This is a genomic window from Clostridium sp. J1101437_171009_A5, assembly GCF_015547905.1.
GTDB lineage: Bacteria > Bacillota > Clostridia > Oscillospirales > Oscillospiraceae > Pseudoflavonifractor_A > Pseudoflavonifractor_A gallinarum.
Genome location: NZ_JADMVY010000009.1, coordinates 113,861 through 156,371 on the forward strand (window position 1 = coordinate 113,861; position 42,511 = coordinate 156,371).

Annotated in this window: 42 protein-coding genes, 1 tRNA gene, 1 other RNA gene and 2 pseudogenes (1 of these 46 only partly in view); 23 read left to right on the plus strand and 23 right to left on the minus strand. The window is 62.2% G+C overall.

Annotation, left to right across the window (positions count from 1 at the left end):
• The 4 genes in view from I2C21_RS12615 to I2C21_RS12630 are tightly spaced (at most 22 nt apart) and all read left to right on the plus strand, a layout consistent with a single transcriptional unit that may run on beyond the window.
• Nucleotides 1-219, plus strand: the final stretch of a protein-coding gene (locus I2C21_RS12615) for a WecB/TagA/CpsF family glycosyltransferase (protein WP_101691153.1). 504 nt of this gene lie to the left of the window's left edge; 219 of the gene's 723 nt are visible here — the last part of the coding sequence; its start codon lies off the left edge, out of view; it ends in the stop codon at nt 217-219.
• 16 nt (nt 220-235) lie between these two features.
• Entirely contained in the window at nt 236-916 is a 681-nt protein-coding gene (locus I2C21_RS12620) for a dTMP kinase (RefSeq protein WP_186963316.1), read from the plus strand.
• A 22-nt stretch (nt 917-938) separates the two neighbouring features.
• Entirely contained in the window at nt 939-1,484 is a 546-nt protein-coding gene (locus tag I2C21_RS12625; RefSeq protein ID WP_186963317.1) for a DJ-1 family glyoxalase III, read from the plus strand.
• Entirely contained in the window at nt 1,477-2,049 is a 573-nt protein-coding gene (locus tag I2C21_RS12630) for a 5-formyltetrahydrofolate cyclo-ligase (RefSeq protein WP_193537151.1), read from the plus strand. Before I2C21_RS12625 ends, I2C21_RS12630 begins: the two co-directional genes overlap by 8 nt.
• Before the next feature lie 53 nt (nt 2,050-2,102).
• On the opposite strand, the gene I2C21_RS12635 is transcribed toward I2C21_RS12630, so the two are convergent.
• Nucleotides 2,103-2,297, minus strand: coding sequence for a hypothetical protein (locus I2C21_RS12635; RefSeq protein WP_101691149.1), 195 nt, complete (start codon nt 2,295-2,297; stop codon nt 2,103-2,105).
• 188 nt (nt 2,298-2,485) lie between these two features.
• Here I2C21_RS12635 and mltG point away from each other — a divergent pair, with 188 nt between their 5' ends.
• The 8 genes and pseudogenes from mltG to I2C21_RS12665 all read left to right on the plus strand — a co-directional run.
• Nucleotides 2,486-3,730 (plus strand): endolytic transglycosylase MltG, encoded by a 1,245-nt coding sequence (mltG, locus tag I2C21_RS12640; RefSeq protein ID WP_101691148.1) that lies wholly within the window; start codon nt 2,486-2,488, stop codon nt 3,728-3,730.
• Nucleotides 3,731-4,079: 349 nt separating this feature from the next.
• Nucleotides 4,080-5,288, plus strand: coding sequence for a peptidase U32 family protein (locus I2C21_RS12645; RefSeq protein ID WP_195279428.1), 1,209 nt, complete (start codon nt 4,080-4,082; stop codon nt 5,286-5,288).
• Nucleotides 5,285-6,385, plus strand: a complete 1,101-nt coding sequence (locus I2C21_RS12650) for an acyltransferase (protein WP_353654814.1) — start codon at nt 5,285-5,287, stop codon at nt 6,383-6,385. The genes I2C21_RS12645 and I2C21_RS12650 overlap by 4 nt, the downstream gene beginning before the upstream one ends.
• Nucleotides 6,386-6,706: 321 nt before the next feature.
• Nucleotides 6,707-9,367: an alanine--tRNA ligase gene (gene alaS, locus I2C21_RS12655; RefSeq protein WP_195279429.1), complete on the plus strand. Its 2,661-nt coding sequence runs from the start codon at nt 6,707-6,709 to the stop codon at nt 9,365-9,367.
• A gap of 94 nt (nt 9,368-9,461) precedes the next feature.
• Nucleotides 9,462-9,584: a hypothetical protein gene (locus tag I2C21_RS17660; protein WP_286167292.1), complete on the plus strand. Its 123-nt coding sequence runs from the start codon at nt 9,462-9,464 to the stop codon at nt 9,582-9,584.
• Between the two features lie 94 nt (nt 9,585-9,678).
• Nucleotides 9,679-9,801 (plus strand): hypothetical protein, encoded by a 123-nt coding sequence (locus I2C21_RS17665; RefSeq protein ID WP_286167292.1) that lies wholly within the window; start codon nt 9,679-9,681, stop codon nt 9,799-9,801.
• 45 nt (nt 9,802-9,846) lie between these two features.
• A complete protein-coding gene (locus tag I2C21_RS12660; protein WP_101691145.1) occupies nt 9,847-10,185 on the plus strand; it encodes a histidine triad nucleotide-binding protein in 339 nt (112 codons plus the stop codon).
• A gap of 19 nt (nt 10,186-10,204) precedes the next feature.
• Nucleotides 10,205-10,642, plus strand: a pseudogene (locus tag I2C21_RS12665) (cytidine deaminase); the annotation flags it as partial.
• 67 nt (nt 10,643-10,709) lie between these two features.
• Here the strand turns inward: I2C21_RS12665 and I2C21_RS12670 are convergent.
• Together I2C21_RS12670 and I2C21_RS12675 are read right to left on the minus strand one after the other, a co-directional pair.
• The gene (locus I2C21_RS12670) at nt 10,710-12,035 is read right to left on the minus strand and encodes an MATE family efflux transporter (RefSeq protein ID WP_193537162.1); all 1,326 of its coding nucleotides are present in this window, start codon (nt 12,033-12,035) and stop codon (nt 10,710-10,712) included.
• Between the two features lie 35 nt (nt 12,036-12,070).
• Nucleotides 12,071-14,257: a DNA topoisomerase III gene (locus tag I2C21_RS12675; protein WP_195279431.1), complete on the minus strand. Its 2,187-nt coding sequence runs from the start codon at nt 14,255-14,257 to the stop codon at nt 12,071-12,073.
• Nucleotides 14,258-14,379: 122 nt separating this feature from the next.
• Between I2C21_RS12675 and I2C21_RS12680 the strand changes: the two genes are divergently transcribed.
• Entirely contained in the window at nt 14,380-14,904 is a 525-nt protein-coding gene (locus I2C21_RS12680; protein ID WP_101691141.1) for a GNAT family N-acetyltransferase, read from the plus strand.
• A 61-nt stretch (nt 14,905-14,965) separates the two neighbouring features.
• On the opposite strand, the gene pepT is transcribed toward I2C21_RS12680, so the two are convergent.
• Entirely contained in the window at nt 14,966-16,183 is a 1,218-nt protein-coding gene (gene pepT, locus I2C21_RS12685; protein WP_193537167.1) for a peptidase T, read from the minus strand.
• A 130-nt stretch (nt 16,184-16,313) separates the two neighbouring features.
• Here pepT and I2C21_RS12690 point away from each other — a divergent pair, with 130 nt between their 5' ends.
• The gene (locus I2C21_RS12690) at nt 16,314-17,261 is read left to right on the plus strand and encodes an alpha/beta hydrolase (protein ID WP_101691139.1); all 948 of its coding nucleotides are present in this window, start codon (nt 16,314-16,316) and stop codon (nt 17,259-17,261) included.
• An 89-nt stretch (nt 17,262-17,350) separates the two neighbouring features.
• A complete protein-coding gene (locus I2C21_RS12695) occupies nt 17,351-17,563 on the plus strand; it encodes a DUF378 domain-containing protein (protein ID WP_101691138.1) in 213 nt (70 codons plus the stop codon).
• Between the two features lie 348 nt (nt 17,564-17,911).
• Here the strand turns inward: I2C21_RS12695 and I2C21_RS12700 are convergent, their stop codons facing one another.
• From I2C21_RS12700 to I2C21_RS12710, 3 genes are read right to left on the minus strand one after another with little or no spacing between them, the layout of a single operon-like run.
• Nucleotides 17,912-18,598 (minus strand): hypothetical protein, encoded by a 687-nt coding sequence (locus I2C21_RS12700; protein WP_195279432.1) that lies wholly within the window; start codon nt 18,596-18,598, stop codon nt 17,912-17,914.
• Nucleotides 18,595-19,302, minus strand: coding sequence for an ATP-binding cassette domain-containing protein (locus I2C21_RS12705; protein ID WP_195279433.1), 708 nt, complete (start codon nt 19,300-19,302; stop codon nt 18,595-18,597). The genes I2C21_RS12700 and I2C21_RS12705 overlap by 4 nt, the downstream gene beginning before the upstream one ends.
• Complete coding sequence (locus I2C21_RS12710) at nt 19,299-19,652, minus strand: GntR family transcriptional regulator (protein WP_101691135.1); 354 nt, start codon at nt 19,650-19,652, stop codon at nt 19,299-19,301. Before I2C21_RS12710 ends, I2C21_RS12705 begins: the two co-directional genes overlap by 4 nt.
• Before the next feature lie 160 nt (nt 19,653-19,812).
• Here I2C21_RS12710 and I2C21_RS12715 point away from each other — a divergent pair, with 160 nt between their 5' ends.
• The 5 genes from I2C21_RS12715 to I2C21_RS12735 all read left to right on the plus strand — a co-directional run bounded on the left by I2C21_RS12715 (nt 19,813) and on the right by I2C21_RS12735 (nt 26,319).
• On the plus strand, nt 19,813-20,076 hold the full coding sequence (locus I2C21_RS12715) for a metal-sensing transcriptional repressor (RefSeq protein WP_101691134.1): 264 nt from the start codon (nt 19,813-19,815) through the stop codon (nt 20,074-20,076).
• A 31-nt stretch (nt 20,077-20,107) separates the two neighbouring features.
• On the plus strand, nt 20,108-22,669 hold the full coding sequence (locus I2C21_RS12720) for a heavy metal translocating P-type ATPase (RefSeq protein ID WP_195279434.1): 2,562 nt from the start codon (nt 20,108-20,110) through the stop codon (nt 22,667-22,669).
• A gap of 116 nt (nt 22,670-22,785) precedes the next feature.
• A complete protein-coding gene (locus tag I2C21_RS12725; protein ID WP_195279435.1) occupies nt 22,786-24,138 on the plus strand; it encodes an 8-oxoguanine deaminase in 1,353 nt (450 codons plus the stop codon).
• Nucleotides 24,139-24,315: 177 nt separating this feature from the next.
• Nucleotides 24,316-25,677, plus strand: coding sequence for an MATE family efflux transporter (locus tag I2C21_RS12730; protein WP_101691131.1), 1,362 nt, complete (start codon nt 24,316-24,318; stop codon nt 25,675-25,677).
• Nucleotides 25,678-25,839: 162 nt separating this feature from the next.
• The gene (locus tag I2C21_RS12735; protein WP_195279436.1) at nt 25,840-26,319 is read left to right on the plus strand and encodes a GNAT family N-acetyltransferase; all 480 of its coding nucleotides are present in this window, start codon (nt 25,840-25,842) and stop codon (nt 26,317-26,319) included.
• Between the two features lie 90 nt (nt 26,320-26,409).
• On the opposite strand, the gene I2C21_RS12740 is transcribed toward I2C21_RS12735, so the two are convergent.
• The 10 genes from I2C21_RS12740 to ffs all read right to left on the minus strand — a co-directional run bounded on the left by I2C21_RS12740 (nt 26,410) and on the right by ffs (nt 36,892).
• A complete protein-coding gene (locus tag I2C21_RS12740; RefSeq protein WP_101691294.1) occupies nt 26,410-27,333 on the minus strand; it encodes an ABC transporter permease in 924 nt (307 codons plus the stop codon).
• A 38-nt stretch (nt 27,334-27,371) separates the two neighbouring features.
• Entirely contained in the window at nt 27,372-28,547 is a 1,176-nt protein-coding gene (locus I2C21_RS12745) for an ABC transporter permease (RefSeq protein WP_101691129.1), read from the minus strand.
• Complete coding sequence (locus tag I2C21_RS12750) at nt 28,548-30,077, minus strand: ABC transporter ATP-binding protein (protein ID WP_101691128.1); 1,530 nt, start codon at nt 30,075-30,077, stop codon at nt 28,548-28,550. It lies immediately after the preceding gene.
• A 159-nt stretch (nt 30,078-30,236) separates the two neighbouring features.
• Nucleotides 30,237-31,409: a BMP family lipoprotein gene (locus I2C21_RS12755; RefSeq protein WP_346727995.1), complete on the minus strand. Its 1,173-nt coding sequence runs from the start codon at nt 31,407-31,409 to the stop codon at nt 30,237-30,239.
• 228 nt (nt 31,410-31,637) lie between these two features.
• Nucleotides 31,638-32,285, minus strand: coding sequence for a deoxyribose-phosphate aldolase (gene deoC, locus I2C21_RS12760; RefSeq protein ID WP_101691127.1), 648 nt, complete (start codon nt 32,283-32,285; stop codon nt 31,638-31,640).
• A gap of 99 nt (nt 32,286-32,384) precedes the next feature.
• A complete protein-coding gene (locus I2C21_RS12765) occupies nt 32,385-33,512 on the minus strand; it encodes a DUF362 domain-containing protein (RefSeq protein WP_195279437.1) in 1,128 nt (375 codons plus the stop codon).
• Nucleotides 33,513-33,524: 12 nt separating this feature from the next.
• On the minus strand, nt 33,525-34,262 hold the full coding sequence (locus tag I2C21_RS12770) for a YoaK family protein (protein WP_235964236.1): 738 nt from the start codon (nt 34,260-34,262) through the stop codon (nt 33,525-33,527).
• Between the two features lie 93 nt (nt 34,263-34,355).
• Nucleotides 34,356-34,703 (minus strand): YbaB/EbfC family nucleoid-associated protein, encoded by a 348-nt coding sequence (locus tag I2C21_RS12775; RefSeq protein ID WP_101691124.1) that lies wholly within the window; start codon nt 34,701-34,703, stop codon nt 34,356-34,358.
• Nucleotides 34,704-34,748: 45 nt separating this feature from the next.
• Nucleotides 34,749-36,548, minus strand: a complete 1,800-nt coding sequence (dnaX, locus tag I2C21_RS12780) for a DNA polymerase III subunit gamma/tau (protein WP_286167293.1) — start codon at nt 36,546-36,548, stop codon at nt 34,749-34,751.
• A 79-nt stretch (nt 36,549-36,627) separates the two neighbouring features.
• Nucleotides 36,628-36,892, minus strand: an RNA gene (ffs, locus tag I2C21_RS12785) — signal recognition particle sRNA large type.
• 257 nt (nt 36,893-37,149) lie between these two features.
• Between ffs and I2C21_RS12790 the strand changes: the two genes are divergently transcribed.
• Nucleotides 37,150-37,225, plus strand: a tRNA-Ala gene (locus I2C21_RS12790).
• A 46-nt stretch (nt 37,226-37,271) separates the two neighbouring features.
• On the opposite strand, the gene I2C21_RS12795 is transcribed toward I2C21_RS12790, so the two are convergent.
• The 4 genes from I2C21_RS12795 to I2C21_RS17675 form a co-directional block, all read right to left on the minus strand.
• Nucleotides 37,272-38,795 carry a recombinase family protein gene (locus I2C21_RS12795; RefSeq protein WP_195279438.1) on the minus strand — a complete coding sequence of 508 codons (1,524 nt, stop codon included), beginning with the start codon at nt 38,793-38,795 and terminating at the stop codon, nt 37,272-37,274.
• Nucleotides 38,796-38,987: 192 nt separating this feature from the next.
• Nucleotides 38,988-39,185, minus strand: a complete 198-nt coding sequence (locus I2C21_RS12800) for a hypothetical protein (RefSeq protein ID WP_087181419.1) — start codon at nt 39,183-39,185, stop codon at nt 38,988-38,990.
• A gap of 14 nt (nt 39,186-39,199) precedes the next feature.
• Nucleotides 39,200-39,331, minus strand: coding sequence for a hypothetical protein (locus tag I2C21_RS17670; protein WP_286167294.1), 132 nt, complete (start codon nt 39,329-39,331; stop codon nt 39,200-39,202).
• The gene (locus tag I2C21_RS17675) at nt 39,328-39,753 is read right to left on the minus strand and encodes a hypothetical protein (RefSeq protein ID WP_286167295.1); all 426 of its coding nucleotides are present in this window, start codon (nt 39,751-39,753) and stop codon (nt 39,328-39,330) included. Before I2C21_RS17675 ends, I2C21_RS17670 begins: the two co-directional genes overlap by 4 nt.
• Here I2C21_RS17675 and I2C21_RS17680 point away from each other — a divergent pair.
• Complete coding sequence (locus I2C21_RS17680) at nt 39,740-40,195, plus strand: hypothetical protein (RefSeq protein ID WP_286167296.1); 456 nt, start codon at nt 39,740-39,742, stop codon at nt 40,193-40,195. The genes I2C21_RS17675 and I2C21_RS17680 overlap by 14 nt on opposite strands.
• 160 nt (nt 40,196-40,355) lie before the next feature.
• Here the strand turns inward: I2C21_RS17680 and I2C21_RS12810 are convergent, their stop codons facing one another.
• A complete protein-coding gene (locus I2C21_RS12810; RefSeq protein WP_055178577.1) occupies nt 40,356-40,667 on the minus strand; it encodes a plasmid mobilization protein in 312 nt (103 codons plus the stop codon).
• A 310-nt stretch (nt 40,668-40,977) separates the two neighbouring features.
• Nucleotides 40,978-42,054, minus strand: coding sequence for an AAA family ATPase (locus tag I2C21_RS12815; RefSeq protein ID WP_195279439.1), 1,077 nt, complete (start codon nt 42,052-42,054; stop codon nt 40,978-40,980).
• Between the two features lie 122 nt (nt 42,055-42,176).
• Between I2C21_RS12815 and I2C21_RS12820 the strand changes: the two are divergent.
• A pseudogene (locus I2C21_RS12820) lies at nt 42,177-42,511 on the plus strand (hypothetical protein); the annotation flags it as partial.

The window sequence follows — 42,511 nt, forward strand, 5'->3', positions numbered from 1 at the left end:
GCGCAGAACGGCCCCGCCACCGGCGCCAAGTTTATGGTGGGCCTTGGCGGCGCGCTGGACGTGTTCGCCGGACAGACAGAGCGCGCCCCCGAGGCCTGGCAGAAGGCCGGGATGGAGTGGCTCTACCGTCTCATCAAAGATCCCAAGCGCATCAACCGCATGGCCAAGCTCCCCCTGGTCCTCTTCCAGGCGGCGGGGGCGCGCCTGCGCGGCAAGTAAATGGGAGGAATCCTCATTGTCTGGTAAACTAATTGTATTCGAAGGGACCGACGGCTCGGGCAAGTCCACCCAGTTTGCCCGTCTGTGTCAGCGGATGGAGCAGGAGGGCCGTCCCTTCCAGCGTCTGGTCTTTCCGCAGTACAGCGAGCCCTCCTCCGCCCTCATCCGGATGTATCTGGGCGGGGAGTTCGGCACCCACCCCTCCGACGTGAACGCCTATGCCGCCTCCGCCTTTTTCGCGGTGGACCGCTACGCCTCCTGGAAAAAGGTGTGGGGGAGTTATTATGAGGGGGGCGGACTGGTTCTCTCCGACCGGTACAGCACCTCCAACGCCGTCCACCAGGCCTGCAAGCTGCCTCCCCACCAGTGGGAGGAGTTTTTCCGCTGGCTGGATGACTTTGAGCACACCAAGCTGGGGCTCCCCCGGGCCGATCTGGTGCTCTATCTGGACATGCCCACCCAGCAGGCCCTGACCCTCCTGCGCAGCCGGGAGGCCAGCACCCACACCTCCGGCGACATCCACGAGGTGGACCCGGAGTATCTGGCCCTGTGCCGCCGCACGGCCCTGGCCGCCGCCCCGGTGCTGGGGTGGAAGGTCATCCCCTGTACGGAGGCCGACGGCTCCCTTCGCACCATCGAGTCGCTCCACCATCAGCTCTGGGAGATCCTCTCCCCCATGGTATCCGATCCAACCTGAATCGAAACGAGGAGGTTTTCCTATGGTTTACATTCTGCTTGGCACCGGCTTTGAAGAGGCCGAGGCGCTTGTCCCCGCCGATCTGCTCCGCCGCGCCGGCATTGAGACCGCCCTGGTGGGCGTGGACGGCATGACCGTCACCGGCGGCCACGGCATCCAGGTCGCCGCCGACCTGTCCCTGGCTGATGTGGATCTGGAGCGGGCCAAGATGCTCCTTCTCCCCGGCGGACTGGGCGGTGTGGAGGTCATTCAGAACAGCATCCCCGCCCTCGGCCTCATCCAGGGGGCCTATGACCGGGGCATCTGGCTCTCCGCCATCTGTGCTGCGCCCACCATCCTGGCCGGTATGGGCCTGCTGGACCGCCGGAAGGCGGTCTGCTACCCCGGCATGGAGGATGAAATGGGCTCCTCCGTGGTGGAGCGGGGCGCCCGCGTGGTGGTGGACGGCCATATCGTCACCGCCCAGGCCGCTGGTTCCGCCTTCCCCTTCGGTCTCAAGCTGATCGAGGTCCTGGCCGGCGCGCCCGCCGCCCAGGCCGTAGCCCAGGCGGTGCACTACCATGGATGAGCAAAAGGCCGCCCTGCGCCGGACCATCCGCGCGCAGATGAAGGCCCTCACGCCGGAGGAGCGGCATGAGAGCGATGAAGCCCTCTTTGCCCGCTTCCTCTCCCTTCCCGCCGTGGAGCGGGCGGACACCCTGCTGCTCTACTGCGGCATGGGGGCCGAGCTGGATACCCTCCGCCTGCTGCCCCAGCTGATTGCCCGGGGCAAGCGGCTCCTCCTCCCCCGCTGTGCCGACGCGCCCGGAATCATGGACGCACGGGTCTACGACCCGTCCCTCCCGCTGGTGCGCCACCGCTACGGCATGCTGGAACCGGGGCCCGACCGCCCCGTGGTCTCCCCCGGGGAGATCGATCTGGTCTTGGTCCCGGGCCTGGCCTTTGACCGCCGGGGCTACCGGCTGGGCCAGGGGGGCGGCTACTATGACCGCTATCTCCCCCAGACGAAGGCCGTTACCGTGGCCCTGTGCCGGTCCTGCTTCCTGCTGGATGCAGTCCCCCGGGAGGAACACGATGCGCCGGTGGACCTGGTCCTCACCGAGGAGGAGACCTTCGGTCCCGCCGCCCTTTGATGCAAAAAGAAACAAGCGGGGAAATTCCCCGCTTGTTTCAGGCTGCTCTCCGCTCAGCAGCAGCTGTCTCCGCAGCAGCTCTCGCCGCAGCAGCCGTTATGCATCCGGTTTCCGCCGCAGCAGCAACCGCCGCTGTTGCCGCTCCATCCCATCCCGCTGCCGCCACCGCAGCAGCAGCACAGTACCAGAATCACGATCACGATCCACATGCAGTTTCCGCCGCCAAACCCATTGTTGTTTCCACACATAAGTAGATACACCTCACCTTTTCTGGGCGTCGGTGGTTTGCCTTCGCCCGAACTGACCCATACTATGTGGTAAGGCTGCCACAGGTGCATGCCGATCGTGGTCTCGTTTCACCGTTTTCTCCGCCCCTCCGGCGGAGGTCCGGCCGCCGTGCCCCGCCGGCGCGGCGGTACAGTTAGGAGTTGAATCCATGTCACAGGAATATGAACGCTCGCCGGGACGGCGGGTCCAGGGACGCAGATATACCCCCTCCCACTTGCAGAGCGGGGGGGAGACCCGCCGCCGGACCTCGTCTGCTTCCGGCTCCCGCAGCACCGCATCCTCCCGCACCACACCGCCCTCCCGGGATTCCGGCCCCTCCCGGCCCAACCGCCCCAGAGGGAAGCGCAAGGGGCGCTTTGGTCCCTACGGAGCCATGCTCTATGTGATCTTCGTCATCGGCATCTCGGCGCTGCTGGCGGCGTTGGGCTGGGTGGCTGCCTGCGATGTGCTGGCCCTCAATAAGCCCGAGCACGCCGCCACCGTCACCATTGAGGAAAATACCTCCCTGGACCAGGTGGCCGACACCCTGAAGGACAACGGCCTGATCGAGTACAAATTTCTCTTCAAGCTCTTTGCCTCTTTTACCGGCGCGGAGAAGGACAATAAGATCACCGCCGGCACCTATGAGCTGGATACCGATATGGACTATCACGCCCTCATCAGCAACATGGGCAAGGGCTCTTCCAGCCGGAAAGAGGTCACAGTCACCATCACCGAGGGCATGACTCTGGACCAGATCTTCGCCCTGCTGGAGAAGGAAGGGGTCTCCACGGCGGCCAAGCTCCAGGAGGAGGCGGCCAACCACCAGTTCAAATACTCCTTCCTCAAGGATCTGCCCACCGGCGATTACCACCGGCTGGAGGGCTATCTCTTCCCCGATACCTATACCTTCTATATGGGCGGTGACCCCCTGCAGATCCTGAACAAGATGATCCTGCGCTTTGACGAGATGTTTACCGACGAGATGCGGCAGGACGCTGCCGACCGCGGCTACACGGTGGGAGAGATCGTCACCATCGCCTCCATGATCGAGAAGGAGACCGACGGTACCGACCAGACCAAGATCGCCTCGGTCATCTATAACCGTCTTGAAAATCCCACCAGCGAGACCGCCGGTTACCTCAACATCGACGCCACGATCCTCTACGCCACCGGCGGGACCGTGGTGGACACCAACGCGGACACGCCCTACAACACCTCTACCCACAAGGGCCTGCCCCCCACGGCGATCTCCTGTCCCGGCATTGACGCCCTGCGCGCTGCCCTCTACCCCGCGGATACCAACTATTACTACTACGCCCTGGGCGATGACGGCACCCACTCCTTCTTCAAGACCTACAAGGAGCATCAGCGCTTTATCGCCAGCCAGGAGCGCTATCAGACCTCCCAGTAACACGCACCACTGCGCTCAAGCGGCGGACACGGCCAGCCGTGTCCGCCGCTGTGTGTCGAAATGCTTCGACACGCTTCTCAAAAATGCAGGCATTTTTGAGAGGAGATGCAGCCCCCTGCGTCGCACGCGCAAAGCGCGCACGCTTGTGGGCTGAGACGTGTTTTTTCCAAGGCACATGTCCTCGGAAAAAACGGATCTGAACTTTCTTCCGCCGTCTGCGGACGGCGGAACTCTGCGAGGCATTTACAGCTAAAATCGCAGCAGTATTCTTTGTCGACAGTCTACGGCGGACACGGCCAGCCGTGTCCGCCGTTCTTCCTGCACCACAAGAAACAGAGAGGATGGTACTATGTCAATCGAACTGCTCTCCCCCGCCGGAGATATGGAGCGCCTGCGCATGGCCGTGACCTACGGCGCCGACGCGGTCTATCTGGCCGGAAGTGACTTCGGTATGCGGGCCTTCGCCGGCAACTTTACCCCCGACCAGCTCCGGGAGGCGGTGGCCTTCTGCCACGCCCGGGGCGTCAAGGTCCATGTGACCTGCAACACCATGCCCCGCAACGATGAGGTAAGCCGGCTCCCCGCCTGGCTGGAGCTCATCGCGGACGCCGGGGTGGACGCCGTCATCATGGCCGATCTGGGCGTGTTCGCCCTGGCCGGAAAGCACGCCCCCGGCCTCAAGCGCCACGTCTCCACCCAGGCAGGGGTCACCAATTACGAAGTGGCCCGGGCCTGGCACGATCTGGGGGCCGACCGGGTCATCCTGGCCCGGGAGCTCTCCCTGGAGGAGGTGGCCGAGCTGCGCGCCAAGACGCCCAAGGCGCTGGAGATCGAGGCCTTTGTCCACGGCGCCATGTGCGTGAGCTACTCGGGCCGGTGCCTGCTCTCCAACTACATGACGGGCCGGGACGCCCAGCGGGGCGCCTGTGCCCAGCCCTGCCGCTATAAATACGCCCTGATGGAGGAAAAGCGCCCCGGCGAATACTTCCCCGTCTACGAGGAGAACGGCGAGACCTTCATCATGAACAGCCGGGACATGTGCATGATCGACCACATCCCGGAGCTGATGGAGGCGGGGGTGGACTCCCTCAAGATCGAGGGCCGGGCCAAGTCGGCCTACTACGCCGCCGTCATCACCAGCGCCTACCGCCACGCGGTGGACGCGGCCCAGGCCGGTGTGCCCCTCTCCTCCGTGTGGCGGGATGAAGTGGAAAAGGTGAGCCACCGCCACTACTCCACCGGCTTCTGGTTCGGCCAGCCGGGTCAGTTCACCGAGGACGCCCGCTACATCCGGGATTACCAGGTCTGCGCCGTGGTGGATTCCTGCGCCCCCGACGGCCGGGCGGTGTGCTCTCTGCGCAACAAGTTCCGCGCCGGGGACACCCTGGAGCTCATCGGCCCCGGTCTGGAGCCGGTCTCCTTCCAGGTCCCGGTCATGGCAGACGCCGACGGCTTCCCCCTAGAGGAGCCCCGCACCCCGCAGATGAAGTTCACCCTCCAGCTCCCCCACCCTGCTCCCGCGCTCTCTCTTCTGAGAAGGCAGGTGAGTGAACCGTGACCGTCAAGCGCCGCTTTGACTATGATCTGATGCGGGTGCTCTCCATGTTCGGCGTGGTCTATCTCCACACGGCGGCGGGGGCCCTGCGCCATCCGGAAAACGCGGCGGTGTGGCACTTCTCCAACCTTATCACCGCCCTGGCCACCACCGCCGTTCCCCTCTTCTTCATGCTCTCGGGGGCCCTGCTCCTGTCCCGGCCCGAGACCGCCGATCCCGGCGTGGTGCTGAAAAAACGCCTGCCCAAGATCCTCCTCCCCCTGCTGGCCTGGTCGGGGCTCATCATCCTGCTCACCGCCCGGGGCGACCCGGCGGGAGCCGCCTCCCTGCTGGGCAATCTCCTGCACAATCCGGTGGTGGTCCCCTACTGGTTCCTCTACGCGCTGGTGCCCATGTACCTGCTGGCTCCCCTTCTGAAAAAGATGGCCGACGGGCTCACCCCGGTTCTGTGGCGGTATCTGCTGGGGCTCTGGTTCGTGCTGGTGCTGGGTCTGCACACCCTGCGGGCCTTCCTCCCCGAGGGGTTCTGGCGTACTGCCCTGACCGAGCACGGGAGCTTCAACCTGATCTTTCTGGGCGGCTATCTGGGCTATTTTCTCCTGGGGGCCGCGCTGGAGCGCATGGAGCATCTCCCCTCCCGCCGGACGCTCTGGGCCGCGGCAGGGGTCCTCTATATCCTCATCGCCGCCGGGACCGCCTGGCGCACCGATTCTTCCGGCGTCTATGACGAGACCTTCAAGAGCTATCTCAATCTCTTTGCCGCCCTGCTCTCGGTGGTTCTCTTCCTGCTGGCCCGCTCCTACCTCTCCCAGCGGGAGAGCGGGCGGGTAATGACCTATTTTTCCGGTATCTCCTTCGGGGTCTACCTGGCCCACCCCAAGGCCATCAACCTGATGCAGCATCTCTGGTATGTCCTCCTCCACGACACGGTAGATACCATCCCCGACCAGGTGCTCCTCTATCTGGCCATTCTGGCCGGGTGCGTGGTGGGAGTGAGTATCGCCGCCTCCATTCCGGTGGTCTGCTACCTCCTCACCGGGCAGCGCTTCTCCGCCGCCCGCCGGGAGAGCAGCCTGCTGGCGCTCCTGCACCGTTCCTGATGTGTGCAATTCAACGGTTGACATTGTGGAAAAGTGTGATAAAATTACTCCGTAATCAAGTTGTAAGGCTTTGACGGAGCCAAGCGGAATTCCGGCGTCTGGAAGCGAGAGGGGAGAGTGCAAGCCCTCGGCGGACCGGATTTCGCACGCCACTCCTGAGCCGTCCGCGACGAACGGAACGTCCCGCCCCCGTTACCGGGCGAATGAGAGGTCCCCGATCGGGGGATCATCAGGGTGGTACCGTGGAACTTTTCCGCCCCTGGCCAGCGCCAGGGGCGGTTTTTTCATCCCACCCATATCTTTTCTTTGGAGGTCCTTCCCATGAAGCAGTATGGAGTCAACGAACTCCGCGAGATGTTCCTCAAGTTCTTTGAGACCAAGGGCCATCTCCGTCTCCCCAGCTTTTCCCTCATCCCCCAGAATGACGCCAGCCTTCTCCTCATCAACTCCGGCATGGCGCCCATGAAGCCCTTCTTCACCGGCGAGCAGGAGCCCCCCCGTCACCGTGTGACCACCTGCCAGAAGTGCATCCGCACCGGCGACATCGAGAACATCGGCCACACCGCCCGCCACGGCACCTACTTCGAGATGCTGGGCAACTTCTCCTTCGGCGATTACTTCAAGAAGGAGGCCATCCACTGGGCCTGGGAGTTCCTGACCTCCCCCGAGTGGGTGGGCCTGGACCCCAACCGTCTCTACCCCTCCGTCTTTGCCGGAAATGAGACCACCCCCGCCGACGACGAGGCCTTCCGCATCTGGAACGAGGAGATCGGCATCCCCGCCGAGCGCATCTTCAAGTTCGGCAAGGAGGACAACTTCTGGGAGCACGGCTCCGGCCCCTGCGGCCCCTGCTCCGAGATCTACTACGACCGCGGCGAGAAGTACGGCTGCGGCAAGCCCGGCTGCACGGTGGGCTGTGACTGCGACCGCTATATGGAGGTCTGGAACGTGGTGTTCTCCCAGTTCGACAACGACGGCGAGAACCACTACACCGAGCTCAAGCAGAAGAACATCGACACCGGCATGGGCCTGGAGCGCCTGGCCGTGGTGTGCCAGGACGTGGACTCCCTCTTCGACGTGGACACCGTCATGAACATCACCAACAAGGTCACCGAGATCACCGGCGCCAGCTACGGCCAGAGCCGGGAGAAGGACGTGTCCCTCCGGGTCATCACCGACCACATCCGCTCCGCCACCTTCATGATCTGCGACGGTGTGCTCCCCTCCAACGAGGGCCGGGGCTACGTGCTGCGCCGCCTGCTCCGCCGGGCTGCCCGCCACGGCAAGCTCCTGGGCGTGAACGATCCCTTCCTCTACACGGTCTGCGACACCGTCATCCAGGAGAACGAGGGCCACTACCCCGAGCTGCGGGAGCGTCAGGCCTATATCACCAAGATCATCCGGGTGGAGGAGGAGAACTTCGCCAAGACCATCGACGGCGGCATGCGCATCTTTGACGATATGCTCGCCGGTCACAAGGAGAAGGGGGAGAGCGTCTTCTCCGGCGCCGACGCCTTCAAGCTGTACGATACCTACGGCTTCCCCATCGACCTGACCATCGAGATGGTGGAAGAGGCCGGCATGACCGTGGACCAGGCCGGCTTCAAGGCCCTCATGGAGGAGCAGCGTGTCCGCGCCCGCAAGGCCCGTGAGGCGCTGGGCGACCTGGGCTGGGCCGGCATCGAGTTCGGCAAGGACATGCCCGCCACCCAGTTTGTGGGCTATACCCAGACCGAGGCCCAGGGCCAGATCCTGGCTCTGGTGGCTGAGGAAGAGCTGCGGGACGAGGTGGGCACCGGCGCCGAGGCCATCGTGGTGCTGGATCAGACCCCCTTCTACGCGGAGATGGGCGGCCAGATCGCCGACCACGGCGTCATCAAGACCGACTCCGCCCTCTTCGAGGTCCACGATGTCCAGAAGAACAAGGGCGGCAAGTATATGCACACCGGCGTGGTCAAGGCCGGCGCCCTGAAGGTGGGAGACACCGTGACCGCCTCCATCGATGTGGAGCGCCGCCAGGCCCTGGCCCGTGCCCACTCGGCCACCCACCTGCTCCAGCGGGCGCTGGAGATCGTCCTGGGCGACCACGTCAACCAGGCCGGCTCTCTGGTGGAGCCCGACTTCCTCCGCTTTGACTTCACCCATTTCTCCGCCATGACTCCCGAGGAGCTGGGCAAGGTCTCCGAGCTGGTCAACCAGTCGGTCCTCCACGGCTATCCCGTGGTCACCAACGAGATGAGCCTGGACGAGGCCAAAAAGACCGGCGCCAAGGCCCTCTTCGGTGAGAAGTACGGCGACACCGTGCGCGTGGTGGACATGGGCGGCTACTCCGTGGAGTTCTGCGGCGGCACCCACCTGGACAACACCGCCAAGGTGGGCGTGTTCCACATCAACAGCGAGTTCTCCGTGGCCTCCGGCGTGCGGCGTATCGAGGCCACCACGGGCCTGAAGTCCCTGGAGATCATGAACCGCAACCAGGAGCGGCTCTTTGAGGCCGCTGCCATCCTCAAGACCAAGCCCGGCGAGCTGCGGGAGAAGGCGGAGCAGACCATGGAGGAGCTGCGCCAGATGCGCCACCTGGTGGAGAAGTACAAGGCCAAGGAGGCCGCCGGTGAGACCGAGCGCTTCCTGCTGGGCGGCCACAGTGTGGGCGAGCTGAAGGTCCTCACCGCCACCCTGCCCGACGCCGACGCCAACAAGCTGCGCCAGATGGGCGACCTCCTCCGGGACAAGCAGCCCAACGTGGTGGCCGTGCTCTCCTCCGTCAACGGCGAAAAGATCACCTTCCTGGCCGTCTGCGGCAAGGAGGCCGTCCAGAAGGGCGTCAAGGCCGGCGACATCATCAAGCACGTCACCGCCATCTGCGGCGGCAAGGGCGGCGGCAAGCCCGACTCCGCCATGGGCGGCGGCTCCAACGTGCTCAAGCTGGATGACGCCCTGGCTGCGGTGGACGACTTCGTCGCCGGTAAGCTGGGACTGTAAGACACACGCTTCCTACTCTGCCGCAGGGGCGTCATCCAGCCCCGCCGCCCCTGCGGCGTTCCAAGCGTTTTGCACCAACCGGTGCAAAACCTTGATGCCGGGGCGATTCACTCGCCCCGTGCAGTACTCCGATCCGGGGTCCCCATGGCCTCTGGTCATGGGGCATGACGCCCTGGCTGCGGTGGACGACTTCGTCGCCGGTAAGCTGGGACTGTAAGACACACGCTTCCTACTCTGCCGCAGGGGCGTCATCCAGCCCCGCCGCCCCTGCGGCGTTCCAAGCGTTTTGCACCAACCGGTGCAAAACCTTGATGCCGGGGCGATTCACTCGCCCCGTGCAGTACTCCGATCCGGGGTCCCCATGGCCTCTGGTCATGGGGCATGACGCCCTGGCCGCGGTGGACGACTTCGTCGCGGGTAAGCTGGGACTGTAAGCGTCCTTTCCCCCATCCATCTTCTGTTCAAAGGAGGGTTATTCTATGAGCGATTGTCTGTTCTGCAAGATCGCGGCGGGCGAGATCCCGTCCAACAAGGTCTATGAAGACGAACAGGTCTATGCCTTCTACGACATCGACCCCCAGGCTCCCACCCACTTCCTGGTCATTCCCAAGGCCCACATCGGCTCCTGCGGGGAGATCAACGGGGAGAACGCCCCGGTGGTGGCCCATATCTTCGAGGTCATCTCCAAGGTGACCCATGACCTGGGGATCACCGACTTCCGTGTGGTCTCCAACTGCGGCGAGCAGGCCGGCCAGTCCGTCCACCACCTGCACTTCCATGTGCTGGCAGGACGGGATATGACCTGGCCTCCCGGCTAATCGGCAGGAGTTTGCACGCCATCGACGAAAGGAGCGCTCTATGAACAAGCAGGAACTGGTACGCCTGGCCCTGGAGGCCAGGGCGCACAGCTATGTCCCTTACTCCCACTTCCGCGTGGGGGCCGCCCTTCTGACTTCCTCCGGGAAGGTCTATCAGGGCTGCAACGTGGAAAACGCCTCCTACGGCGGCACCATCTGCGCCGAGCGCACCGCTGCGCTCCGGGCGGTCTATGAGGGCGAGCAGCGCTTTTCCGCCCTCGCCGTGGCCGGTTTCCCCGAGGACGCCCCTCCGGAGGAGCGGGGCTATGCCTATCCCTGCGGCATCTGCCGGCAATTCCTGCGGGAATTTGCCCTGCCCGGGATGAAGGTCTATATCGCCCGCAGTGAGGAGGAGGTCATCGAGACCACGCTGGAAGAGCTTCTCCCCATGTCCTTCGGCCCGGAACACCTGCAATAAGACGCAAAACGGCCCCTCAGCAGAGCAACTTGCTTCTGCTGAGGGGCCGTTCTTTTCTGTGTTTCGATCAGAGCAGGTTCTCCCGCCGGAGTCTTATGGTGCACAGGCCCACCACGCCCACGGTGATGAACTCGGCCGCCGGGACGGCTATCCAAACTCCGTCCATCTGAAAGAAATATCCCAGCACTACGATGGCCAGCACCTCAAAAAAGAGGGTCCTGGAAAAGGAGATGAGAGCAGAGGTCTTGCCGTCTCCGATGGCGGTAAAGAGGGCCGAGGCAAAAATATTGATCCCCGCGCCCAAAAATCCTGTCACAAAGATGCGGAAGCCCCGCACCGCCATGGCAAAGACCGCCGTACCCGGCCGGAAAAAGGCGCTGACGATCCCGGTGACCCCCAGAAGGGAGATGACCCACACTGCTGCCGAGGAGAGGAGCACAAAGCTGCCGCACCGCCGCACCGTGCGCCGCAGATAATCCCGGTTCTCCGCCCCGTAGTGGTAGGAGATCACCGGACTCACGCCCATGGAAAAGCCCATGAACATGGAGGTCATCAGGAACTGGCAGTAAAAGACCGCCGTGATGGCCGCCACCCCGTCGGTCCCGGCAAAGCGCAGGGTGTAGAAGTTCAGCAGCAGGGTAGTCACCGAGCTGGAGAGGTTGGTCACCATCTCCGAGGAGCCGTTGGCGCAGGTTTGGAGCAGGAGACGGCCGTCCCATTTGGGCCGCCGGAAGCACAGGCCGTTCCGGTTGCGCCAGAAGAAAATGAGTCCGCCGATGGCCGGGATGCAGTAGCCTCCGCCGGTGGCCAGGGCGGCTCCCTGCACTCCCATCCCGCCGGGCACCACCAGCAGGTAGTCAAACACGATGTTGAAGACGCCCGCCCCGATGTTCATGACCAACCCCAGCTTGGGGCGCCCCGCCGTCACAAAAAAGCTCTGAAAGAAGAGCTGGATGGCGCCCACCGGGATAAAGCAGATCAGAGTGCCCAGATAGACCTCGCTGTAAACCAGCGTCTCCCCCTCCGCGCCCAGCCAGCGGCAGAGGGACTCCAGATTGGTCAGCGTCAGCACGGTCACCGCCAGTGACAGGGTGACCGAGGTCACTAAAATCAGGGTGAAGGCACTGCGGGCCTCCTCATTGCGCCCCTGGCCCATCCGGATGGCCACCAGTGCGCTGCCGCCGGTGGCAAACATGATGCCGATGGCCAATGCCACGCCCTGGACCGGGTAGACCAGGTTCAGGGCGGCCACGGCCTCCGGTCCCACAAAATTGGATACGAACAATCCGTCCACGATGGTATACAGGGATACAAAGACCATCATCACGATGGACGGAAAGGCAAAGCGCAGCAGCTCAGGAAAGGAAAACTCCTGTGCCAGTCGTTGCTGCACGCAGAACACCTCCTGTCATTTCGCTTCTTCTCTCGTTACGATCGATTCTGTTCCATCCACTTGGCCAGCTGGGCGGCCAGGGCGGAGTTCCCCGTTTCCTCCTGCCGGGCCTGCTGCTCCAGGTAGCGGCGCACATCCCGCTTACCGCCCCCCGCCTTTTCCCGGCGCTTTTTGAAGTCGGAGAGCTTTTCCCGGTAGCCGCACACACAGGCAAACATCTGCTTCTCCCCCTCGCCCCGCAGCTCCATCCGCTTGTGGCAGTTGGGACAGCGGGCATTGGTGGTCTGCTTCACACTCCGGCGGTAGCCGCACTCCCGGTCGGGGCACACCAGCATCTCCCCCCGCTTGGTCTTGACCCGCAGCAGGTACTTCCCGCAGTCGGGGCAGGGGGTCCGGGTCTGGTTGTCGTGGGTGTAGGAGGCGTCGCTGGCCTTGACCTCGCTCACCAGGTGGCTGGCGTACTGCCGCATCTCCTCCACAAAGTGGGCCTCCCGCTCCTTGCCCTGGGCGATGGCCCCCAGGCGGCCCTCCCACCGGGCCGTCAGGGCTGCCGAGCGCAGGTCGGCGGGAGCCAGCTTCACCACCTGGACGCCCTTGGAGGTGGGGACGATCTCCTTCCCCCGCCGCTCCACATAGAAGGAGGAGAAGAGCTTCTCGATGATGTCCGCCCGGGTGGCCGGGGTGCCCAGACCGCCCGTCTCCTCCAGGATACGGCTCTCCTCCCGGTCCTCCACCTGGCTTCCCGGGTGCTCCATGGCGGTGAGGAGGGTGGCCTCGGTGTACCGGGCCGGGGGCGCCGTCTGTCCGGGGCGCAGGCGCACCTCGCCCACCGGGAAGCGCTCCCCCTCCCGCAGAACCGGAAGGGCCTGCTCCCGCTCGTCCTCGTCCTCCTCCTGGTCCAGGTCTGAGAAGGAGCGGTCATAAGCGGCGCGCCAGCCCGGCTCCACCATCACCTTTCCCCGGGCGGTAAAGGTCTCGCCGTCCACCTCCAGGGTGAGGCGGACCTCCTCATACACACAGGGCGGGAGCAAAACCGCCAGGAAGCGCCGCACCACCAGATCGTAGATGTTGCGCTCGCCCCCTGACATCCGCCAGAGCTCCACCTGCTCCTCGGTGGGGATGATGGCGTGGTGGTCGGAGACCTTGGCGTCGTTCACTAAATATTTCGTCTGGAGGGGCCGCTGCCGCCGGATGGAGAGGGCCAGGTCCCGGTACTCGTCCACCGCCACCGAGGTGATGCGCTCGGGCAGGGTGGGCACCACGTCCTGGGAGATGTAGCGGGAGTCGGTACGGGGATAGGTGAGCACCTTGTGGTTCTCATAGAGGGACTGCATCATGGACAGGGTCTCTTTCGCCGAATAGGCGTACTTCCGGTTGGCGTCCCGCTGGAGCTCCGTGAGGTCGTAGGCGGCAGGGGGCGGAACCTCCCGGCGCTTGCGCTGGAGGGAGCGGATGACCGCCTCCTTCCCCGCCAGACGCCCGGCCAGGGCCCGGGCTTTCTCCCGGTCGAAGATACGGGCCTGTCCCTGCCCGTCCCGCCAGGTGGCGGTGAAGCCCTCCAGCCGGATCTGGAGGGTGTCAAACTCCCGGGGCCGGAAGGAGCGGATGGCCTCCTCCCGGTCCACGATGAGGGCCAGGGTGGGGGTCTGCACCCGCCCGGCGGAGAGCTGGGCGTTATACTTACAGGTGAGGGCCCGGGTCACATTGAGGCCCACCAGCCAGTCGGCCTCACTCCGGGCCCGGGCGGAGTAGAAGAGATTGTCATACTCCGCGGCCGGTCGCAGATGGGCAAAGCCCTCCCGGATGGCCCGGTCGGTCTGGGAGGAGATCCACAGCCGCTTCGTGGGACCCTTCCACCCGGCCTTCTCCAGGATCCAGCGGGCCACCAGCTCCCCCTCCCGGCCCGCGTCGGTGGCGATGACCAGTTCCTTCACATCCCCCCGGTGGAGCAGGGCCCGCACCGCCCGGAACTGCCGGGCGCTCTGGGGGATGACCGCCGTCTTCATCGGTTCGGGCAGCATGGGCAGAGTGAGGAGGTCCCACTTCTGCCACGCCTTGTCGTACTCCTCCGGGGCGGAGAGCTCCACCAGATGGCCCAGGGCCCAGGTGACGATGTACTCCGCACCCTCCAGACAGCCCTCGCCGCTCTTCGTACAGCCCAGCACCCGGGCCAGTTCCCGGCCCACCGAGGGTTTTTCCGCCAACACCAGTGTTTTGGACATGAAATCGCTCCTTTTGGGGCCTGTGCCCCGGTCATCGGTTTCTCATTTGACTTTTTTGCGTCCTTTCATTATACTGGAGAGGAAGAAAAAAGGCAACTCATCCAGAAAAAGGGGTGTCACCTATGATACGTAAAGCCATCCCCAGCGATTTGGACGGCATCGAAGAGCTCTACGACGCCATCTTCCGCCGGGAAGAACAGACCGGACAGTGCGATACCAGCTGGCGGCGTGGGGTCTATCCCCTCCGGGAGGACGCCCGGGAGGCCGGGAAGGCCGGTACCCTCTATGTGGACATTCAGGGGGGCGACGTGGCCTCCTGCGCCGTGTTCGACCAGGTCCAGCCCGCGGAATACGCCAATGCGGCGTGGACCGTTCCCGCCAAGCGGGGCGAGGTGCTGGTGGTCCACACTCTGGCGGTCCATCCCGTCATCACCCGCCATGGCCTGGGCCGGAATCTGATGGCCTTTGCCGAGGGCCTGGCCGCCGGTATGGGCTGCAAGGCCGTCCGCCTGGATACCTACGAGGGCAACCTGCCCGCCCGGAAGTTCTATGAGAAGCTGGGCTACCAGGAGGCGGGCCGTGTCTCCTTCCAGTTTGCCTGCGGCACCACCCAGACGCAGGTCTGCTTCGAGAAGGCCCTGGGATAACAAAAAGGCTTCCCGCATCTGCCTTGCGGGAAGCCTTTTTCACCATTTCGGATTGCTCCGGTTATCCCTCCGCGGTCACCAGGCGCACCAGCACCTCCACCATCTTCTCCAGCGCAAAGGTGGGGATGTACTCGTGGACGCCGTGGAAGTTCACGCCGCCGGTGCACAGGTTGGGACAGGGCAGGCCCTCGTAGGAGAGGCGGGCCCCGTCGGTACCGCCGCGGATGGGCACCTCCAGCGGGGTGACCCCGCAGGCCTCCATGGCCGCCCGGGCCTTGAGGACCAGGTACATGTGGGGCTCGATCTTCTCCCGCATGTTGTAATACTGGTCCTTCAGCTCCAGCTCCACCGTGCCCGCGCCGTACTTGTCGTTGAGATAGGCGGCGGTGCGCTCCATGGTCCGCTTCCGGTCCTCAAAGCGGGCGCGGTCGTGGTCCCGGATGATGTAGCTCAGCTCGGTCCGGGTCTCATCCCCCGCCATGTTGGAGAGGTGGTAGAAGCCCTCGTAGCCCTCCGTGTGGGCGGGAGTCTCGGCAGGAGGCAGGAGGGAGACAAACTCGTGGCCGATGAGCAGGGCGTTCTTCATCTTGTTCTTGGCAGAGCCCGGATGGATGTTGACGCCGTGGACGACCACCTTGGCCCCGGCGGCGTTGAAGTTCTCATACTCCAGCTCGCCCAGCTCGCCGCCGTCCACCGTGTAGGCCACCGCCGCGCCGAAGCCCTCGATGTCGAAGCAGTCGGCGCCCGCGCCCACCTCCTCGTCGGGGGTGAAGCCCACCGCGATGCGGCCGTGGGGGATCTCCGGATGGGCGGTGAGGTACTCCATGGCCGAGACGATCTCCGCCACGCCCGCCTTGTCGTCCGCCCCCAGCAGGGTGGTGCCGTCGGTGACGATCAGATCCTTCCCCACGTACTTCTCCAGGCTCTCAAACTCACTGGCGCGCATGACGATGCCCTTCTCCTGGTTGAGCACGATGTCCCCGCCCTCGTAGCGGACGATCCGGGCCTGAACTCCGCCGCCCGGCGCGTCGGGCGAGGTGTCCATATGGGCGATGAGCCCCATGCAGGGGATCCCCTCACACCCGGGGGTGGCGGGCAGCCAGGCGTACACATAGCCCTGCTCGGTCATGTGGGCGTTCTGGAGCCCCATCTGGGCCAGCTCGGCCGCCAGGGCGCTGCCCAGCACCTTCTGCTTCTCCGTGGTGGGCACGGTGGAAGAGTTCTCATCGGACTGGGTATCATAGGAGACGTACTTCAAAAAACGGTCGATGACATGCATGCATCGCACTTCCTTTCCAGGTTGCCTCTGCCCGGGGGAGGGACCCGCCGGGGGCCTTGTTCTCCACCCAAAGACATGGGCAGGTGATATCTTCGCCTCCCTATTTTACCACAAAAGGAGTGACAGTTCCATGACAAACTTCCAATCCGTTTCCTTCCCCTCCAGCGACGGCCTTCACACCGTCCAGGCGGTGGAGTGGACCCCCTCCGCGCCGCCCCGGGCGGTGGTCCAGCTGGTCCACGGGATCTCGGAGCACATGGGCCGGTATGACCATTTTGCCCGTTTTCTGAATGAACATGGATTCGCCGTGTGCGGACACGACCACCTGGGCCACGGCCGAACCGCAGCCGGTCCCGGGGAATACGGCTTCCTGGGCGAGCGCAATGGTTGGGACTATCTGGCCCGGGACGTACACGCCCTGCGGGAGCGGGAGGGGGAGCACTTCCCCGGTCTTCCCTGGTTCCTGCTGGGGCACTCCATGGGCTCCTTTGTGGCCCGGACCTGTCTCATCCGCTGGCCGGGGATGGTGGACGGCTGCATCCTCTCGGGGACCGGCCAGGAGAGCGCCCCCCTGGTGGCCTTCGGTAAGGCCATCTCCTCCCTGCTCTGCGCCGTGCGGGGGAGCAATACCCGCAGCAAGCTGGTGACCTCCCTCTCCCTGGGGGCCTATAACCGCCAGTTCCGGCCCAACCGCACCGCCAACGACTGGATCAGCCGGGACGAGGCCGTGGTGGACGCCTACAACGCCGACCCTCTGTGTCAGTTTGTCCCCACCGTGGGGATGTTCCGGGATATGATGGGGGGCCTCCAGTTCATCGGCAGCCCCGCCAACCTGAAGCACATGGACCCGGACACCCCTGTACTCCTCTTCTCCGGAGACCGGGACCCCGTGGGGGGCAGCGGAGCGGGGGTGCGCAAGGTGGCCGGACTCTTCCGGGATGCCGGTGTCCGGGACCTCACGCTGAAGCTCTACCCGGAGGGGCGGCACGAAATGCTCAACGAGCGCAACCGGGAAGAGGTCTACGCCGACGTGCTCGCCTGGCTGGAGGCCCATCTTCCCCCTTCCTCCAACGGGTAAGCCCCCTCAAATTCAAATTTTTTGCATAATCGGCGGCGGAACGGTCAAGCTAATCCTGGAATCCGAAGTTTGAGGAGGTCTTTTTGACTATGTTCATTGACAAACTCGCCCTGACGCTGGCCATCATCGGCGGCATCAACTGGGGCAGCATCGGCATTTTTGGGTTCGACCTGGTCGGTTTCCTGTTTGGCGGCCAGGGCGCCACCTTCAGCCGCATCATCTTTGCTCTGGTGGGGCTTGCCTCCCTGTGGTGCATCTCCCTTCTGTTCCGGGACACCACCACTGCGGGCCAGCACACCTGATCTCCCGTATCCCATGTGAAAGCGGCGGGCCAAGGTTTCGGCCCGCCGCTTTGAGCGTATCGAACAGGTTCGACACGCTTCTCAAAAATGCAAGCATTTTTGAGAGGGGATGCAGGACGCCGCATGCACTCGCTGATGCTCGCACACTTGCGTCCTGAGCAGTGTGTTTCCCGACGTACACGCCGCCGGAAAACACGATCTGACTTTTTTCCGCCGCCTGCGGACGGCGGAACTCTGCGAGGCTCTTACCGCACAAATCTCAGAAATACACTTTATGGACAGACTGCGGCGGGCCGAGGTTTCGGCCCGCCGCTTTTCAGTTTCAAAAGACCGGCGCAGGAACTTCCTCTACCGGGTCTCTGAGTCAAGTTTTTTTGCCAGGAGCCAGCAGCACAGGGGGAAGAGTGCCACCAGCACCGCCAAGGTTGCCCAGCACACGCCCCAGCTCCAAATCCGACAGAGCGATATGCCGAGGAAAAGAGCACAGTAGATCCCAAACCATACCCCCATACTGCAACTCCCCGCCTCGTTCCCCATCCAAGGGATCCGGTTGCGCAGCAGCACCGTCAGATAGATCTCGCTCAGCGCCGTGCCCAGCACCACCACACTTATACCGGTCCGCAGCCCCAGGAGGGTTCCCACAGCGCTCTCCCGGCAGATAAGCCCCAGCTCGCGCCAATTCCCCGGAAGGTTGGCGGAGGGCGGGAGGCCCAGATAGAGGGATACCTGACGCACCAGCTCCAGTGCGCTGAAGAGCGCCGCCCAGCACAGGAGCCGGCCGCCCACGGCCTGCCAGGGCGGGATACCGGCCAGACGCTCCAGCGGCTCCTCACAGCGTAGCCACACATACCCCGACCAGAAGACCCAGATAAGGCCCAGGAAGGGCAGCAGGAAGCTGTACCGCCACTCTCCGCCCTTGACCACGCTCCCGTTGACGCAGGCCAGCATAAGAACTACGATCGCACAGATAAAGAAATCCTGGCCGTTCAATTTTCCATGCCACTCCCAGCGGATGATGCGCAGCAGCCCTCTCATACCGTCCCCTCCTTTCCAAACACATGGAGGTAGTGCTCCTCCACGGAGCAGCCGTGGACGGCCCGGATCTCCTCCGCAGGGGCGTGGAGAGCCACCGCCCCGTGCCGGAGGAAGACCGCCTCGTCCAGCACCGGCTCCATATCGTGGACCAGATGGGTGGAGAGCAGGATGCTCCGCGTGTCGTCCATGGAGTCCATCAGCTCCCGCAGGATCTCCCTTCTGGTCACTGGGTCCACGCCGCCCAGCGGCTCATCCAGCAGATAGAGCTCGGCCTCCCGCTGGAGCAGGAGGAGTAATTCCAGCTGTTCCGCCTCTCCCCGGGAGAGGTCCCGGACCCGCCGCTCCCACGGGATGTGATGGCGCTCCACCTCCCGCCACACCCGCTCCCGGTCGGCGGTGGGAAAGAGGTCCAGATAGTAGGCACAGGCATCCCGCACATAGAGCCCCCCGGGGAGCAGGGTGTGGTCCGCCAGGTAGGCGATGCGGGGCCGGTCCTTGGGGCGGATCTCCTCCCCCCGCAGGCGGATGGTCCCCCACTCGGGCCGGAGCAGGCCCGCGATGCAGCGCAGCAGGGTGCTCTTCCCCGCCCCGCTGGGCCCCAGCAGACCGATGATGCGCCCCTCTCCCACCGTCAGGGAACAGCCGTTCAAGACCTGGCGGTCCCCAAAGCTCTTATGGAGTCCCTTTACTTCCAGAATATTCATGGCTTCCCTCCTCGCAAACGCAGGGTCATCTCTTCCTCTGTAAAGCCCAGCGCGGCCATCTCACGGCGAAAGTGCTCCACCAGTTCGTCGGCCATATGCTCCCGCAGGCGATGGATCCGCTCCTGATCCTCCGTGACAAAGGACCCCACGCCCCGTCGGGTCACGAGCACCCCCTCGCGCTCCAGCTCCGAGCAGGCCCGCTGCATGGTATTCAGATTGATGCCATAGAAGGCCGCCAGGGTGCGCACGCTCTCCACCCGATCCCCCGGGCGGCGGCGTCCGGATATGATCTCCCGTTTGATACAGTCCATGACCTGAAGATAGATGGGTGAACTGGTGGAAAACTGCATGTCTCTCACCTCCACAGGTGTTCTACTTATATAATACACCGTAACACATGTTTGTCAAGATTCTGTGCGGTTACCCCTTGACAACCGCCTGCTTCTTGGGGTATACTCCAGTTACACCCCACCCCCGGGGGGTATTACTTTGACAAAGGAGGGCTGCCCCATGATGGCAGACCACGCCAAGGTCCAGCGGCTGCTCAAGACCGCCCGGGGCCAGCTGGACGGCATCCTCAAAATGGTGGAGGAGGACCGCTACTGCATCGACATCTCCACCCAGGTCATGGCCACCGAGGCCCTGCTCAAGCGGGTCAACCAGGAGATCCTGGCCGCCCATCTGGAGCACTGCGTCAAGCATGCCGCCAGCGAGGCCGACCGCCAGCAGAAAATCGACGAATTTGTGGATACCCTGGGCCGCATCCTCCGGTGAGGCCCGCCGCATCCCTTCTGAGGAGGACTCCATGAAAGAGACATACCATGTGACCGGCATGACCTGCACCGCCTGCTCTTCCCATGTGGAAAAGGCCGTGGGTAAGGTGGCGGGCGTGCGCTCCGTCAGCGTGAACCTGATGACGGGCTCCATGCTGGTGGATTACGACCAGACCGCCGTTACCCCGGCTGACATCGTCAAGGCGGTGGTGGACGCGGGCTACGGCGCCTCTCTGCCCGGCGCGGCCAAAACCGCCCGGCGGGAGGGGACTCAGCCTCCCGACACCCTGGGCGAGGAGCTGCGGCAGATGAAGCTCCGTCTGATCCTCTCCTTCTGCTTCCTGATCCCGCTCTTCTACCTCTCCATGGGCCATATGATGGGGTGGCCCCTCCCCGCTATCTTCCACGGCCGGGAAAACGCCATGCTCTTCGCCCTGACCCAGTTCCTGCTGGTCCTGCCCATCCTGTATATCAACGACAAATACTACAAGGTGGGCTTCAAGACCCTGTGGAAGCGCGCCCCCAATATGGACTCCCTCATCGCCCTGGGCTCGGCCGCCGCCGTTCTCTACGGTGTGGCCGCCCTCTACCAGATCGCCTGGGGCCTGGGCCACGGGGATGCCGCCCGGGTGGAGAAGTGGTCCATGGACCTCTACCTGGAGTCGGCGGGCATGATCCTCACCCTCATCACGCTGGGTAAATTCCTGGAGACCCGCTCCAAGGGCAAGACCGGACAGGCCATCTCCCGGCTGATGGACCTCTCCCCCAAGACCGCCACCGTCCTCCGGAACGGCGCGGAGGTGGAGGTCCCGGTGGAAGAGGTGGCCGTGGGCGAGCGCATCGTGGTCAAGCCCGGCGGCCGGGTCCCCGTGGACGGCGTGGTGGTGGAGGGCTGGTCCTCGGTGGATGAGAGCGCCCTCACCGGCGAGTCCATCCCGGTGGAGAAAGCCCCCGGCGCCAAGGTGGCCGCCGCCTCCATCAACCAGTCGGGCACCTTCACCTTTGAGGCCACCCGGGTGGGTGAGGACACCACCCTCTCCCAGATGATTCGCCTGGTGGAGGAGGCCTCGGCCTCCAAGGCCCCCATTGCCAAGCTGGCCGACCGGGTGGCGGGCGTCTTTGTCCCGGTGGTCATCGGCATCGCCCTGGTCACCGCCCTGGTGTGGCTGGCCGTCACCGGGGGCGACATCGCCCGGGCCCTCACCGCCGGGGTGGCCGTGCTGGTCATCTCCTGTCCCTGTGCCCTGGGTCTGGCCACCCCCGTGGCCATCATGGTGGGCACCGGCAAGGGCGCGGAGCACGGCATCCTCATCAAATCCGCCCAGGCGCTGGAGACCCTCCACGCCATCGACACGGTGGTGCTGGACAAGACGGGCACCCTCACCCAGGGCAAGCCCCGGGTCACCGAGGTCCTCCCCCTGGGGGATACCACCGAGGAGGAACTGCTGTGCGTGGCCGCCTCCCTGGAAAAGCCCTCAGAGCACCCCCTCTCCTCCGCCATCGTCTCCGCCGCCCAGGAGCGGGAGATCCCCCTGGCCCCGGTCAGCGGCTTTGCCGCCCTCCACGGCAAGGGCATCCGGGGCGAGATCCAGGGCGGACAGTTCCTGGCAGGCAACGCCGCCCTCTTGGCCGACGAGGGCATTTCCCTGGGAAATGCCGCCGGACAGGCGGAAAAATTGGCCGCCCAGGGCAAGACGCCCCTCTTCTTCGCCCGGGATGGGGAACTGCTGGGCATCATCGCCGTGGCCGACCTGCCCAAGCCCACCAGCGCCGCCGCGGTGGAGGGCTTCCACGCCCTGGGCATCCGGGTGGTCATGCTCACCGGCGACAACGCCCGCACCGCCCAGGCGGTGGGCCGCAGCCTGGGCGTGGATGAGATCATCGCCGAGGTCCTGCCCCAGGACAAGGAGCGGCAGGTGGCCGCCCTCCAGAGCCAGGGCCGGAAGGTGGCTATGGTGGGCGACGGCATCAACGATGCCCCCGCGCTGGCCCGGGCCGACGTGGGTCTTGCCATCGGTGCTGGTACCGACGTGGCCATCGAGTCGGCCGACATCGTTCTCATGAAGAGCGACCTTCTGGACGCGGTCACGGCTGTGGAGCTCTCCAAATCGGTCATCCGCAACATCAAGCAGAATCTCTTCTGGGCCTTTATCTACAACATCATCGGCATTCCCCTGGCCGCCGGTGTGTGGTACCCCCTGTTCCATATAATGCTCAACCCCATGTTTGCCTCCGCCGCCATGAGCATGAGCTCGGTGTGCGTGGTGAGCAACGCCCTGCGCCTGCGGCTGTTCAAGCCCAGGTTCTCCCCCAGCGCCCCCTCCGCTCCCTCTGATACCCCCTGTGGATGTGGGGAACCAATCTCAACCAAAGGAGTGTTTTCCATGACAAAGAAACTGACCATCGAGGGCATGATGTGCTCTCACTGCACCGGCCGGGTGGAGAAGGCCCTCTCCGCTCTGGAGGGCGTCTCTTCCGTGGTGATGGACCTGGAGGGCAAATCCGCCACCGTCACCCTCTCCGCCGACGTGTCCGACACTCTGCTCACCCAGACCGTCACCGACGCCGGCTACGAGGTCACCGCCATCCAGTGACCTCCCGCCCCGCTCCGCCGTGGATCGCTCCCGGCCGGGCGGGGCCTTTTTTATTTTCTTGCAGCCTATAAATTTGTATGGTATGATAAAGGTATCCTAAGACTGGAGGCTTTGATATGTCTACACTGCTCATCCGCAATGCCCGTTATATCGTCTCCTGCGACGACCAGGATACCCTCTGGGAACATGCCAACCTCTTCATCCGGGACAACGCCATCGAGTACATCGGTCCCGAGCTGATGCACGCCGACCAGACCATCGACGCGTCCGACATGGTGGTCTATCCCGGCCTTGTGAACACCCATCACCACCTCTATCAGATCTTCTCCCGCAACCTGCCCGAGGTCCAGCGGATGGAGCTCTTCCCCTGGCTCCAGACCCTCTACGAGGTGTGGAAAAACCTGGACGAGGAGGTGGTCTACCACTCCTCCCTCACCGGTATGGCCGAGATGCTGAAAACCGGCTGCACCACCTGCTTCGACCACCACTATGTCTTCCCCGCCCACGCCGGGGATCTGGTGGCCGCCCAGTTCCGGGCCGCCGATACCCTGGGAATGCGCTTCCACGCCTCCCGGGGCTCCATGGACCTGTCCCAGAAGGACGGCGGCCTTCCCCCCGACAGCGTGGTCCAGTCCATCGACGCCATCATGGCCGACTCCGAGCGTCTGGTGCGCACCTGGCACGATGCCTCCCGCTTCTCCATGCACCAGGTGGCCCTGGCCCCCTGCTCCCCCTTCTCGGTGACCGGCGACCTCATGCGGGAGAGCGCCAAGCTGGCCCGCTCCCTGGGCGTGCGCCTCCACACCCATGTGGCCGAGACCAAGGACGAGGAGCGCTACACGCTGGAGCGCTTCGGCATGCGCCCGGTGGCCTATATGGAAAGCCTGGGCTGGACCGGCCCCGACGTGTGGTACGCCCACGGCATCCACTTCGATGACGACGAGCTGCGCATCCTGGCCGAGACCGGCACCGGCGTGGCCCACTGCCCCGCCTCCAACATGAAGCTCTCCTCCGGTGTGTGCCGGGTGCCCGACATGCTCCGGCTCCACGTGCCGGTGGGACTGGCCCTGGACGGCTCGGCCTCCAACGACGGCTGCGACATGCTGGAAGAGCTGCGGGTGGCCTACCTGCTCCACCGGCTCCACTCCAGCCAGGACGCCCCCACCGGATACGACCTTCTCAAGATGGCCACCCGGGGCTCCTCCCAGATCCTAGGCCGCACCGACATCGGCTATCTGGCCCCCAACATGGCGGCCGACTGCTTCCTGGTCAATCTGGAGCAGCTCCCCCTGGTGGGCGCCCAGTTCGACCCCAAGTCCATGCTGGGCACGGTCGGCCTCAAGGGCAGTGTGGACTATACCATCGTCAACGGCGTCCCCGTGGTCCAGCGGGGTGAGCTCACCACCCTGGACGAGGCCCGGGCTGTCTCCCAGGCCAACGCGGTGGTCCACCGCTATCTGGACCGCTGATTTTCCCTGCTCCCCATAGAGTCGTCCGCTTTTTTCGGAAAGCGGACGACTTTTTTGTGGAAAATAGCCCTTGTCAAAGAAGTTGACTGTGCTACAATTAAGCCTACTGAATCAACCGCCTGTGCGGTTGATTGATCTTTTTCTCCCCGGAGAAATCAGGAAAAGGAGGCTCCTCCCTTGGGTCAGACGGAAACATCTCTGAAACCACTCTTTTCCCGCCAGGCACTCATCCGACTCATCATTCCCCTGGTCATCGAGCAGTTCCTGCTCATGAGCGTAGGCATGATGGACACCGTCATGGTGACCACCGCCGGGCAGGCCGCCGTGTCCGGCGTCTCCCTGGTGGACAATGTCAACCAGCTCATCATCCAGATCTTTTCCGCCCTGTCCACCGGCGGCGCGGTGGTCTGCTCCCAGTATCTGGGCCGGCGGGATGTGGAGAGCGCCCGTACCGCGGCCAAACAGCTGCTCTATGCCGTTTTTGCCCTGGCTGTGGCTCTGATGGCTGTCGCCCTGATCTTCCAGCAGCACATCCTCTCCCTGCTCTTCGGACAGATCGAGCCCGACGTCATGGACAGCGCTCTGGTCTACTTCCTGGCCACCGCCCTGGCCTACCCCTTCATCTCCCTCTACAATGCCGGAGCCGCCCTCTTCCGCTCCATGGGCAACAGCAAGGTCTCCATGTTCAACTCCCTCATCGTGAACCTGGTCAACGTGGCGGTCAACGCAGTGCTCATCTACGGGTTCCACATGGGTTCTCTGGGCGCGGGCATCGGTACGCTGGTCTCCCGCATCGTGGCCGCGGTGATCATCCTCTACCTGCTTCAGCACCACAACAATGTCCTGCGCATTGAGGGGCTCTTCCGCTTCCAGTTCCGGGGCGACATGGTGGGACGCATCCTCACCATCGGCATCCCCAACGGCCTGGAAAACGGCCTCTTCCAGACGGGCAAGCTGGTGGTGCTCAGCCTCATTACCTCCTTCGGCACCAACGCAGTGGCCGCCAACGCCATTGCCAACAGCATCGCCGGCGTGGTCAACGTCCCCGGTCAGGCCATCGGTCTGGCCATGATCACCGTGGTGGGCCAGTGCATGGGGGCCCAGGCCCCGGAGCAGGCCGTCTCCTACACCCGGAAGCTGGTCAGCATCGTCTATGTGTCCATGGGCTCTCTGGCCCTCATCATGTTCTTCTTTGCCGCGCCCCTCTGCTCCATCTTCCAGCTCACCCCGGAGGCCGCGGATATGGCGGCCGAGGTCCTGCGCTGGTGTGCGGTCTTTGACCTGATCATCTGGCCGCTGGCCTTTACCCTGCCCAATGCTCTGCGGGCGGCGGGCGACGCGGTCTTCACCATGGCGGTGTCCCTGGCCTCCATGTTCCTCTTCCGGATCGGTTTCAGCTATCTGCTCTCCTGCTCCTGGGGGCTGGATCTGGGTCTGCTGGGCGTGTGGATCGCCATGATCATCGACTGGTGGGTCCGTGCCCTGATCTTCATTTTCCGCTTTGTCCAGGGCAAGTGGAAGCGCATCCGTCTGATCTGATCACTCCTGAATCAACCGCCCGGACAGCCAAACGCTGTTCGGGCGGTTAAAACATTCTATGGTAGCTGCGGCCCAGCACCTATGATACAATAGCCTGGAAGCGTTCAGACGATGCCGCTTCCTTTGCGGAGCAAAATCACGAAAGGAATGGGATGATCCAGCATGAAAAAAGAGCTTGCGTTTCGATCCGCCACACGGGAAGATGTCCCTCTGATTTTACAGTTTATCCGGGAGCTTGCCGACTATGAAAAGATGCTGCACGAAGTCGTCGCAGATGAAGCGACCCTGGAAGAGTGGATCTTTGACCGGCAGAAGGCAGAGGTCCTCTTCGCCCTTGTGGATGGAAACGAGATCGGGTTCGCCCTCTTCTTCCACAACTTTTCGACCTTCCTGGGGCGTGCGGGAATTTACCTGGAAGATCTGTACGTAAAGCCGGAATACCGGGGGAAGGGCTATGGAAAAGCCATTTTGAAACGGCTGGCCTCCATCGCGGTTGAGCGGAAGTGCGGACGGCTGGAGTGGTGGTGTCTTGACTGGAATCAGCCCAGCATCGATTTTTACCGGTCGCTCGGTGCAGAGCCCATGTCCGATTGGACGGTGTACCGCATCGCAGGCGATACCCTTACCCATCTGGTGGAATAAAGAAAAATATGCTGGACACGGTGGATAAAACCATGTCCAGCATATTTTTTCTCTCATCCTGCACAGCGGGCAGGGATGTTTCGTCTTTTCTCAGCGCTGACCCTTGTCGTAGGGGATACCCTCGGCGCGGGGCGCGGCGGAGTTCTTGGAGGTGAAAGCCAGCACGATCAGGGTGGCAATATAGGGGACCATCTTGTAGATCTCGCCCGAGATGCTCAGGTCCTTGATGCCCGGAATCAGGCCATAGCTCACCGACAGGGTCTTCATGAAGCCGAAGAAGAGGGCGGCCAGCGCGATGCGGCCGGGCTTCCACTGGCCGAAGATGAGCACGGCGATGGCCAGGAAGCCGTAGCCGGACACGGTGGCGTTGAAGTTGGTGGAGGTGGGCACCACGAAGATCACGCCGCCGATGCCCGCCAGCGCGCCGGAGAGCAGCGTGCCGGCATAGCGCATCTTGTAGACGTTGACGCCCACCGAGTCAGCCGCCTGGGGATGCTCACCGCAGGCCCGCAGGCGCAGGCCAAAACGGGTCTTGTAGAGCACGACCCAGGACGCCACCAGGATCAGCACGCCCAGATAGGTGGTGATATAGGCGTTCTGGAAGAACATGGGGCCGATCACGGGGATATCACCCAGCACAGGCACCTTCCGGATCAGGAAGTCGTTCTTGAAGGGGATCTGCTGCACGCCGGTCATCATACGGGCCACAAAGATGGCAAAGGCGGGAGCAAAGGTGTTGATAGCCGTACCGGAGATGGTCTGATCCGCCTTCATGTTGATAGAGGCAAAGCCATGCACGGCGCTGATGATCACACCGGACAGGGCCGCCACCACCAGGGCCGCCAGGAGCATTCCCTGACCGCTCATGCCGGTAGCCTGCACCATCTGCAAAAACATGATGCCGGTAAAGGCGCCAATGATCATGATACCGTCCAGGGCGATGTTAACGATACCGGAGCGCTCCGCAAAGAGGCCGCCCAGGGCCACCACCAGCAGGGGAATGGCAAAATACATGGTCTGCTGGACCAGGAAAAAAATCAGTTCATCGAGTTTCACTGAGCGTCGCCTCCTTTCTCAGTCTGGACCGGCGGCGCGGGGGGCGTCTGATCCGCATTGGCATTGGCGTCGTTCTTTCCGCCCCGCTTGCCCAGCTTGCCGATGATCTGGCTGAAGAAGAGGATGAAGGCGGCAAAGTAGACGATGACGGAGGTGATGATGGAGATGATCTGGGAGACAAAGCCGTAGCTCTGCATCGCCAGGCCGCCCACCGTCAGATAGGCCATCAGGATGCCGGTGAAGATGATCGCGATGGGGTTGGACATGCCGAGGAGGGCCACGGCGATGCCGTCAAAGCCCTGCTGGGCCAGCTCGCTGCCCACGGCGATGCCGGTGCCGGCGCCCGCCAGGTAGTTCAGGCCGCCGCCGATGCCGGAGAGCGCGCCGGCGATGACCATGGCCAGCACCACATTGCGCTTCTCGCTGATGCCGGCGTACTTGGCCGCGTCCTTGTTGAAGCCGCAGGCCTTGAGCTCATAGCCCAGCTTGGTCTTGGAGAGGATGACCCAGACCACAATGGCCAACAGAATGGCCACCAGGATACCGGCGTTCACGCTGGAGGGGGTGCCCACATCGGCCACAAAGATCTTGTCAAAGCCCAGCTTGGGCAGGTTGGCCCCGTCCACGGGACGGAGGGACTGGTTCTTGGTGCGGTCGAAGATATAGGCCCGGATGAGCACATTGGAGGTGCTCATGCCGATATAGTTCATCATGATGCAGGTGATGACCTCGTTGATGTTGCAGTAGGCCTTGAGCAGACCGGGCACCACGCCCCACAGGGCGCCCATCAGGCAGGCGGCCAGGATGGCCACCAGGCAGTGGATGCCGCCGGGGAGGAAGGTCCACTTGACGCCCACATACACCGCGGCAAAGGCACCCATCATGAACTGGCCGGGGCCGCCGATGTTAAAGAGGCCCGTCCGCTTGGCAAAGCCAACCGAGAGACCGGTCATGATGAGGGGGGTGGCGTAGTAGAGCACCTGGCCCACATTCTTCATGTCCTGCACGCCGCCCGTCATGATGGCGCCCAGACCCTTGAGGGCCATGGAGGAATCGGTGATGAGCAGAATAACAAAGCCCACCAGCATACCGATGAGGATGGCGATCAGCGCAGCCAACACGTTCTGTACGCCTGTATGCTGAAGGGGATTTCCCAGTCGTTTTTCCTTCATTTACTGTGCCCCCTTCCGCTTGGAACCGGCCATGTAGAGGCCCAGCTCCTGGATCGTGACTTCCTTGGGGTCCAGATCGGCCACGATCTCGCCCTCGTAGATGACCAGGATGCGGTCGGAGAGGTTCATGACCTCGTCCAGCTCCAGGGAGATGAGCAGCACGCCCTTCCCCTTGTCCCGCTCCGCTACGATCTGTCGGTGGATATACTCAATGGCGCCCACGTCCAGGCCGCGGGTGGGCTGGACCGCGATGAGGAGATCGGGGTTGCGGTCGATCTCCCGGGCCACGATGGCCTTCTGCTGGTTGCCGCCGGACATGGAGCGGGCAATGGTCTTGCCGCCCTGACCGGAGCGGATGTCATAGTCCTTGATCAGCTTTTCGGCATACTGGTTGATCTTGTCATACTTCAGGAAGCCGCCCTGGCAGAACTCCGGCTCAAAATAGCTCTGGAGCACCAGGTTGTAGGAGAGGGGATAGTCCAGCACCAGACCGTGCTTGTGCCGGTCCTCGGGGATGTGGCCCAGGCCGTGGGTGTTGCGGTGACGAATGGAGGAGTGGCTGATGTCCTCGCCCTTGAGCTTGACCGTGCCGTGGTCGGCCTTGATGAGTCCCGTGATGGCCTGCACCAGCTCGGACTGGCCGTTGCCGTCGATACCGGCGATACAGACGATCTCGCCCCGGCGGACCTGGAAGGACACCTCGTTGACCACCTTTTTCCCGTGCTCCTTGTTGACCACGGTGAGGCCCTCCACCTCAAAGACCACGTCCTTGGGTTTGGCCTCGTCCTTCTCCACGTTCAGGGAGACCTTACGGCCCACCATCATCTCGCTCATCTCCTCCTTGGAGACGTCGGCGACATTGACGGTGCCGATATACTTGCCCTTGCGCAGGACGGTGCAGCGGTCGGCCACCTCTTTGATCTCGTTGAGCTTGTGGGTGATGAAGAGGATGCTCTTGCCCTCGGCAGCCAGCCCCTTCATGATCTTCATCAGTTCCTCGATCTCCTGGGGGGTGAGCACGGCGGTGGGCTCGTCAAAGATCAGGATCTCATTGTCGCGGTAGAGCATCTTCAGGATCTCCACACGCTGCTGCATGCCCACCGTGATATCCTCGATGAGGGCGTCCGGATCCACCTTCAGGCCGTACTGCTCCGAAAGAGCCATGACCTTCTCCCGGGCGGCATCCATTTTCAGGAAGCCACCGCGGACGGTCTCCACGCCCAGAATGATATTTTGCAGCACGCTGAAATTGTGGACCAGCTTGAAGTGCTGGTGCACCATTCCGATGCCCAGGGCGTTGGCGTCATTGGGGTCCTTGATGCGCACTTCCTGGCCATTTTTTTTGATGACGCCCTCTTCCGGCTGGTAGAGTCCGAACAGGACGCTCATCAAGGTGGATTTACCCGCTCCGTTCTCACCAAGAAGCGCGTGTATCTCGCCTTTTTTCAGCTGCAGGGTGATGTTATCATTGGCAATGATCCCGGGGAATTTTTTCGTGATATTGCACATCTCAATGACATACTCACTCATCCGCTGTCACTTCCCTTCTCTGTTTGCTTCTGTTTTATTATACCGTTTTTTCCTACCTGGCGCAAGGTAATTTATCTATTTCCCACAAAGAACTTTCGGAGAGAAAAAATGGGCGGACACCTTGGTGTCCGCCCATTTGCAGGAACAATGGAAGGCCAATTACTCGGCAATGTAGTTCAGAGTCACATTGGCGCAGCCCAGATCGGTGGGGATCTCGGCGTCGGTATCCTTCTTCAGAGTGATCTCACCGGAAGCCAGCTTGCTGAACAGAGTGTCATAGTCCTCCTGAGTGAAGTTGTTCCACTTGGAGGTGGCCATGGGCAGCTCCACGGCGTTGTCAGCAGCACCCAGGGTCAGGTTCTGGCCGCCGGGGAAGCTGTCGTTGTAGTAGTGGTCCAGCATCTGCTCCACGGCAGAGGACAGGCCCTTCATAGCGGAGGAGATAACGGTGTCGGACTCGGAGGACTGATCCACGTCCACGCCGATGACCTTGCCGCTGCTGGCCTCAGCCGCGGCCATGACGGAGTTACCCACGGAACCGCCGCAGCCGAAGATGACCTCGGTGCCGCTGGTGTACCAGCCGGCAGCCATGGTCTGAGCCTCGGGGGTAGCGGCGAAGTCGCCGGTGTAGTAGTAGTTCATCTCAACGGTCTCGCCCAGCTCGGCGGCAGCAGCGTCAGCGCCCTGCACGTAGCCGTAACCGTAGCGCACCACGGCGGGAACCGCCATGCCGCCCATGAAGCCCAGCTTGGTGTAGCCGTCCTTCACCGCAGCGTAGCCGGCCAGGTAGCCCACCTGCTCCTCGGAGAAGAGGATGCCGACGGTGTTGTCAGCGGTCTTGTAGTCGCTGGAGTCAGCGTTGTGGGGGTTACCGTCGATGAGGATGAACTTCACATCGGGGTACTGATCCTGCACCAGATAGACGGGCTCCTCAAACAGGAAGCCGGGGGTCACGACCACCTTGGCGCCGTCCTTGATGGCCTGCTCCATGGAGGTGACATAGTCGTCGGTGGTAGCGGCGGCGGGCTTGTAGTACTTACAGGTCTTGCCGTTCTCGCTGCAGTAGTTCTTGATGCCCTCCCAGGTGCCCTGGTTGAAGGACTTGTCGTTGATATCGCCCTTATCGGTGATCATGGCGATCTCAAAGCTGCCGTCGGCGGCCAGGATGTTGCCGGCGGAGTCCTCGGTCACGCCGCTGGGCTCACCGGAAGTCGCAGGAGCGCCGGAGGCGGGAGGAGTGCTGGTCTGCGCAGCGCCGCCGCCGCAGGCGGCCAGGCTGCCGATCATACCGACGGACAGAAGCAGAGCGGTGATTTTATTGAAGTTCTTCAATGTAATCTACCTTCCTTTCATAACTGGATGCACAGACGGGAGCCGCTTGTCGACCCTCGGCGTCTGTCATACGCATGTATTATACAACATGCTTTTACAAAGAGCAACCGCATTTTTCCGTTTTGCAAATAATCTTTAAAAATTTGTTACATAAGTGAAAGGAGACTCTTCAGATCACTCCGAAAAGCCTCCTTTTTCATATAATTTCTTTTCGTCTTTTTTACAAACTTATTTCTTGACCAGCTTGACCAGAGCGCTGGCGCCGATGCGGCTGGCGCCGGCGTCGATCATGGCCTGGGCCTCCTCAAAGGAGTGGATGCCGCCGGCCGCCTTGATCTTCACATCGGGTCCGATATGGGCCTTGAAGAGGGCCACGTCGGCCACGGTGGCGCCGCCGGTGGAGAATCCGGTGGAGGTCTTGATATACTCGGCCCCCGACTCGGTGACCAGCTCACAGAGCTTGATCTTCTCTTCCTCGGTCAGCAGGCAGGCCTCCACGATGACCTTGAGGATGCGGCCCTGGCAGGAGGCCTTGATGGCCTTCATCTCCTCCAGAATGTCGTCCCAGCGGCGGTCCTTCACCCAGCCCAGGTTGACCACCATGTCGATCTCGTCGGCCCCGCTCCGGATGGCGTCCTCGGTCTCAAAGACCTTCACCGCCGTGGTGGAGTACCCGTTGGGGAAACCGATGACGGTGCAGATCTTCAGGTCATTGCCCACATACTCGGCCGCCTGCTTCACATAGGAGGCGGGAATGCACACCGAGGCGCAGTCATAGGCCTTGCCGTCGTCACAGATGGTCTTGATCTGCTCCCAGGTGGCCTCCTGCTTGAGGAGGGTGTGGTCACACATGGTAAGGATCTGTTTTACGTCCATATTATACCATTTCCTTTCTAAATCCATGGCTTTTCTCTGTCACAGGTTCACTATATCGTGTGCTCATCCAAAAGTCAATGGACACGCTCACTTCCGGCATTATTTGACACGGATCAGCTCATAGGAGCGGGTGCCCACGCCGATGGCCTCGGCGTGCTCCAGGCAGCTTTTCCAGTTGGTCTCCGGGAAATTATTGGTAAAGTGATCGTGGTGGTCGCAGAAATCGTGGGCGTGCATGTTCTCATCCAGGCGGGAGCCGGGGATGGGCTGCTGCTCCATGCAGGCGTCGGCGCAGGCCTGATCCAGGGCCACCGGGTCGAAGGAGGCGAACATACCCACATCGGGCAGGATGGGCAGGTCGTTCTCGGCGTGGCAGTCGCAGAAGGGAGAGACGTCCACCACCAGGCTGATGTGGAAGTGGGGACGTCCGGCCAGCACCGCCTTGGAGTACTCGGCGATCTTGGCGTTGAGCTCGTCGTTGGCACAGGCGTTGCGGTTGACGATGGCGTCAAAGTTGCAGGCTCCCAGGCAGCGGCCGCAGCCCACGCACTTGTCATGGTCGATGAAGGCCTTCCGGTCCTCCCCGTAGGAGATGGCGTCCTGACCGCACTGCTTGGCGCACTGGCGGCAGCCCACGCACTTGTTGGTCTTCACCTCGGGCTTGCCGGCGTTGTGCTGCTCCATCTTGCCGGCGCGGCTTCCGCAGCCCATGCCGATGTTCTTCAGCGCGCCGCCGAAGCCGGTGGCCTCATGGCCCTTGAAATGGCTCAGGGAGATGAACACATCGGCGTCCATGATCGCCCGGCCGATCTTGGCCTTCTTCACATAGGTGCCGCCCTCCACCGGGACCTCCACGTCGTCGGTGCCCTTGAGGCCGTCTCCAATGATGATCTGGCAGCCGGTGCTGAAGGGAGAGAAGCCGTTCTCATAGGCGGCATCCATGTGCTCCAGGGCATTCTTGCGCCGGCCCACATAGAGGGTATTGCAGTCGGTGAGGAAGGGCAGGCCGCCCAGGCTCTTGACCACGTCGGCCACCACCTTGGCGTAGTTGGGACGCAGGAAGGACAGGTTGCCCGGCTCTCCGAAATGGAGTTTGATGGCCACCATTTTCTTCTCAAAATCAATGGTGTCGATCCCGGCGGTGCGGATAAGACGCTCCAGCTTCTGGAGCAGGTTATCCCCGGACTTCGCCCGCAGATCGGTAAAATAGACCTTTGCTTGTTCCATATCCATTTCTCCTTACCTTGTTTTCTCCCGGGACCCTTCCGCCTCCTCGGCGCAGGGGTCCTCCATGTTCCAAAACATCATCAGAAAGGCCGCCAGCAGCAGCACGCAGGCGATCAGTACCGCCCGCTCCGCCAGCAGCGAACTCACCCATGCCCCCAGGGCCGCCCCCAGGATAAAGCACAGGATGATGCCGTAATACTGCCCCGCCTGCCGGCGCTGCTCCGGATTCCCGCTGCGCAGGAACTGATAGAGCCGCTCCGTCCCGCTGCGCAGGTTGCCGGTGCACATGGTGGTGGCAAAGGCGTTTCCGTGGACCTTGCGGAAGCTCTCCACCTGCACAGCGCAGACAAAGGAGACCGACACATTGGCCGCCATGTTCAGGCTCTGGGGCAAAAAGGCCACGACCAGCAGGATGCACAGCTCGGCCAGAACGCTCAGCTGTCTCCAGTGGATGCCTCCCCTGTCCCGAAACCGTGCCTTGATGCACTCGGCCACAATGATCCCCGCGGCAAAGGCGGCCACCGGCACCAGATAGGTCAGCGCGGTGTGCCACTCCCCCCGCATGGCGTGTATGCCCAGGAGAACCATGTTTCCGGTCTCTGCATTGGCAAAGACCCCTCCCCGCACGCTGTAAGAATAGGCGTCCAGGAAGCCGCCCGCCAGCGCCAGGACGGCGCCCAGCCGGAAGGTCTCCGACATCTGTTTTCGTTTGATTGCCTGCAATGCCTCCACCTCTTTTGATGATACCATAACTTGCCGCCCGGCACAAACGAAACTTGCCGCCCGACGGCCCTTCCACGCAAAAAGGGCAGGCCTGGCGGCCCGCCCTCTCTCTGCACGACCTTAGAACGGCAGTCCCAGACCGCCGGTAATGCTCTGCATGGACGCGGCCATATCCTGCTCTGCGGTGCGCAGAGCTTCGTTCACCGCCGCCACAATCAGATCCTGGAGCATCTCCACATCCTCGGGGTCCACTGCCTCGGGATCCACAGTCAGGCTCTTGAGTACCCGCTTGCCGGTGACCACAGCCTCCACCACGCCGCCGCCGGCCTGAGCGGAGTACTCCTTCTCCTCCAGCTCAGCCTGCATGCGCTGCATGTCCTGCTGCATCTTCTGGGCCTGCTTGATCATATTCATGTTGATGCCGCCCATACCGCCCATACCGGGACGGCCGCCAAATCCTTTTGCCATCGTTGTTTCCTCCTTGTCATTCCGCCCGCGGCGGAATGGATTCTTTTATTCTTTGATGATAATGGAATCAAACTGCTGCCCCAGGGCCAGCAGGTCCTCCAGATTGTCGTGCTCCGGTGCGGATGCCGTTGGAGCGGGCGCCGGCGGAACGCCCACCGACACCGCGCAGCGGACCGGCTGTCCCACAATGGCCCCGGCCGCCGCCGCCACCGCCCGGAGGGTAGCAGCCTTGCCCACCATCACCCGGGTAAAGTCGGAGTCCACCCAGAGGGTGAGCAGATCGCCCTCCAGCCGTCCCTGCACCTGGGCGGGATTGCTGAGGAAGGGGTAGTCGCTCATGGGCACCTTGCCCCGCACCGCGCCCACCACAGCCGGCCAGAGATCGGCAGAATGCCCCGCCGCCTTGCTGCCCGCTCCAGCGGGAGAAGCAGGGGCCGCAGGCCGGCGCCGGACTGCCGGACGCTCGGCCGCCGGGGACGGCGGCTCGGGTACGGTGAAGACCGGCTCTCCCGGCTCCTCGGGCAGCGGGGGACGCTCCTCCTCCCAGGGGGGCAGATCCTCCCCGGAGGGCTGAGACTGCGGCTGCGTTTGGGGCTGCGGCTCCACCGCTTTGGCCTGGACCGGAGCGGCCGCAGGCTGCGCCAGAGCGGGCTGGGCCTGGAAGGTCCCGCCCTGGGCCAAGCGCTCCTCCAGGCGGGCCAGACGGGCGCTCAAGCCCGCCGGGCTGCTGTCCAGCGTGGTGTCGCACAGCCGGATGAGGCACAGCTCCGCATCGGTGCGCCGGTTTCCGCTGCGGGAGAGATCGGCGGCCGTCTGCTGCAGGAGGCTCAGCATCTGCATCAGACGCTGGGGCTCCAGCTGGTTGGAGAGCTTACGCATGGTGGTCTCATCGTATCCGCCGGTGAGCAGGGCCGCGCCGCCCTGGGGGGCCGTCTTGCGCACCAACAGGTCCCGCGCCAGACCGGCCAGCTCTCCCAGCAGGCTCCCCACATCCTTTCCCGCTCCGTAGAGCCGCCCCAGGGTCTCCAGTGCGGCTGCGGTGTTGCCCTGGGCGATGTGGTCCATGAGGGCGGCAGTCTCCAAATTACCGGCCAGTCCCAGGGCGGAGAGGACCTCCGCCTCCCCGATCACGCCGCTGGGATTGACGCACTGGTCCAGCAGGGAGAGCGCGTCCCGCAGGCCGCCGTCCGCCAGCCGGGCCAGGAGGGCAGCTCCCTCAGGGGCCAGCTGGATGCCCTCCTCTCCCGCCACGTAGCTCAGGCGCTGGGCGATGTCCCCCGCCAGGATCCGCTTGAAGGAGAACTGCTGGCAGCGGGACTTGATGGTGGCGGGCACCTTGTGGAGCTCGGTGGTGGCCAGAATGAACATCAGGTGAGCGGGCGGCTCCTCCAAAATCTTCAGCAGGGCGTTGAAGGCCGCCGTGGAGAGCATGTGGACCTCGTCCACGATATACACCCGCTTGCGCACGGCGGCGGGGGTGTAGACCGCCTCATCCCGCAGGGCGCGGACCTGATCCACGCCGTTGTTGGAGGCCGCATCCAGCTCCAGCACGTCCAGAATGGAGCCATTCTCGATCCCCAGGCAGGAGGGACACTGGTTGCAGGGGTTTCCGTTGACCGGGTGCTCACAGTTCACCGCCCGGGCCAGAATCTTGGCACAGGTGGTCTTGCCGGTCCCTCTGGTACCCGTGAAGAGATAGGCGTGGGAGAGCCGTCCCGCCGCCACCTGGCGCTTGAGGGTATCGGTAATATGGCTCTGCCCCACCACATCGTCAAAGGTCCGTGGTCTCCATTTGCGGTAGAGTGCCTGATACATGCCTGTCACCTCGCCAAAAATTCGGTCCATGTGAAAAGGAGCGGAGGATGCGGGTATTGACCCGTCGCCCCGCTCCTCTTCCATGCCATATGCCCGGCACATGGCAAGACCGCACACCGACCTTTGAAGTTTCCGTTCTGTCCGTTACCCTGGCAGCCGGCTCAGGAGCGGGAGTCCCGCGGCACACGGCGCATTCCGCTTAGTGCTGCTTGGTTCCCCACCTGACACGGTTCACGGGGCCCCGTTGCGCGGGACCGATCCATCATCGCTGCTTACCTGGGTCAGACGACACAACGAAAATCCGGGGGCCGGGATTCATCCCTGCTGTAGCGGATTGCAGGTACAGGGCACCGCTATCTCCCCAACTAGTGCGGCCTTGCCGTAGGCCGGGCAATGGACGCCCGTGCATTCGGAAAGCTCGTATTTGTTATCATACATCATTTCCCCCAAATTAGCAATATCGCTTTTTTATTTTTTTCAAAAAACTCTTTACATTTCGAAAATTCATGCTATAATATTTCATGGTCATGGGCCTGTAGCGCAGCTGGGAGCGCAAAGGGTTCGGTTTTCTGCCACATCTATAATTTCATATTGCTTTATTCTTCTGTTCCGCTTTGGGAACTGTTGATTTGGGCCTATAGCTCAGCTGGGAGAGCGTACGGTTCGCATCCGTAAGGTCGTCGGTTCGATCCCGATTAGGTCCACCACACTCGGGAGATCTCGTTTTGAGATCTCCCGAGTTTTTTCATGCTTTCAGGATGCACGATAGTACACACTCTTGTCCCCTTCCGGATGCAGGAAGTCGAAGAACTGTGTGACACTGATTTTGAATTCTACTTCGATTTCAAAGTTCCTCCCGATATTCACCCGCTCAATGAGCTGCCGAAGGATCATCTTCTTTCCCTCGATACTGCTCCCCGCATACAGGTCGGCCCAGGACATGATCTTGTCATACTCCTTTTGGACGGCAACGGCAGAGTTCTTCAGATCAGCCGCTTTTTCCTTGGCCTGTTCCAATTCCTGTGCCAGCGCCGCCAGTTTGCTTCGGGTGTCCTCTATCATCTCCCCAAGGATGTCCGCTCCAAAGCTGCCAGTCCCATTGATGGTCTTGATGATCTCTTTCTTGTAGCTTTCCAGCTCCCGTTCTGCGGCGGCATGGAGTTTCTCCAGATTAGCCACCGAACTGTTTGCCAGTTGGAGTTCTTTCTCCCGCTGCTTTTGAATGAGCTGGCTCCTGGGTGCAGTCTTCATCCGCTCAAAGAGTTGGATGACGATCTTATCAATAATGCCGTCCAGTTTCTCACCGGAGTATCCGGTCTGACCGTCACAGTCCTGAGGATGGCGGATCTTGTAATGGCAGGCGTAGCGGATATGGGTTTCCCGTTTGGGCTCACCCTTGGCTCGTCTGCCGCTGCTGGTGGTCAGCACCAGCTTGGAACCGCAGTGGGCACAGTAGACCATCCCGGAGAGCAGCGCCTTCCCCTTGGAGTTAAAGGGCACTTCATTGTGGTGCATTGTCCTGGCCCCCATCAACTCCTGTGCTCGCTCATACAGATCCAGTGGAACGATTTGCAGCTCCGGAAAGATTTCTGAGCGTGTTTCCCCACTGCGCAGGATTCCCACATACATGATGTTCTTCAGCATTTTGATGATGGTGGTATTGGCGAAGTTGGTCCCCTTTCGATTGAGATAGCCGTTGTTATATAACCACCGGGACAACCGCTGTGCGCCGAACCCCTCATAGACATATTTTTCAAAGATGATGCGCACCACCGCAGCTTCATCCGGGTCAACCAGAATCTCGTTGACTTCATGATTCTTTTTATTGAAGCGCCCCTGCTTTTCCAGGCGGTATCCATAGGGGACGATCCCGCCCCGGAACCTCCCCTCCTGCACGATTTGCGAAAGGCGTGTCTTTGTTCGGGCAGAGGTTTTGAGGCTCTCGCCGGAGGCCTGCCAATAACGGATATAGTTCAGCAGTTTGTCGATATGATCGTCCATCTTCTGTTGCCCTTCCATTGCACTCCACACTTCGATTCCGTTGCGGATGAACCACTCTACCACGAAGGGCGTCTCATCGTCCCGCCGTCCCAGGCGGTCGAACATGAACACCAGCAGGATGTCAAACTTCCGTTCCTCAGCGTCCTGGCGGATCTCCTGAATCGCGTCGCGGTCAGCAGCAGCCACCTTGAAACCCGAGACACCTTTTTCTGCAAATTCTTTGATGATCGTCCATCCCTGGCTCTCCGCAAATTCACGGCAGTATTGTTTCTGCATCGGGATATCATCTTTTTCTACCTGTCCTTTAGTAGAGACTCGATAGAGGCAATATACTCGCTTGTTTTTTTCCATGATTGCACCTTGTCCTTTCTGGTATAGGACTGCGGTGCATATGGTTTGCTCAGATTAAATTGTCAAGGTTCATATGCACACACAGTATCCCACACCACTGGTAAAAAGTCTACTGAATCAAGCAGGCTTGTTCAGGTTTTCAAAGTCCTGTGCCATCAACAGCGTCTGCTCAATTTCAGACACTGTGTCAGGCTTTGTGATGGTGTTTTTGAAGCGGAGAGCAACAATCAGTCCGTCCACTTCCATCGTGATATATTCTGTCGGCTCAGAGTATCGGGGATGCTCCCGATCATACATTGCCTGCTGATAACTCATGTGATCATCCTCCTTTACATAGTCTGCTGCCAAGTTTGTTCTTCTTCGTGGTCGTCCTCGGCGTGGCCTTGGGCGATTTTCTTTTGCCGTTCTTTCCGGAGGGCCTTGCTGTCTGCGTGGTAGCGCGTGGTGGTGGCGTCCTTCACGGGAGCAGGCCCCTGGCCGCGCTCCAGAGTGTGTCTAAGCTGAACCACACCACCCACAGCACCAGCCCAGTCAGCGCCAGGGCCGCCAGTCCCAGCAGCAGGCTGATCCATGGAATGTCCGGCAGACTCAGTCTGGGCAGCCTGATGCCGGACAGAGAAAAACACTTCTCGTTCCGCTTCCCAGCCTGTTCGCTCATCTTCTCCAGATGCTTCACCACTTTCAGCAGCTCGTCCATCTGCGTCCGGGTCGGGAGCTGCGCCAGCAATTCGCTGACTTTCTTGAGATAGCCAGTCTGTCTCTCGGTGTGGTCCCCCAGTGCATAGAGGCTGCTCAGCAGTTCCTCCCACTCCGCTTTCGTAGGATGCACTTCGGGAGGCGGTGTCAGCTCCTGCGCCGGAGGCTGCGGCGTGGTCTGTACCATCTGCGCGGGACGGTTCTTTTCCAACAGCTCGTCCATAGATAACTTCTTCTCTGATCCTGAACTCATATTCCATATTCTTCTTCAGATATTTGTCCCCGAACAGCAGGCGGTCACGGCACTGCCAGCCGCTGGGTGTGGTGTAGGTGATGTTCCGCCGGGAGGTTTCCCAGCGCACCTTGCAGCCCTCGCTCTCCATCAGCGCAATGAATTCCTCACAGCTGGAGGCGTGGCGCATACAGTCGTTGATGATATTCATGAGCTGCAGTTTTTTGCTCTGGCCACGGGCGGCCGTGTGATACTCGCCGACCGTCATGGTCTTGGTTTTCTGCTTCCTGTCTTTAGGCTGGAACACAGGGAGAGAAAACTCCATGCAGACTTGATCGTTGCGCTGCCGCAGTTCTCACACCGTCGGTTTTGTGATGCAGCCGCTTGGTGGTCATGAAGTCTGAGTAGACAGATTCCGGCTGGCAGTTGATGCCTGTGACCAACCGCTGCCCATCGAACTCGGTTTTCTTGTTCTGCATGGTGTACCGCATCACGGCTCCCATGCATCCGGTGGTCTGGCCCCGCTTGTAGTTAGTGAAACTGATGATCGCCATTTTTCACCACCGCTTTCGTTCAAGGATCAGCCGGACAGCAGCGCAGAGTTCAGAGAACGCCTGGCGTACACCGTCCAGGTTGATCACCGTGACGCGTCCCATGTGCGCCAGGGTGACAAGCTGATTCAGATTTCTGCCGATGGACTTCAGCTCCTTGAGCACTTCTTTCAGTCCATCGACGACCACTACCTGCTTTCCCAGACAGCAGGCCGTCACATAGTCGCTCATGGACATCCCGGAGCGTTTCGCCAATTCCTTGATGGCCTCCCGGTCTTCGGAGGCCATCCGGGTGCTGAATTTGATATCTTTTTTCATGTGGTTTCCTCCAAACCGTAGATAAAGTGGGTCCGGGCTTCTGCCCGGAAATTATGCGGAAGGCGGGCGGCGGCTTTGCCGGTGACCAGACAAACGCGATGCTGGCCCTCGTCGGAAGCGACTGCGCATCCGTCGCTTCCGACCGAGGTCGAAAGTTCCCTCGCTCCGTGCTTCCTCCTCTCCCCAGCGAAACCGCTCCGCTGAGTTTCGCCGGGGACCCCTTTTGAGGTGATTTTCCCGCGCCGAACACCTGCACTCCTCCTTCGGCCACAAGCGGCCCAACACGGCGTTTCTTTTGCCTTGCGGGAGTTTACTCGCTGTCCCCGGAAACCGCCCGCAAATCGCCGCACAGCGCCTTGACAGGGTCGATAGGGACGATTTCTCCGGCACCCTCCAAATCGACACTATCGGCACGGCGCAACTCGATCACTCGCTTCCCGTTGCTGCGGCGAACCGTTGCCTGAATGCCGCTTTTTCTTAGGGCCTCAACGCTTTGCAGGATCAGCCTTGAAATCTTTTTAGGCGTTACCCCTTCAGACTTATCAGGGTCGATCTTTTCGGAGAGCTCTGTAGGAGTGCCGATAAATATTGTTCTGGTGCTCATAAACGCAGAGAGGAGAACAACGATTTGCCCCTCCAATTGTTCCGGCTGTGTCCGGCTGTCCGAAACCAACTTCCACACATTTTCACTGCTGCGTTCCAACTCCAACTCCCGGTATTCGATATCCCGGCCCACACAGGTCAGTCTGGCCCTGCCGCTGCCCCGCTTTTCTTCTACCAGGGTGAAGCTGGAATCCACCGCGCCACTGATGGCAGTGGTCCCGGAGATCCGGTGGAACACATCTTCCGCCTTTTCTTTCCGCAGATGGTGGATGAGCAGGATGGCAATGCCGTGCTTGTCCGCCAACCGCTTCAGCACAGACAGATCCCGGTAGTCATTGGCGTAGGTGGCGTCGTGGATCGGACGGACCATCTGCAGGGTGTCAATGATGACCAGCACTGTATCGGGATGTGCGGCGATAAATGCGTCCACCTGTTCCTCCAACCCTTGGCCGATGAGGGCGCACTCTGTGCAGAAGTGGACGCTGTCTGGTGCGTCCTCCGTGATCTCAAACAGCCGGTTCTGGATGCGGAGGACGGAATCCTCCAGACAGAGATAGAGGGTGGTGCCCTGCTTGGTGGTCATGTTCCAGACCGGTTCTCCCTTGGCAACTGTCACCGCCAGCCATAGAGCAAGCCAGGACTTGCCCACCTTTGGTGAGCCAGCCAGGATGTGCAGACCCTGAGAGATCAGGGTATCCACCACAAAATTGGGCGGTTCCAGCGGACGATCCATCAGGGTTCTGCCGTCCACTGTGATGAGGGGATGGTTCATTTTGTTGTTCATATTTGGTACCTCCATTTCAAAAATTTGAATACAAAACGCTCCCACCTCAAAAGAAGTGGGAGTAGTATTCATTTTGACTTTGAAATGGTTTATGGTAGAATGGAGCAAACGGAGGTGAGCCAATGGCGACCTATCAGATCTACGAACTCTCTGCCCGGGCGGTGATGAGCTATGCCGCGGAGCAAGACGGCGTTTACACCTTTACCCTGAATCGCAGCGCCACCGAGCACTGCAAGGTACCGGGCGCCAAGCACGAGCAGGACAGCTGCGCCATGTTCCATCAGCTGATGTACCAACTCTACGGGAAGAGCTGGCGGGAGCGTGGAGAGGAGAAGGTCACTGCCCTCTCCGATGTGCTGTTCTATATGGACTTCGCCGGGATCTTTGACCGGCGTGGAACCGGAAGGACGCAGCAGGCCCGCCGGGAGAAGGCCAGAGACATGTTCCGTCCCGAGGG

What these genes read in the sequence shown, in the direction of transcription:
- I2C21_RS12625 (WP_186963317.1), top strand. Translation starts at nt 939, where the DNA reads ATGGTTTACATTCTGCTTGGCACCGGCTTTGAAGAGGCCGAGGCGCTT.
- I2C21_RS12700 (WP_195279432.1), bottom strand. Translation starts at nt 18,598, where the DNA reads ATGAGAGGGCTGCTGCGCATCATCCGCTGGGAGTGGCATGGAAAATTG.
- I2C21_RS12675 (WP_195279431.1), bottom strand. Translation starts at nt 14,257, where the DNA reads ATGTCCAAAACACTGGTGTTGGCGGAAAAACCCTCGGTGGGCCGGGAA.
- I2C21_RS17660 (WP_286167292.1), top strand. Translation starts at nt 9,462, where the DNA reads ATGCCGGGGCGATTCACTCGCCCCGTGCAGTACTCCGATCCGGGGTCC.
- I2C21_RS12695 (WP_101691138.1), top strand. Translation starts at nt 17,351, where the DNA reads ATGTTCATTGACAAACTCGCCCTGACGCTGGCCATCATCGGCGGCATC.
- I2C21_RS12680 (WP_101691141.1), top strand. Translation starts at nt 14,380, where the DNA reads ATGATACGTAAAGCCATCCCCAGCGATTTGGACGGCATCGAAGAGCTC.
- I2C21_RS12660 (WP_101691145.1), top strand. Translation starts at nt 9,847, where the DNA reads ATGAGCGATTGTCTGTTCTGCAAGATCGCGGCGGGCGAGATCCCGTCC.
- pepT (WP_193537167.1), bottom strand. Translation starts at nt 16,183, where the DNA reads ATGCATGTCATCGACCGTTTTTTGAAGTACGTCTCCTATGATACCCAG.
- I2C21_RS12740 (WP_101691294.1), bottom strand. Translation starts at nt 27,333, where the DNA reads ATGTATTTTGCCATTCCCCTGCTGGTGGTGGCCCTGGGCGGCCTCTTT.
- I2C21_RS12720 (WP_195279434.1), top strand. Translation starts at nt 20,108, where the DNA reads ATGAAAGAGACATACCATGTGACCGGCATGACCTGCACCGCCTGCTCT.
- I2C21_RS12795 (WP_195279438.1), bottom strand. Translation starts at nt 38,795, where the DNA reads ATGCAGAAACAATACTGCCGTGAATTTGCGGAGAGCCAGGGATGGACG.
- mltG (WP_101691148.1), top strand. Translation starts at nt 2,486, where the DNA reads ATGTCACAGGAATATGAACGCTCGCCGGGACGGCGGGTCCAGGGACGC.
- I2C21_RS12815 (WP_195279439.1), bottom strand. Translation starts at nt 42,054, where the DNA reads ATGAACAACAAAATGAACCATCCCCTCATCACAGTGGACGGCAGAACC.
- I2C21_RS12765 (WP_195279437.1), bottom strand. Translation starts at nt 33,512, where the DNA reads ATGGAACAAGCAAAGGTCTATTTTACCGATCTGCGGGCGAAGTCCGGG.
- I2C21_RS17675 (WP_286167295.1), bottom strand. Translation starts at nt 39,753, where the DNA reads ATGGTACAGACCACGCCGCAGCCTCCGGCGCAGGAGCTGACACCGCCT.
- deoC (WP_101691127.1), bottom strand. Translation starts at nt 32,285, where the DNA reads ATGGACGTAAAACAGATCCTTACCATGTGTGACCACACCCTCCTCAAG.
- I2C21_RS12690 (WP_101691139.1), top strand. Translation starts at nt 16,314, where the DNA reads ATGACAAACTTCCAATCCGTTTCCTTCCCCTCCAGCGACGGCCTTCAC.
- I2C21_RS12735 (WP_195279436.1), top strand. Translation starts at nt 25,840, where the DNA reads ATGAAAAAAGAGCTTGCGTTTCGATCCGCCACACGGGAAGATGTCCCT.
- I2C21_RS12725 (WP_195279435.1), top strand. Translation starts at nt 22,786, where the DNA reads ATGTCTACACTGCTCATCCGCAATGCCCGTTATATCGTCTCCTGCGAC.
- I2C21_RS12810 (WP_055178577.1), bottom strand. Translation starts at nt 40,667, where the DNA reads ATGAAAAAAGATATCAAATTCAGCACCCGGATGGCCTCCGAAGACCGG.
- I2C21_RS12800 (WP_087181419.1), bottom strand. Translation starts at nt 39,185, where the DNA reads ATGAGTTATCAGCAGGCAATGTATGATCGGGAGCATCCCCGATACTCT.
- I2C21_RS12630 (WP_193537151.1), top strand. Translation starts at nt 1,477, where the DNA reads ATGGATGAGCAAAAGGCCGCCCTGCGCCGGACCATCCGCGCGCAGATG.
- I2C21_RS12750 (WP_101691128.1), bottom strand. Translation starts at nt 30,077, where the DNA reads ATGAGTGAGTATGTCATTGAGATGTGCAATATCACGAAAAAATTCCCC.
- I2C21_RS12775 (WP_101691124.1), bottom strand. Translation starts at nt 34,703, where the DNA reads ATGGCAAAAGGATTTGGCGGCCGTCCCGGTATGGGCGGTATGGGCGGC.
- I2C21_RS12710 (WP_101691135.1), bottom strand. Translation starts at nt 19,652, where the DNA reads ATGCAGTTTTCCACCAGTTCACCCATCTATCTTCAGGTCATGGACTGT.
- I2C21_RS12770 (WP_235964236.1), bottom strand. Translation starts at nt 34,262, where the DNA reads ATGGTATCATCAAAAGAGGTGGAGGCATTGCAGGCAATCAAACGAAAA.
- I2C21_RS12705 (WP_195279433.1), bottom strand. Translation starts at nt 19,302, where the DNA reads ATGAATATTCTGGAAGTAAAGGGACTCCATAAGAGCTTTGGGGACCGC.
- I2C21_RS12745 (WP_101691129.1), bottom strand. Translation starts at nt 28,547, where the DNA reads ATGAAGGAAAAACGACTGGGAAATCCCCTTCAGCATACAGGCGTACAG.
- dnaX (WP_286167293.1), bottom strand. Translation starts at nt 36,548, where the DNA reads ATGGACCGAATTTTTGGCGAGGTGACAGGCATGTATCAGGCACTCTAC.
- I2C21_RS12715 (WP_101691134.1), top strand. Translation starts at nt 19,813, where the DNA reads ATGATGGCAGACCACGCCAAGGTCCAGCGGCTGCTCAAGACCGCCCGG.
- I2C21_RS12645 (WP_195279428.1), top strand. Translation starts at nt 4,080, where the DNA reads ATGTCAATCGAACTGCTCTCCCCCGCCGGAGATATGGAGCGCCTGCGC.
- I2C21_RS17665 (WP_286167292.1), top strand. Translation starts at nt 9,679, where the DNA reads ATGCCGGGGCGATTCACTCGCCCCGTGCAGTACTCCGATCCGGGGTCC.
- alaS (WP_195279429.1), top strand. Translation starts at nt 6,707, where the DNA reads ATGAAGCAGTATGGAGTCAACGAACTCCGCGAGATGTTCCTCAAGTTC.
- I2C21_RS12635 (WP_101691149.1), bottom strand. Translation starts at nt 2,297, where the DNA reads ATGTGTGGAAACAACAATGGGTTTGGCGGCGGAAACTGCATGTGGATC.